This window comes from Nocardiopsis coralli, assembly GCF_014892575.1.
Classification (GTDB): Bacteria; Actinomycetota; Actinomycetes; order Streptosporangiales; family Streptosporangiaceae; genus Nocardiopsis; species Nocardiopsis coralli.
Map to the genome: position 1 here is coordinate 1 of NZ_JADBGI010000034.1, position 57671 is coordinate 57671.

Here is a 57671-nt window from a genome sequence, read left to right on the forward strand (position 1 = left end):
CGCCTCAAGTACCGCCACTCCCGCACCGAAAACACCCCCGCCAGCGGTGTCGGCAGCACCGCTGGCGCCGAGGGTGCCTGAACCTCCGGCGGGGCCCGTGGTGTGAGCGCCTTCGGCCTCAGAGGTGCTCCAGGTCCGCGCCCAGTGGTGGCCGCCCGCCCCGCCGGCGGCCACCGGCACCGAGTGCAACCCCTGGAGAATCTCCACGGAAGACGGTCGCCGCTCGCACACCTGTGGCGGCCGGTCTTGACCCCACCGGGGTGTGATTGGGCTTGGACGTTCGCGCGGCCTGGCCTGTACGGGGTCCAGAACGGTGCCCGAGCCGCCGTTGTCGGTCGTTGGTAGTGCTGTTATGAGCACCTGACAACGTTCTCAGTGCTGTTGTGAGCACTAACAACGACACGGAACAGGGCATCCGTACCACTCGGCCCACCAGCAATCGGGGCTGGCCGATCCCGCGCATGTGTTGCCCCCGGCCTCAACGCCGTACTCGGAGTGGCCGGGGCCCGGAGGCCATCCGCACGCGTGTCACCCCTGAGACGCAATGCTCTACCGGGAGTGCGCGGGGCGTGCCTGTGCGGTTGCCGTTGCTTGTGCTGTTGGTCTTCGCAGGAGCGAGCCACCACGCACACGCCTCGACCGTTGGTCGCAATGAAGCACCCCAGGGGGTGAGGTAGTTGCCGTCACCTCTGCTCACCGTTCTTTTGGCTGCGGGCGGGGGCCTCGGGGGAGCGGGGGGTTCGTCGATGCGGGTCGGGTCAGCCCGGCGAACAGGCCCGGAGCGCACACCCCGAGGCGCCCCGGCCAACCACGCACAACGCCGACACATCCACTCCGACCCGGAGATCAGGGGGTGGCGCCGACGCGGGTTGCGCGCAGGGCCGGCCGGGCTATCGTTCCCGACCCCGACGAACCACCACCCCCGAGGCAACACCAACGAACACCCACACCCCCGCAACTCGACAACCCGGTGCCGTAGTCACCTGTCTCTCGATCCGTCGATCCTCCATCCCCCCTACAAATCGTTACTGCGGCCGGCCGATTCCCACAGGCGGCGGACGCTGGGAAGCGTTTCTCCACAATGGCCCGTGCTTGCATTTGCGACCGCTTCGGCCGTTCCGGTTTCGGCGTTGATGTCTGGCCGTTCGTGCGGATGTGCGCTCGACTTGCTGTATGGGGAGTATCCGGTCTCGGTACGATCGCTGTGCCCCGGCCTTCCCGACCCGGCTGGGGCCACCCCCGATCCCCCGTCATGCTGGAGGCACCGCAAGTGGTCGATGTCGGTTCCGAACTGGGTGGCTACACCCTGGTGCGCGCGCTCGGGGAAGGCGGCTTCGGCACGGTCTTCCTCGGCGAGGACGGCCGGGGCAGACAGGGCGCCGTCAAGGTCATGCACCCCAGGCACGCCACGGACGCGGACTTCCGTGAGCGGTTCGCGCGTGAGGTGGAGCTGGCGCGGCAGGTGTCGTCGTTCTGTACGGCGCGTGTGCTGGGGGCGGCCCCGCATGGGTCGCCGCCGTGGGTGGTGACCGAGTATGTGGCGGGGCAGACCTTGGCGCGGGCGATCGCTGAGGAAGGTCCGTACGAGGAGAGCGCGCTGTACCGGATCGCGGTCTCCACGGCCACCGCGCTCGCAGCGATCCACGCGGCGGGCGTGGTGCACCGTGATTTCAAGCCGGAGAACATCATGGTCGCGCCCGATGGTGCGCGAGTGATCGACTTCGGGATCGCCCGGGCGTTGGAGGGCACACGTGCGTCGGCGAGCGCGCTGATCGGCACGCCTCGGTACATGGCTCCGGAGCAGTTCGAGGGCAAGGACGTCACCACCGCGATCGACCTGTTCGCGTGGGGTGCGGTGATCGCCTACGCCGCCACCGGGGCGGATGCTTTCGCCGGGTCTTCGCAGGCCTCGGTGATGCATCGGGTGCTCATGGACGAGCCGGATCTGGACGGGGTTCCGGCGAGCCTGCGCCCGGTTCTGGAACGGTGCCTGGCCAAGGATCCCGCTGAGCGGCCGAGTTCACGGGTGTTGCTGGGATGGCTGCTGGGCTACGAGGACCTTGGCGGGGGTTCTTCGCGCCTGAAAGGCGTCGGCGAAGGAGCCGGGACCACCGAAGTGGTCGATCACGGGGTCGTGCTGAGCCATGGAGAAGGCGTGGGGACCGGGCGGATCTCCCTGCCGCCGCGGGCCTCCGCGGCCCGTCCAGAGGGGGACGCGGGTGGCCGAGGAACCGGTGTGCCCGACGGGGCCGGCGCCGGGGTGGGGTCCACGCCGGATCCGGACCGCAACTCGGGTGCGCGCCCCTTCCTCTTCCAGGGGCGTGAGTACGTTGAACCGTTCGCTCTGGCCGAGGCGATGCAGGTGGACTGGGGCGGAGCGTGTGCGGCTGTGGAGTCGGCGCCTCAGCGGCAGGCGTTGCGCCGGTGGTTGCCCGCGGACTCGCCGGTGCGGGCTCTGCTGGCCCGGCGGCCCATCTCGCCGGAGGAGACCGACCGGATGGTGGCGCACGTGATCGCGCACATGGGTCCGGAGCTGTCGCCGGTCTACCGTGACCTGGACATGGGCATCGACACCCTGTTCGACGAGAATGGCGCGCTCGCCGACTGGACGCGGCAGGTGGAACGGCTGTGGTCCAAGATCACCGCGGGGCTGTTGGAACCCCTGAGCCTGCACCACTGCACCGACCCGGACGGGCACGGGTGCGTTCCGGGGCGCCCGTGCGAGCGGTACATCGACGCGGCCACGAGCGTGCGCGAGGCGCACGAAGTCGTCGAGGCGTACCGTGCCTGGTCCCGGGAAGCCTCGGCGCCCTTCACCGACGACCGGCTGGTCTTCGAGGTCGATGTGCTGGACGTGCTGAACGAGGTCAACGTCGAGGGCCAGGGCGGAACCGTCGAGGAGCTGGTGGAGCTGGCGACCCTGTTCTTGCCGCGAGGCCGCACTGCTGCGGCGGTGTCCGAGGCTGTGCGGCGCGTCCCGGATGAGCGGCGCCGACTCGTTGCGGCCGTGCTTGCCCGCGAGAACCTACCGCTGGGCCGGATGCAGGAAGCCAAGCACGATCTGCTCAGCCGCTCCAAAAATGAGATTCGGATCTGGGGGCGTTCGATCCCGGGGATCGGTGGAAAGATCATCGAGCTCGAGCAGAAATTCATCTATCGCAGGTCCAGCTTTCTCCAGATCGGCCTTGCGGCCGTGTGCTTGCTGGTCTTGGCTCCGATCGCCGCGGTTGCCAGCGAGGTTCTGACGGCGTCGTTCGTTGCCGTAGCGACGGTCCTGATCCTGACCTCGTACGTGACGAGCTTGCGGGAAAGCGACGCTCTCCCCGGCTTCGACCGCACCCGTTACAGTCCGGCGGAGGGCCTGCGACTCCTCGAACAGGCCGAGGCGCGGCTTCCGGAGGTGGCGATGCCCGGGTCGCCCTACGCCGCCTCGGCCGCCGCGGACTGAAACGGGTGCCGGCCTGGGCTTCGGAGGTCATGCGGTCCTGGGACTCGTTGACAGCGGCGTTCAGCGGACTTGTTCGGTTCGCCGTGCGTCCGTCAGAGCCCGAGCGCTCGGTAGGTACCTTGGTGGCAGGGGCACGCGATGGGCCCGCCGCCCGCGCCGAGGTTCTCGGTCCGGTGAACGCATCGCACGGTTCTTCTGTCAGAGGTTCTCGTGAGCATCACGGTGCCCCGGACGGCAATGCGGGCACCGACCACATCCTCGGATCCGGACCTTCAGGCCTGTCGGCCTCCGGGTTTCCGGATCTCCGGCACCGGGATTGCGAAGAGCCCATGAATCTCACCCCGGACGACGCCAAGGCCGCCGCGCGAGCGCTCCGACGGAGCCTGGCCGCGACCGACGTCGCCATCACCCACAGCCGTGCGCTGGAGATCGTCTCGCAGCAGCTCGGCTTCGCCGACTGGAACACCGCATCGGCCGCGCTGTCCGCCTCGCGCGCGGGATCGGGCACAGGATCGGGCGCCGCGGTTCCGGTGCTGCGTATCCTCGACGAGCCCTTGGCCAGGGGGTTCTACCTCGACCACCTTGGCTTCCACGTCGAGTGGGAGCACCGCTTCGAGCCCGGGATGCCGCTGTACCTGCGGGTTCGTCGCGACGAGACCGTGCTGGACCTGTCCGAGCACCACGGTGACGGTACGCCCGGCACGGCGGTGTGGATCCCCGTAGCCGATGTCGCCGCCTTCCACACCGACATCTCCGAACGTCCCTATCGGGGGCTTCGGCCCGGCATCGACCGCGATGCTCCTGGCGGGCCAACGGTCGAGGTCACCGATCCGTTCGGGAACGTTCTGCGTTTCTGCGAACCGGCCGGCTGACCGGAGGGCGCCCACAGTGCGCCCCCGTCCGGCCCGTCCGGCCCGCCGCGGTGAGGCGGGCCGTTCCGGTGGTCCCGGTGGTCCTCGTGCCCGGTGGCGCTTCGGAGACTTCGTGCCCGCTCAGCGGCTGATCCCGCCGCGTGGTGGCCGCCGTGCGGTGAGGTCACGAGGGGCCTGCGGGTGTGTCAGGGCTTGCGTCCGACCCCGCAGAAGTCGTCGACCTCGACGGTCTCGCCCACCTCGACCTCGTCAGGGCGCCAGCGGCTCACGGACACCACCCCCGGATCCAGGAGTTCGAGCCCTTCGAAGAACCCGGCGATCTTCTCCGGTGTCCTGTTCACCCGAGGGTTCTGGCCGGTTTCGTTCCAGCTCCGCGTCATCTCGTTCATCGTCTCGGGGTGAATGACATTGGTGTCGTCGTACAGCACGAGATGGCTGCCCGAGGGAAGAGCCGCTACGAGCCGTCGGACGAGGGAATACGCTTCCTCGTCATCAGTGATGTGGCCGACGACCCCCATGAGCATCAGGGCGATGGGCTGATCGAAGTCCAGGGTCCGTGCTGCCCGGGAGAGGATGACGTCCGGCTCGCGCAGGTCCGCGTCGATGTAATCGGTGGCGCCTTCGTCGGTGCCGACGAGCAGGGCCCTGGCGTGGGCCAGAACGAGGGGATCGTGGTCGGAGTAGACGATACGCGCATCGGGTGCGATCGCCTGTGCCACCTCGTGGGTGTTGTTCGCGGTGGGCAGTCCGGTGCCGACGTCGAGGAACTGGCGTATGCCCACGTCGCGGGTCAGATGGGTGACCGCACGTACGAGGAAGGCGCGGGCGGCCACCGCGATCTCGACGATGTGGGGGTTCGTTCGACGGATGTGGTCGCCGACGGCGCGGTCGGACGGGTAGTTGTCCTTGCCGCCCAGCCAGTAATTCCAGACGCGTGCCGATTGGGGGACCGACGTGTCCAGCTGGGGCTGAGGGACGTGGCCGTGCGCTCTGTCGTCTGTCATGAGGGCCTAACAGTCAATGATGAGGGGCCTGCAGACTAGTCGACCCACCCCGCGATACGGCAGCTCCCGATGGTCTTCGCGCGGGCGGGCTGTGTCAGGGATCCAAGCGACACGGTTCCGACCCACGGCCCGGGGGATGGGCCGTCCGGACGAGCTCCTCAGACCGCGTCGAAGCCCAAGAGCCCGGGGACCACCACCGCCGACCAGCTGACGAGCACGATCACGAGCGTCGAGACCGCGGACAGCGCGACGGGGCGCACCCCCACCTCGAGCAGAGCCTTCACGTGAACGTTCAGCCCCAGGGCGAACATCGCGGTGGAGAGCGCGAGCGCCTGCAGGAACCCGGCGGCCTCCAACACCGGATCCGGCACGACCCCCGTGCTCCTCAACGCCACACAGGCGAGGAACCCCAGCACGAACAGCGGGACGACGGGCGGGCGTTTCTTCCGGTCCGCGCCGCCGGCAGTACCCGGAGCGCTCTCACGCCCGCGCCGGCTCCAGGCGATCCCGGCCAGGACCGGAACCAACAGGAGCACACGGGCCAGCTTCACCGTGACCGCCACGGCCAGGGCCCCGCCCCCCGCCATGCCACCGGCGGCAACGACCTGCGCGACCTCGTGGGTGCTCAGCCCGATCAGGAGCCCGGTCTGCTCCGGTGTGAAGCCCGAGAGCGCCCCCAGCGCCGGCATCAGCGGGATCATCGCCGTGCCGAAGACCACGACCATGGCGACGGCGGTCGCCACCTCCCGCTCGTCGGAATCGGTGACCGAGTCCGTGCCCGCGACCGCCGCCGCACCGCAGATCGAGAAGCCCGAGGCCACCAGGAGACGCTGGTTCAGGCCCAGCCCGAGCAGGCGCCCCACCACCATCGTGGCCCAGAAGGTGAGGCCGACCGCTGCGATGACGGCGGCGATCACCCAGATCCCCAACCCGAGAACGTCCCCGATCAACAGCTGCAGGCCCAACAGCACGATCCCCACGCGCAGCACCGGTTTTGCCGCCACGGCCGCGCCCGGCACCAGAACACGGGGGTAGGGCGCGCAGTTGCGCCACACGATCCCGACGACGATCGCGACGACCAGCCCGCTCACACCGTCGAACGGGGCGGCGGCCGCCGTGCTGAGTGCCCCGACGGCGAAACAGACGAGCAGACCGGGCGACAGCCGCCCGAAGGCCTGACCTGGAGAAAGAGGGGGGTTCGACATGGGTCCCATGCTGTGACCGCTGCCGGACGTCCGGTAGAGAGAGATCGACCATGAGGTCATATGGTGGCGATATGGATGAGGCCGGGATGATGGCGGACTGGGTGCAGATCCCCTCCCTACGACTGCTCGCCGCCCTCGCCGACTCCGGGTCCGTGGGGGCCGCGGCCCGCCGCGTCGGCATCGCCCAGCCCAACGCCTCGCGCAGCATCGCCATGTTGGAGCGGCGGACGGGCCTCAGGATGCTCGACCGTTCCCCGCGCGGCTCCACACTCACGCGGGAAGGGCAGCTGGCCGCGGCGTGGGCACAGGAGGTCCTGGACTCCCTCGAGCGGTTCGCCGCAGGGACCCGGGCCCTGGCCCACGACGGGACCGGAAAGCTCGCCGTCGGGGCCTCGCAGACCGTCGCCGAGCACCTCGCGCCCCTGTGGATCAGCCGGCTCAACCGGTCCCACCCGAGCATCAGCGTCGTGCTCGACATGCAGAACTCCGAGCGTGTGATCGCCGGTGTGGTGTCCGGTGAGTACGGGATCGGGTTCGTCGAATCGCCGACCGTCCCCGAGCACCTGCACCAGGCCGTCATCTGCGAGGACCCGCTGGAGCTGGTCGTGGCACCGGACCACCCCTGGGCTGCGCACGCGGCCCGGGGCGGGGCCGTCCACCTGCCGGAGTTGGCACGGACACCCCTGGTCATCAGGGAGGCCGGGTCGGGAACACGGGCCCTGGTGGACGAGGTGCTCGAACCGTTCGGCCCGGCGCGCCCGGTCAGCGAGCTCAACAGCACGGCGGCGATCATCCGGGCGGTCCGAGCCGGGGCAGGACCGGCGATCCTGAGCCGGCTGGCGTCCGCCGACGAACTCGCCGGCGGACGCCTGGTCCCGGTCCCGGTCGCGGACGGCACACCGCGGCGCAAGCTGCGCGCTGTCTGGACCGGCCCCGCCACCCCGGTCGGTTCCGCCGCCCGCATGGTGGAGACCGCACTGGGGACCGGCCCCCTCTGACCGCCGCACAGGGCTCGGGCCGCCGGGCGGATTCCCGGGCCGCGTCGTCGCGAGCCTCACCCCCGCCCGACCCCACCCCCGGAGCGACGGCGCGTAGGCTCTGGGGAGCAGGGGCCCGGCCCCTGCCCGCCGCCCCGGACCGGCACCGACACCGGCCGGGGCAGAGCGAAGCGACACACGTCCCGGTGCCTGTGGCCCGGGAACCTTCTGGAGGAGCACGGTGAACGACGGCTGGTTCGAGCGGCACACCCGGCATTGCACGGAGTGGACGCCGCGACACCTGGTGGAGCTCAAGAGGGACACCGGAACCACCGTCAGCCTGGTCGTCCCCGCCCGTGACGAGGAGGCCACCGTCGGCAGCATCGTCTCCCGCGTGCGCGAGGAACTGGTCGAGCGCTTCCCCCTCCTCGACGAGATCGTGGTCATGGACTCCGACTCCACCGACGCCACCGCACGCGAGGCGGCCGGCGCCGGCGCGCGCGTGCACCGCACCGTCGACGTGCGCCCCGACCTGGGCCACCACCGCGGCAAGGGCGAGGCGCTGTGGAAGGCGCAGTTCGTCACCCACGGCGACATCCTGGTCTTCCTCGACGCCGACCTCGTCGAGTGGGACACCCACTTCGTGTCCGGGCTCCTGGGGCCGCTGCTGGAGGAGCCCCGCGTGGAGCTGGTCAAGGCCTTCTACGACCGGGTCCTGGACCGCGAGGACGCCCGCCCCACCCACGAGGGCGGCCGCGTCACCGAGCTCGTCGCCCGCCCCACGATCGCGCTGCGCTGGCCGGAGCTGTCCGGCATCATCCAGCCGCTGTCGGGGGAGTGGGCGATCCGCCGTTCCCTGCTCCGTGAACTACCCGTCCCGGTGGGCTACGGGGTCGAGCTGGCCACCCTCGTGGACACCCACCTGAGCCGGGGTGTGGACGCGATCGCCCAGGTCGGCATGGGGCGCCGGGGGCACCACCACCAGAGCCTGCACGGGCTCGGCGCCATGGCCACCGAGCTCCTCGCGGTCGCCGACCGCCGGGCGGGTGCGGGGCCGGGCGCCGACACCGTGGAACTGCACCAGTACGGGACCGGGGGGAAGACGATGACCACCGAGGTCGGGGTCGTGGAACGAGGGCCGGCGAGCCGGGTGGGTCCGCCCCCGGCCGGGCACGGAACCGGGGCGCAGCTCGCCGGGGAGGTGGCCGGCCGGTGCTGAGACTGCGCGGGCGCGACTACGGCGCCGACACCTCCCTGGTCATGGCGATCGTCAACCGCACCACCGACTCCTTCTACGACAAGGGCGCCACCTGGGCCGAGGGGCCCGCCCTCGAACGGGTGCGCAAGGTCGTGGACGAGGGCGCCGACATCGTCGACATCGGCGGCATCAAGGCCGCACCGGGCGAGGAGATCGACGCCGACGAGGAGAAGCGCCGCGTCGTGGACTTCGTCGCCGCGGTGCGCGCCGAGTTCCCCGACCTGATCATCAGCGTCGACACCTGGCGCGCCACCGTCGGGGAGGCGGTGTGCGAGGCCGGCGCCGACCTGCTCAACGACGCCTGGGGCGGGCACGACCCCGGACTGGCGGAGGTCGCCGCGGAGCAGGGAGCAGCGTTGGTGTGCACCCACACCGGCGGGGTCACCCCGCGCACCCGTCCGCACCGGGTGGCCTACGACGACGTGGTGCGCGACGCGATCGACTCCACGGTCGCCCAGGCCGAACGCGCGGTGGCCCTGGGCGTGGACCCGGCCTCGGCGATCATCGACCCGGCGCACGACTTCGGCAAGAACACCTGGCACTCCCTGGAACTGACCCGCCGCCTGGACGAGATGGTCGCCACCGGGTGGCCGGTCCTGGTGTCGCTGTCCAACAAGGACTTCGTGGGGGAGAGCCTCGACCTGCCCGTGGGCGAACGGCTGACCGGGACCCTGGCGGCCACCGCGGTCTCGGCCTGGCACGGGGCGCAGGTCTACCGTGTCCACGAGGTCGCCGAGACCCGGCAGGTCCTGGACATGGTCGCGAGCATCCGCGGGGTGCGTCCTCCGGCCCGCACCGTCCGGGGCCTGGCCTGAGCCCGGTCCCCGGAACCCGACCGCGTCCACGGACGGCACCGCCTGGAAGGAAGCACCGATGATCGTCGGCACCGCAGTGTGCCCGCACCCGCCGCTGCTGCTGCGGGAACTGACCGGGGGCGAGGACGTGGCCGCCCCCTTGCGCGAGGCCTGCCACGGGGCGCTGGCCGAGCTCGCCGCGACCGCGCCCGACCGCCTGATCGTGGTCGGGGGCGGGACCTCCACCGGTGAGCACAACGACGCGCCTGTGCCCGCGCGCGCCTACGGGGGAGACGGGCCACGGGTGGCGCAGGCCGAAGCGCTCCCGCTGAGCCTGGCGGTGGCACGGCGGCTCCTGGACGAGACCGGGAACGAGCTGCCCGTGGAGCTGCACACCGTCGCCCGCGACGCGGACGCCGGGGAGGTCGCCGCCCTGGCCGCGCGCCTGGCCGGACGCGGTGAACGTGTCGGGCTGATGGTCATGGGCGATGGCAGCGCGCGCCGCGGCGTGAAGGCGCCCGGTCACCTGGACGAGCGTTCCTTCGCCTTCGACGACACCGTGCACCGGGCGGTCTCGGAGGGCGACACCGCCGCGCTGGCCGGGCTGGACGCCGGCCTGGCCGAGGAACTCATGGCCGCGGGGCGGGCCGCGTGGCAGGTCATGGCCGCCGCGGTCGAGCTCGACGGCGTTCCGGTACGGGCCGGGGTGCGGTACGCCGACGACCCGTTCGGGGTGCAGTACCTGGTGGGGGTGTGGACGTGCGAGTCCTCCTGAACGACGCGGTGCCCGACGGCCCGTTCCCCGGTGACCCGGTCGACGGCGCCGGCCTGGAGCGCCTGTACGCCTACCCCGACACCTCCGCGCGCGCGTGGGTGCGCGCGAACATGGTCGCGACGGTGGACGGCGGCGCGGCCGGCAACGACGGGCGCACGGCCTCCATCAACACCGACGCCGACAACAGGGTCTTCACGCTGTTGCGCGACCTGGCCGACGTGATCCTCGTGGGCGCGGGGACCGCCCGGGTCGAGGGGTACCGGCGTGCGGCGCGGCGCAGCGGGGCGCTGGCCGAGCGGGCCCATGCCGAGGGGCGCGGCGCGCACCCGGCGCTGGCGGTGGTCAGCGCGAGCGGGAGCGTCCCGCCGATCCTTGCCGAGGAGGTGCCCGACCGGGGCGCCGTGTACCTGGTGACCTGCCAGGCCGCGGGGCAGGAGGCGCTGCAGCGCGCCCGCGACGTGCTGGGCGCCGAGCGGGTGCTGATCGCCGGGCACGACGAGGTCGACCTGCATCGGGCCGTACGTGTGCTGCACGAGCGGGGGCTGCGCCGGGTGCTGTGCGAGGGCGGGCCGCGCCTGTTGGCGGACGTGGCGGCCGCGGGGGTGCTCGACGAGCTCTGCCACACCGTGGTTCCGCTGATGGCCGGCGGGCAGGCCCAGCGCATCACCGCGGGAACCCCCGCCGATCTGCACCTGTTCCCGCGGCTGGTGTTGGAGGCCGACGGCACGCTCCTGCACCGGTGGATCCGCGACCCGGCCTGACGCTGCGCACAGGAGACGGCCGCCGCCCACGGGGAGGCGACGGCCGTCGGTGATGGCGGAGGTCAGTTCACGGCGTACCGTGCGGCCCGGTCCTCGGCCTCCTCCACCATCCGTTCCTGGCGCCTGCGCACCTCGGGCCGCTCGGGCCGGGCCACGCTTGCCAGGGCCTTGTGCCGGCCGCGCCGGGAGGCCAGGGCCTTGGCGTCCGAACGCCGCATCCCCAGGTCCTTGCCCTGCTCGGACAGCGACCTCTTGACCCGGCTCCGGAAGGTGTGGCGGATCGTGAAGTAGACCGCCATCGCGCTCAGGAAGACGAACGCCACCTTCGCGGCGACGCCGAACAGGCCCTCGCCCAGCAGGGGTGAGTCGAAGAAGAAGTGGCCCAGCATCGCCAGCAGCACCAGACCCACGGCGGCCAGTGCCCGCCGTGCGCCGGGCCGCCAGGCCACCGCGGCCAGCAGACCCACGGCCGTACCGGCGATCGCACTCATGGCCCAGTGGCTGCCGAGCCCGGTCAGGACCACGCGGATCACCGTCGTCTCGGTCACCGAGGTGGCCGGGGCCAGGGCGCCGCTCTGGCTGATCGAGTGGAGCGCGTACAGGAAGTTCTCCGTCACCTCGAAACCGACACCCACGAGCGCCCCGAAGATGAACCCGTCGATGGGCCCGCGCAGGGCGTGCGGGAAGGCGACCGCGATCACGACCACGCCGGCGAGCTTGAGGAACTCCTCGTTGATGGGCGCGGTCAGGGCCGCGCCCCAGGCCCCGGCGGCCTCGTAGCCCAGGATCTGTCCCCACAGGCCACCCATCCCGGTGTTGGCGTAGGCGGCCACGCCGGTCGCTGCCAGGAGGCCCCAGACGGTGGCCAGGACCGCCACCGGCAGCCTGGGTGCCCGCACGGGCCGGATGCGCCGGAAGATCCAGAACCCGACCGCGTAGGTGAGCGCGCACAGCAGGAACGCCAGCACGGCCGGCGCGGCGTAGACGCGCAGGGCCCCGAACATGTTCGTCGACAGCAGCACCAGACCGACCGCGCAGGCCGCGGCCAGGACCACCAGCGCTGCCAGGGCGGGCAGCCGTTGGCCGGGTTCGTGGTCACCGCGCCCGATGTGGACGGGACCGGGGGACTCCCCACCGACCGGTCCGTGGTCGGCCGGTTCGCGGTCGTCCTGCCCGCGGTCGGCCGGCTCGGTCTCGCGGGTGCGGTCCTCGGGGACCACGCCCTCGTGGTCGGGCCCGCGCTGGGAAGGCACCTGCCCTTCCTCGGTTCCGGGTTCCCCGGGTGTGTGCTTGCGGGGTTCGTGCGGTGCGTGGCTCATCAGGACCCCTCCTGGTGCTCGAAGGAGACCGCTTCGACGACGTCCTCCACGGAGGCCAGATCGGCCCCTGTGGCGTTCTCACCGCCGAGGGTCATCTTCACGGCGAAGTTGCCGTCGGGGGAGGGGAAGACGGCGGCGCGTTCGGTGCGGTCCTGGGTGCGCAGGTCCCCGACCAGGCCCCGGGTCCCGTCCTGTGTCGTGGCGGCCTCCGGCTCACCCAGCTGCGCGGACGCGTCGTCGACCCGGCTGGTGGTCTCCATGCCCGACCACAGGTCCTCGGGTGTGGCCTCCATCCCGCCCGGGGGCTGGATCGAGACCAGGTCGAGCTCGACCGGGCCGCGTGTGAACACGTACTGCTGGCCGGCCATGGTCTTGGTGGTGTCCACGTTCCAGCCGTCCTGGGGAAGGTCCAGGGAGGCCGCGTAGTCGCCGCCCGAGCCCAGGTCCACGGTGTCGTCGGACGCCAGCGCCTGGGAGCTCGGGGTGACCGCGTTCAGCAGCGGCCATCCCGCGCCCAGGAGGACGACGGCCCCGGCGGCCACCCCCAACGGGACCCAGTTGCTGCGGGGACGGCGCACCCCCGTCTCCCGCTCCGTCGCCTCTGCCATGCGTGCCCCCTTCGTCGTTCACGGACATGGCGTGTGACGACCACAAGAACAGTCCCTTTTGCGGACCTCGGGAGCATTCGGGAGACTTGTCGCATATTGGCAGGGATTTCACCGGTGCAAGAGCCGGAACCCCGTCAGGGGCGGGCCGGGGCCGTACGTCGGCGTGGCCCCGGCCCCGCGCCCATCAGGCGGAGGACACCGCCGGCACGAACACCCGCAGCGCCGCCGGGCGCTTGGTGAAGTGCACCTTGGACGAGCCCTCGACCACCTCGCCGTCCACCGCGAGCAGCCGCGGCCGCGCCGCGATCGTCAACGACAGGTGCGGCGTGAGGCGCTCGGTGTACCCGCCTCCGCGCGCACGGTGGCCCAGCAGCACGTCGGCCACCGCACGCAGCCGGGGGAAGGGCGAGCGCGCCTCCAGCACCCGCACGTCCAGGCGACCGTCGGCCAGGTTCTCGCGCAGTGCGGGTACCCGCGCGTGCGTGCGGTAGCGGCAGTTACCCACGAACGCCCACCACACACGCGTGGGACGCCCGTCCACCACGGCCGGGGTCGGCTCCACCGACACCAGGTCCGCCAGCAGCGCGGACGCGAACGCCGGCCACTTGCCGATCCGCTCCGCCCACCGGTCCCGGCGCTCCACCATGCGCGGATACGAACCGAACGAGGAGGTGTTGAGGAAGATCCGCCCGTCCACCTCACCGACGTCCACACGTGCCGTGCGCCCGTCCCGGTAGGCCTCCAGCGCCGTGTCCACCGTGTCCAGGCCCAGGGTGCGCGCGAAGTTGTTGAGCGTGCCGTCGGGCAGCACCAGCAGCGGGCGCCCGTGCTCCAGGGCGGCCCGGGCCCCCGTGTTGACCGTGCCGTCGCCGCCGGCCACCGCCAACACCTCCGCGCCGCGGGCGGCCTCGTCCATCACCTCGGCCATGTCGTCGTCGGCCGTGGTCGTCACGATCCGCGCCCGGGGCATGGCACGCGCGATCCGGGTCGTCGTGTCGGCCACGTGCGGGGTGGGAACGCCGCCGTCGGCCGCCCGCGGGTTCAGCACCACCGTCACGTCCGCGCCCTCGGGGTCGGTGCCGCGGTCCGGGGCCGCCACCGCCCGCGCCCCGAACAACAGCTCCGGACGGGGCGGGAGCATCATGCGCGCCGCAAGCCCCGCGCCCACACCGATGGCCGCGCCGCCCAGCACGTCGCCGGGGTAGTGCACCCCGCTGTGCACACGCGAGACCGCCACCGCCGTGGCCAACAACCCCACCAGAGCGGTCAGCGGACGAGGGGCGTCCGAGCCGATGCCGGTGGCGAAGCCCACAGCCGCCGCGGTGTGGCCGGAGGGGAAGGAACTGCTCAGGTAGTCGCGGTAGGGGAAACGGGTCGCGGGCACCAGCGAAGGGTCCGGGCGCGGACGCCGCACGACCTGCTTGAGGGTCGAGGAGGCCGCGTTGGCCAGCCCCGCCGCCGCGATCGCCCGCACCGCGGTACGCCGCAGGCGCGGGCTGCCGGTCACCGCGAGGGTGCCGGCCACGAGGAACCATGGCGCCATGTTGTCCGTGGCCTGCACGAACGTGGGGGTGTAGGGGTCCAGGGACGGGAGTCCCACGGAGGTGGCGCGCCGGTGGGCACGCTCGTCGATCCGCCTCAGACGGCGCAGGATTCGCATGGACCCCAGGGTGGGGGTCCATCGCTCTGCTGTCCAGGCGAGTCCGCGAACCGGGTTCCCCGAAGCCCTCCGGGGAAGAATCTCGAATCCGGAGCAATCCGTCCTCTTCCCGGCTCCGAATCACGGGCATCACCGTGTACACGTGAGCGAAGGGAACCCATGGCAACGGGGCACCACACCGCAGGGCGGCGCCGGGTCGCCGTCATCGGCTCGGGAGTGGCCGGACTGACGGCCGCACACGTCCTGCACCGCCGCGACGACGTCACCCTCTTCGAGGCCCAGGACCGGCTCGGCGGGCACGCCCACACCCACCGCATCGAGGAGGACGGCCGCGACCTGCACGTCGACAGCGGATTCATCGTGCACAACCGCTCCACCTACCCGCACCTGCTGCGGCTCTTCGGCGAGCTCGGCGTGGACACCACCCCCACCGAGATGAGCATGTCGGTGAGCTGCCGGGGCTGCGGGCTGGAGTACGCGGGCGCACGCGGACTGCGCGCCCTGCTGCCCGGGCGCACCCGCCGCTCCGTCTCCTACCTGCGCATGCTGACCGAGATCCCGCGGTTCCACCGGGCCGCTCGCCGCCTGCTCGCACAGGGGGAGACCGACAGCGGCGCCGGCCCCACCCTCGGGGACTTTGTCGACCGGCACGGGTTCAGCCGCTACTTCACCGCGCACTTCCTGCTGCCGCTGGTCTCGGCGGTGTGGTCCTGCCCGGCCGGGACCGCCCTGGACTACCCGGCCCGCTACCTGTTCGTGTTCCTGAACCACCACGGCATGCTCACCGTGTGGGGCTCGCCCCGCTGGTGGACGGTCAGCGGGGGCTCGCACACCTACGTCGAACGTGTGGCCAAGAACCTGCACAGCGTGCGCACCTCGACCCCCGTGCTCGGCCTGACCCGGACCCGCGGGGGCGTCCGGGTCAGGACCGGGCACGGCGAGCACGAGGACTTCGACGCCGCCGTGGTCGCCACCCACGCCGACCAGGCCCTGGCGATGCTCGACGACCCGACGGAGGAACAGCGCCGCACCCTGGGTGCCTTCGAGTACTCCCACAACCGGGTCCTGCTGCACACCGACCCCGGCGTCCTGCCCGGCGACACCACGTCCTGGGCCAGCTGGAACCACCGCCTGCCCTCGTGCGAACCCGACGGCGATCCGGTGCGCGTCAGTTACCACATGAACCGGCTGCAGCGGCTGCCCGCGCGGCGGGACTACGTCGTCACCCTCAACGACGACGGCACCGTCGACCCCGACCGGGTGGTGGCCGCCATGGACTACAGCCACCCCGTCTTCACCCCCGCCTCGGTGTCCGCGCAGAGCCGGCTGCCCGACCTCGACGACGGGGTGCTGGCCTTCGCCGGCGCCCACCACGGCTGGGGGTTCCACGAGGACGGCTGCCGCTCCGGGGCCGCGGCCGCCCGCTCCCTGGGAAGAGAATGGGAGCCACGGTGAGCAGCTCGACCTCCCCGAACCACGCGGGCCCGACCACGCCGGCTCTGTACGAGTCGGTGGTGGGGCACGTCCGCACCGCACCGGTGCACAACGCCTTCACCCACCGCACCTACTACTGGCTGGTCGACCTGGACCACCTGCCGCGGCTGCCCCTCCTGCTGCGTCCCCTGGCCGGGTTCCGCACCGCCGACCACGGCGACGGCGACGCATCCACCCTGCGCGCCGGGGTCGACACCTTCCTCGCCGAGCACGGCATCACGCTCGGCGAGGAACCGCGTGTGCTCATGCTGTGCCAGGCGCGTGTTCTCGGGTACGTCTTCAACCCCCTGACCGTGTACTGGTGCCGCGACCGGACCGGGCTGCGCGCCGTGGTCGCCGAGGTCCACAACACCTACGGCGACCGCCACCGCTACCTGGTCCACACCGACGACCGGGGCCGCGCCACCGTCGACAAGGCCCTCTACGTCTCACCCTTCAACCGGGTGGAGGGCCATTACCGGCTCACCCTGCCCGAACCCGGACCCCGCCTGTCCCTGACCGTGGCCCTGCACCGCCACGGCCATCCTCCGTTCACCGCCACGGTGCGCGGCACCCGTAGGAAGGCCACGCCCGGTGCCCTCCTCCGTGCGGCCCTGCGCCACCCGCTCGCCCCCCTCGTGGCAGCGGCGCGCATCCGACTGCAGGGCATCGGCCTCTACCTGCGCGGACTGCCCGTGCAACCCGACCGGAACAAGGCCCCGACACCGACAGGAACACCACGATGACCACCACCAGCCCGCACACACCCGCCGTCGACGCCGCACGCTGGCCCGACGTCGCCCGTGTGCCCGACGCGCACCTGCGCGCCCGCGCCGCCCGGGTCCTGGGCCGCCACGCCGCGGACCGAGCCGGGGTCCACCTGCGCACCGGCGCCGACCGTGAACCGACCGACGGCAGGCCGGTCCTGGAGCTGTACGACGAACGGTCCTTCTACCGGCGCCTGGCCGCGGGCGGGCTCATCGGTTTCGGCGAGTCCTACATGGCGGGGGAGTGGGACTCCCCGGACCTGGTCACGCTGCTGACCCGCCTGGCCGAGGCCTACGAGGACCTCATCCCGCGCCCGCTGCAACCGCTGCGCCACATCACCCTGCCGCGGCGCCCTTCTTCGGACCGCAACACCCGTAGCGGTGCTCGCCGGCACATCAGCCACCACTACGACCTGTCCAACGACCTCTTCGCGCTCTTCCTCGACCGCACGATGACCTACTCGAGCGCGCTGTTCGGCGACGACGATCCCCGCGACCCCGAGGGCCTGGCACACGCCCAGGAACGCAAGATCGACCGGCTGCTGGACGGCGCCGCCGTCGGTGAGGGCACCCACCTGCTCGAGATCGGCACCGGCTGGGGCGAGCTGGCCGTGCGCGCCGCCCGCCGCGGGGCCCGCGTCACCTCCGTCACCCTGTCGGCCGAACAGCGCGACCTGGCCCGCGAGCGTGTGGCCGAGGCCGGGCTGAGCGAGGCGGTCGACGTGCAGCTGTGCGACTACCGCGACGTCGAGGGCACCTACGACGCCGTGGTCAGCGTCGAGATGATCGAGGCCGTCGGGGAACGCTACTGGCCCGCCTACGTCGAGACGCTCGACCGGCTGGTGGCCCCGGGCGGGCGCGTGGGGCTGCAGAGCATCACCATGGAGCACGGGCTCATGCGCGCCTCGCGGGGCTCCTACACGTGGATGCACAAGTACGTCTTCCCCGGCGGGCTCATCCCGTCGGTCACCGCGATCGAGGAACAGCTGGCCGAGCGTTCCTCCCTGGCGATCACCGACCGCCACGCCTTCGGCACCGACTACGCCGACACCCTGCGCGTGTGGCGCGAGTCCTTCACCGGGGCCGCCGAGCAGGTCCGCGACCTGGGCTTCGACGAGACCTTCGCGCGCATGTGGTTCTTCTACCTGGCCTACTGCGAGGCCGGATTCCGTTCCCGCATCATCGACGTCGAGCAGATCATCCTGGAGCGCAACTGATGGCGACCACGACCGCCGCCCCGCACACCCCCGCCGACGCCACGGGGGCACCCGCAGTCCGGCACCCGCGCGGGGCGGCCCACTTCCTGCTGCCGGCCGCGGCCTCCTTCGTCGACGGCCCGCCGCCCTTCCGCATCCGCGCCTGGGACGGCAGCGAGGCCGGGCCGGACGACGCACCCCTGGTGATCGTGCACGACCGCGACGCCCTGCGGCACGTGCTGGCCCGTCCCGGTGAACTCGGCCTGGCCCGCGCCTACGTGGCCGGACACCTGGACGTCGAGGGCGACCTCACCGACGCGCTGCGCCGAGTTTGGGCGCACGTGCGCACCCACGGCACCCGCGTTCCCCGGCCCGGTGAGTGGGCCCGCACCGCGCGTACGCTCCTGGCGCTGGGCGCGGTCGGAACGCCCCCGCCGGTGCCCGAGTGCGAGGCCCGCATGAGCGGACGCCTGCACACCCGCGAGCGCGACGCCGACGCCGTCTCCCACCACTACGACTCCGGCAACGACCTCTACGCGTTCCTGCTCGACGCGTCGATGGCCTACTCGTGTGCGTACTGGACCAGCGACGCCGACGACTATACGCTCGCCGACGCCCAGCACGACAAGCTCGACCTCATCTGCCGCAAGCTCGAACTCTCCGAGGGCGACCACCTGCTCGACCTCGGCTGCGGATGGGGCTCGCTGGCCCTGCACGCCGCACGCCACCACGGGGCACGGGTCACCGCCGTCACCCTGTCGAAGGAACAGCGCGACCACGTCCTGGAACGCGCCGCGCAGGCCGGGCTCGGCGACCGGGTGCAGGTGCTCCTGAGCCACTTCCGCGAGGTCGCCGGCGGGCCCTACGACGCCGTCGCCACCGTCGAGATGGGCGAGCACGTCGGCGAGGCGGAGTACAAGATCCTGGCCCGCCAGCTGCACACGCTCGTGCGCCCCGGCGGCCCGGTCCTCGTGCAGCAGATGTCGCGCGGCGCCGATCAGCCCGGCGGCGGCCCCTTCATCGAACGCTACGTCGCACCCGACATGCACATGCGTCCCCTCGGCCGCACCATCGACCTGCTCGAGGGCGGCGGGCTCGAGACCCGCGGCGTGCAGGCCCTGCGCGAGCACTACGTGCGCACCGCCCGCGCCTGGCTGCACACCCTGGAGACCCGCTTCGACGAGTTCACCGCCCTGGCCGGCGACGAACGCGCCCGCATGTGGCGCCTGTACCTGGCCGGGGGAGCCCTGGCCTTCGAGGAGGGGCGCATGGGCGTGGACCAGATCCTGCTGCGCCGCCCCGAGCACCCGGGGGTGCAGGCATGATCGACACCGCCGGTCTCCTGCTCAACCTGGCCGTGACCGCGGCCGTCCTGGCAGCCCTGATGCTGGCCGTCTTCGCCGTGGGTGTGCGCCTGGGCCGGCACAGCGTCGTCGACGCCGGATGGGGACTGGGCTTCGTCGCAGTGGCCCTGACCGGGGCGCTGCTGTCCACCGGCGATCCGGCCCGCACCTGGCTCCTGACCGCCCTGGTCGCGGCGTGGGGGCTGCGCCTGGCCGTGCACATCGGGCTGCGCAGCCGCGGCAAGGGCGAGGACCCCCGCTACGAGCGCATGCTCTCGAACGCGCCCGGCAACCGGAACCTGTACGCCCTGCGGTGGGTGTACCTGCTCCAGGGCGCGCTGGTCTGGCTCATCTCCATGCCGCTCCAGCTGGCCGTGCACACCGAGCAACCCCTCGGGTGGGTCGCCTTCGCGGGCGCGGCGCTGTGGGTCTTCGGGTTCGCCTTCGAGAGCGTCGGCGACGCCCAACTGTCCCGGTTCAAGGCCGACCCCGCCAATCGGGGCCGCATCATGGACCGCGGACTGTGGGCCTGGACCCGCCACCCCAACTACTTCGGCGACGCGTGTGTGTGGTGGGGGCTGTTCCTGGTCGCGGCCGGGTCGTGGTGGGCGCTGCTGACCCTGCCCGCGCCCATCGTCATGACCTACCTGCTCACCCGCGGTTCCGGGCAGCGGCTGCTGGACGAGCACATGTCCGGGCGGCCCGGGTGGGAGGAGTACGCGCGCCGTACCAGCGCGTTCCTCCCCTGGCCCCCGGGGCGTTGGCCGACCACCGGGTCGGGCGGGACACCCGCCTCCGAGCGGTGAGGACGTGAGCGGCGGGCGCGTGGACCGCCCCACGCCGGTATGAACGCGGCGGGCGCCGGGGTGGACGGCGCCCGCCGCACTGCTGCTAGGACTCCACCGACGGGATCTGGCCGCCGTCCACGCGCATGACCGACCCGGTCACGTAGCCGGACTGCTGCCCGGCCAGGAACGCGGCGACCGCGCCGAACTCGGCCGGGTCGCCGTACCGGCCGGCGGGGATCGCCGCGCGGTTCTTCTCGGCGGCCTCCTCCACCGCCACACCTTGGCGCTCGGCCTGCGCCCGGTCCAGCGACTCCACACGCGGCGTGGCGATGCGGCCCGGAACGATCACGTTCACGGTGAGCCCGTCCGCGGCGACCTCGTTCGACAGCGTCTTGGACCACGCGTGCAGCGAGGCCCTCAGCGTGTTCGACAGGCCCAGGTTCGGGATCGGCGTGATCGGGCCGGAGGAGGTGCTGGTGATGACCCGGCCCCAACCCCGCTCGCGCATCCCGCCGATGACGGCGTCTGTCAGGCGCACCACCGGCAGGATCATCGAACCGTACTGGTCCTGCCACAGCTGCGGGTCCTGGCCCTGCACCGGGGTGGGCGGCGGCCCGCCGGTGTTGTTGACCAGGATGTCGATCGGGCCGAGCTCGCCGGCCACACGCGCGGCCACCTCCTCGGCGCGGTCGTGCTCGGCGAGGTCCCAGGCCAGGCTCATGGTGCGCACCCCGTGCTCGGCGCAGGCCTGCACGGTCGCCTTCAGACGCTCCTCGTTCCTGCCGGTCACGGCCACGTGCACACCCTCGGCGGCCAGCGCCACGGCCATCGCCCGGCCCAGCCCGGAGCTGGCGGCGGTGACGAGGGCGACCTTCCCTGCGATCCCCAGATCCATCGTTCTCCTCACGTCGTGTCAGTGCACTCGGCATCCTGGCAGGCGACGGGCGGGGCGGGGAAGACCGGGGGTGGTCGGGGACACACGGGGGCGGAGGACGGCGGAACCCGCGCACACCCGCGCACACCCGCGCACACGAGGGCCCGCCCGTCGCGCGGCGGGACGCGGCGGGCGGGCCGTCCGGCGGATCAGCTCTGGTTGGGCACCACCACGGCGCGGCCGGTCACCTCACCGGCCTCCAGACGGCGGTAGGCCTCCAGAGCCTCGTCCATGCTGTAGCGCTCCACCTCCGGGCGGATCTGCCCGGCCCGGTACAGGTCGACGACCTCCCACAGGTCCGAGACGCTGCCCCAGTAGGTGTTGGTCACGTACGACTCGTACGGGTTGGTGAAGAAGGAGAACTCGTGGGTGCCCGTCCCGATGCCCACGACGGACAGACGGCCGCCCTGCGCCATCGACGCGGCCGCCGTGGCGATGGTCGGGGACGCACCCACGAAGTCGAAGGCCGCGTCGACGCCGCGGCCGCGGGTCAGTTCCCGGATCCGCTCGGCCTGGCCCTCGCCGCCGGCCACCGTGACGGCCCCGTTGGCCTCGGCACGGTCGCGGGCGTCGTCCTTGAGGTCGGTGGCGATGACCGTGGCCCCGGTCAGGGCCTTCAGGATCTGCACACCGATCTGTCCCAGGCCGCCCAGCCCGATGACCAACGCGTACTTGCCGCCGCCCTCCAAGTGGGGCAGCGCCTTCTTGATCGCGTGGTACGGGGTCAGCCCGGCGTCGGACAGCGGAGCCGCGGCCACCGGGTCGGCGTCGCCCAAGGGGATGAGGTGGTGGCCCGGAACGGTCACGTACTCGGCCATCCCGCCGTCCCGGCCCAGCCCCACCGCGAGGTAGGGGAGCGTGGCGGCGTTCTCGCAGTAGGTCTCCAGGCCGCTCGCGCACTTGCGGCAGTGCTGGCAGCCGATCGGGCCGTAGACGAGGTAGGGCGCTCCGACCTTGATGCGTTCGCTGACGCCGGTTCCCACACGCTCGACCCAGCCGGAGTTCTCGTGCCCCAGCGTGAACGGCGGGTTCTGGGCACCCGGGCCGCCCTTCTCGAACACGCGGTAGACACTCACGTCGGAGTGGCACGCGCCCGCGCCGGCCACCCTCAGCAGGACCTCCCCCGGGCCGGGTTCGGGTGTCTCCACCTCGGTCAGGGACGGGAACGTCTGGAACTCCTCGAACACCACGGCTCGCATACGGGCTCCCCACTGTCGTGGACCAGGGCCCCGGGGACCACGCACGGTCCACCGGGCGGCCACTCGACGTTACCAACGGCTTTCGTGGCGGTTCGGTCAAGTCCGTGTACGGATCGGGTGCTTTGTTCTTGGTCCGGTGCGTCGCTGACGTGGGGCGCGGATGCCGGGGCGGCGGGATGGCCGGAACCGGACCGGACGGATGTGCCCCGGACGGCCCGGGCACGGCGCGGGGGCGGTTGGATGGGTGCTTCGGCCCCCTCGCTGCATCGAAAGGTCGCAGATGTACCTGACCCGTTTCCGCATCAACACCCACCGGTCCTCCGCGCGGAAACTCCTGTCGTCCCCCCAGGTCGTACACGCCGCCGTCATGGGATCGTTCCCCCGCGCCCTGCCGGACGCCGCCGACGGGCCGCGCGTGCTGTGGCGCCTGGACCGCGCCGACCGCGCGCAGGTCCACCTCTACGTCGTCTCACCCGACCGGCCCGACCTGACCCACCTGGTGGAACAGGCCGGGTGGCCGCACGCCGACGGGCCCGGGTGGGACACCCACGAGTACGGCGGGTTCCTGGACCGCCTGGCGCCCGGGCAACGGTGGGCCTTCCGGCTGACCGCCAACCCCACGCACAGCATCCGGCGCAAGGACGGCGAACCCACCAAGGTCACCGCGCACGTCACGGCGCACCACCAGGCCCGGTGGCTGCTGCAGCGCCAGGAACGGCTCGGGTTCGAGGTCGAGCGTTCCGGGGACGTGCCGGAAGAGGGCTCGCAGGGGCCGCCCGAGGGGTACGAGCTCCTGGTGCACGGAAGCGGCGCGGCGGGCTTCGACAAACCCGACCGGCGGCGCGGCGGACGGACCCGGGTCTCGCTCGTGCGGGCGACCTTCGACGGGCAGCTGACCGTCACCGACCCCGACGCGCTCCGGGCGGCACTGCGCGGCGGTATCGGACGCGCCAAGGCCTACGGGTGCGGGCTGATGACCCTGGCGCCGGTACGCTGAGCCGCACTTGACGCCCGACCGGGGGGAGCCCGCCGCATGAGCCCGTCCATCGCCACCAACACGCGCGTCGACCGCGAGGGACTGCTGGAGTTCCTGCGGGCCAGGAACAAGGCGCTGCTCATCACCCGGCGCCGCGACGGGGAACCCCAGGCCTCGCCCGTGACCTGCGGCGTCGACCCCGAGGGGCGGATCGTCGTGTCCACCTACCCCGAGCGCGCCAAGGCCCGCAACGCCGGGCGCGACGAGCGGGCGAGCGTCGTGGTGATGTCGGAGGACTTCGACGGCCCCTGGGTGCAGGTCGACGGTGTCGCCGAGGTCGTCGACGGTGAGGACGCCGTCGAGCCGCTGGTGGAGTACTTCCGCGCCGTCGCCGGCGAGCACCCCGACTGGGACGAGTACCGCGAGGCGATGCGCCGCCAGGGCAAGGCCCTCGTCCGTGTCACCCCGCAGCGGTGGGGACCCGTCGCCACGGGCGGGTTCCCCGCCGACCGCGCCCCGCAGTAGTCCGGGGCGTGCTCAGCCGGCCCGGGCGGCGTCACCGAAGGCGGTCGCCGCCCGGACCGAGTCCGAGGTGAAGACCATGTGCCCCACGGCCGCCTCGGCGGGAACCGCGGCGCGCACCGACGCCGCCGCCTCCAGCGAGAAGCCTCCGCACAGCTCCACGAGGGTCGCCCCCTCGCGTACCAGATCGGCGGCGATCCCAGGTGCGAGGGCAGGGTCGGCCACGGGGACGAGCATCGTGCGCTGCCCCTCCCGGTCGATCACGGTACGGTCGGCCACCGAGTCGGTTCCGCCGTGCAGGAACAGGTAGGCCCAGGTCACGCTCATGGCATGCTCCCCATGTCGAGTAGGTGCCCCGACGCCAGGAGCTCGACCTCGGTCGAGGTCAAGCCTCACCCTGGCCGGCAGCGGGGCGGCCTGTTGCAGTGCAGCGCAGCCCAGCGGCGGTCCGGGGGGTGCCCGACGGAGCGAGCCCGGGCGGGCAACAGCCCCTGGCCGCGGTCGAGGGCGTAACGCTCCCGTCGGGGCCGGTGCCCCTCCGGCGCGACGCGCGACCCCGTGGTGGTGCGGGAGGGCCTGACCCCTCGAACCTCGACCCCGGCCGGGGCCGGGACCCTGCGCGTGCCGTCCCCGGTAGGGCCCGTCGCTCAGACGGGGACGGGGTGATCGAGGGCGTGGCGGGCGTGCGCGCGCACGTCGGCGTCAGGGTCGTCGACCACCGTGCGCAGCACCGCGGCGGCCTCGGGACGGCCCGACCACGGGGCCAGCGACAGCACCGCCGCCTTGCGCACGTCCTGGTGCACGTCGCCCGCGGCGCGTTCCAGCAGGGGCACCGCCTCCTCCGGGGAAGCGCCGACCAACCCTCGCGCCGCGCCCTTGCGCACCTGCCAGGCCGAGTCCGACAGCGCCTCCCCCGCCGCGCGCACGTCCTCGGGACCCTGGTCGTAGGAGGCGAACGCGGCCAGCGCCGCCGCCCGCACCAGGGGATCGGGGTCGACGCGCAGTGCACGGAGTGCTCGCAGCGCCTGAGGTGCCTGTGACACGTGCGTCGCTCGGGACGAGCGTGGCGCTGCGTGGCCAGTCGCACCTGGGTCTGCAGGTGTCGTACTCGCTGAGGCCGCGCCTGATGCGGCCGTGCCTGCCGGGTCGAAGCCCGTGGTGTCCGTGCCGGGAGCGCCCCGGTCTGCCGAGGCCTTCGGGGCGGTCCCCGCCGTGGCCGGCCCGGCAGAGCCCCCGTCCGCCGTGGTCAGGCCTACTGGGCCGGCGCCCACTCGAGGCGTGCCCGTCGTGGCCGTTCCCGCGGCGATGGTGCCCAGCCCTTCGGCCACCGCCACGCGCACCTCGCGCGAGCGGTCCCCGGCGGCCGGGGCCAGGTGGTCCGTGCGGTCCAGCGAGACCAGACCGCGCACCGCCTCGATCCGCACCCGCGGGTCCGCATCGTGCAACGCCTCGGTGAAGACCTCCGCCGGGCCCGCGCGCAGCGCCCGCAGCAGATCCAGGGTTCCGGCACGCACCACCGCGTCGGGTGATTCCACGTGCGCGCGCAACCCCCGCCCCAGCTCCGGATCCAGGACCTCCACGAGCTCGCGCAACGCCGCAACCGCGGCACGGCGCGGGCGCGGGTCGGCGTCGGTCAGCACCTCTGCCAGCGCCTCGCCCGTGCCCGGCGGAACCGACTCGGTCAGCACCGACACCGCCGTCGTGCGCACCGTCGGGTCCGGATCGTGCAGGTAGGGCCCCAGCTCGGCGACGGACGGCAGGTCCTCCGCCTGTGCCAACAGCTCCACCACCCGGGGCGGGGCCTCGCGCTCGGGCCGCTCGTCCGGTGCGGCCGGTGGGGGCGCGGGTTCTCGCGGGACGGGTGCCCTGGCCTCGTCCGGCTCCACCGGCACCGGACCGCCCGCGGGCAGCCGGGCCTCGAACTCGGGCACCGGAACCAGGTACGGCGCCACCGGCCGCTTGACGAAGGCCATCTCCCCGTCGCCGTCCCGGTACAGGTTCAGGTGGTACAGCCACTGTTCGTCGTCGCGTTCGGGCAGGTCGGTGCGTTCGTGGTACAGCCCCCACCGGCTCTCGGTCCGGGTGAGCGAGGCCCGCGCGGCCATCTCGGCGCAGTCCCGGATGAAGGAGACCTCCGCCGCCCGCATCAACTCGTGCGGGGTACCCGCGCCCATCGCGGCGAGGTCGTCCCGCATCCGTTCGAAGTGCTCCAACGCGATCCGCAACCGGGACCCGGTCTTGGGCGGGGCCACGTAGTCGTTGACGAACCGCCGCAGCTTGTACTCCACCTGCGGCTGCGGCGGGCCGTCCGGGTTGCGCAGCGGTCGGTAGATGAGCTCGTGCGCCGCCCGCACCTGTTCCTCCGGCAGTGCCTCCGGGGCCGGGACGTGCGGTGCCGACCCCGCCGCGTGCGCCCCCGCCAGGTCACCGAAGACGAACGCGCCGAGCATGTAGTTGTGCGGCACACACGCCAGGTCCCCGGCCGCGTACAGGCCCGGAACGCTCGTGGCGCCGTTGTCGTCCACCCACACCCCCGACGCCGAGTGCCCACCGCACAGCCCGATCTCCGACACGTGCATCTCGACGTCGTGCGTGCGGTAGTCGTGCCCGCGCCCGGCGTGGAAGGTCCCGCGCGTGGGCCGTTCCGTGGTGTGCAGGATCCCCTCCAGCGCACCGATGGTCTCCTCCGGCAGGTGGCTCACCTTGAGGTAGACCGGTCCGCGCTCCGAGGCGGTCTCGCGCGCCACCTCCGCGATCATCTGGCCCGACCAGTAGTCGGAGTCCACGAACCGCTCGCCCCGGCCGTTGACCTGGTACCCGCCGAAGGGGTTGGCGACGTAGGCGCAGGCCGGGCCGTTGTAGTCCTTGATGAGCGGGTTGATCTGGAAACATTCGATCCCGCTGAGCTCGGCCCCGGCGTGGTAGGCCATCGCGTACCCGTCGCCGGCGTTGGTGGGGTTCTCGTAGGTCCCGTACAGGTACCCGCTGGCCGGCAGCCCCAGACGCCCGCACGCGCCGGTGGCCAGCACGACCGCCTTGGCGCCCACGGTCACGAAGTCCCCGGAACGGGTGTCGAACGCGGCCGCACCCACGGCCCGGCCGCCCTCGGTCAGCACCCGCACCGGCATGAAACGGTTCTCGATGCGCACACGCTCGCGCACCTCACGTCGGCGCAGCTGCCGGTACAGGACCTTCTTGACGTCCTTGCCCTCGGGCATCGGGAGCACGTAACTCCCGGAACGGTGCACACGCCGCACGTCGTACTCGCCGTACTCGTCCTTCTCGAACTTGACGCCGTACCGTTCGAGCCGCTGCACCATCGCGAACCCGCGGGTGGCGGTCTGGTGCACGGTGCGCTGGTCGACCACCCCGTCGTTGGCGCGGGTGATCTCGGCGACGTAGTCCTCCGGGTCGGCCTTGCCGGGGACGACGGCGTTGTTGACCCCGTCCATGCCCATGGCCAGGGCCCCGGAGTGGCGGACGTGCGCTTTCTCCAGCAGCAGCACGGAGGCGCCCTTCTCCGCCGCGGTCAGGGCGGCCATGGTTCCGGCGGTCCCGCCGCCGACGACGAGGACGTCGCAGTCCAGGCGGTGGGCGTCGGACGGGTCGGGGGCGATCATGGACCCTCCTTCGGTCGTGGGGCTGCCCGGTCAGCGCAGCAGGTACGGCATGTTCACGGTCACGGCGCCGGTGGGGCAGCGGGCCGCGCACGGGCCGCAGTACCAGCACTCGTCGACGTGCATGTAGGCCTTGTTGGTCTCGGGGTGGATCGACAGGGAGTCCAGGGGGCACATCTCGACGCACAGGGTGCAGCCGTCGATGCACAGGGACTCGTCGATGGTCACGGGGACGTCGGCGCGCTGGTGGACCGAGGCCATGGGGGTTCACCTCCGGGTGTCGGTGGGGTGGTGGATCGGGGGGACGGGGCCGTCGAGGCGGCCGCTCATGGTGATGCGGTCGCCGCGCAACCGGATGTACTCCAGGTCCACGGGGCGGCCGCCGTCGAGCCGGGTGAGGCGTTCCATCAGCAGGAGCGCCGCACCGGGCGGGGTGTGCAGGACCGACGCCGAGTGCGGGTCGGCGTTGACCGCTTCCAGGGACACCTCGGCCGGACCGAGGCGGTGCCCGCAGACCCCGGCGATGAGGGCGAAGACGTCGTTGTGCTCCAGGTCCTGTTCGAGCAGGGGCAGGCCGACGTCGGGCGCCAGGTAGGTGAGGTCGAGGGAGACCGGACGGCCGCCGAGGAGGCGCAGGCGTTCGATGTGGACCACGGGCGCGCCCTCGGTGAGCCCCAGGCGCCGGGCCACACCCGGGGGAGCGGCGGTCTCCTGGGCCAGGCGGACCGCGTTGTGCACCGGGCCGTGCGTGTGGAGGGTCTCGTTCAGGCCGCTCAGGCGGTCGAGGCCGTGATCGTACTTGCGGCCGCTGACCAGGGTTCCCAGGCGCGGGACACGTTCGACCAGCCCCTCGTCGCGAAGGAGCGCCAGCGCCTCCCGCACGGTGTTGCGGGAGGCGGCGAACTCCGACCCCAGGGCAGGCTCCCCAGGTAGCGCGCCGGTGGTGAAGCGCCCGTCGTGGATCTGTCGGCGCAGCACGTCGGCGACGGCGCGTGCCCGGTCGGCGCGGCGCCGACCGGGCACGCGGTGGTGTTGCCCGGGGGCCTCGGGTGTTGGGGCGCCCATCGTTTCCTTCCCACGATCTTTTCGGTCCCGTCGGCCTGTGCGGTCTCTCCGGTGACCTGCGGCGACGCTAAACCTACTTCGGAGGTGGGAATAATGGAATAACGGTGGGATCACGCCACCCGGGTCGTGCTTCGCGTCCGCGGTGAGCAGGCCCGACCCCCGTGCGCACCGGCAAAACGCCACGGGGGAGAACTTGGTCGGAACCGGAGGGTCACCGGGGGCGGTCGCGTGTTACCGATGGAGGGGACCGAGCCGCGCGGCCCGCCTGTGTCACCCCTCGGGGGCGGGAGGGCCGCGCGCCTCCTCAACCCCCGGCGCCGGTGTGCGGCGAGTTCAGGGCCGCCAGGAACCGCACGAGCAGGGCCTCACGGGTCGGCGGGTCCAGTGCGTCCAGGACCGCGTTGACCGCCGCCATGCCCGAACCGCCCGAGCCACCCTCGCCGCCCGCTCCGCCCACACCGAGCGAGGACAGCAGCCCGGCGAAGCCGGCATCGTCCAGCTCGGCCAGGTCCAGCCCCCGCACCAGCTCCACCAGCTCGGTGACGCCGTCCGGGCGCACGCCGCGCACCTCCTCCACCGACGCCGACAACGCCTCCAACAGGTCCTCGACCCCGTGCGCCGACACCCCCGTCAGGGTCAGGTGCAGGTTCGCGGGGATCCCGGCGTAGGACAACTGCGGCTGCAGGAACCACCCGCGCGCCGCCATGGCCTCCGACAGCGCGAACACGTCCACGCCCTCGCCCGCCAGCGCGACCAGCGGCGCGTCCGGGCCGCCACCCAGCACCCGCAGCTCCGGCAGGTCCGCGATCCCGGCGATCAGCCGCCGCGTCGCCGTCATCGCCTCCCGCGCCAGCTCCCGGTACCCCGACGCACCCAGCGCCTGGAGTGTGGCCCACGCCCCCGCCAACGGTCCCGCGCCCTTGCTGCTCTGCACCGTGGAGTTGACGACCGTGTACCCGGGCCAGTCGGCGCTCGCGAAGTAGGCGGCCCGGCGCAGTTCCTGGCGCGCGAAGAGCACCACCGAGGCCCCCTTCGGCGCGTACCCGTACTTGTGCAGGTCACAGGAGAGCGAGGTGACCCCGGGCACCGACAGGTCGAAGGGCGCAACGCGCCCCGGTTCCAGCCACGGCAGCACCCATCCACCCACACAAGCGTCCACGTGGCACGCGACCCCGTGCTCGGCGGCCAGCGCGGCGATCCCGGCGACCGGGTCGAGCACCCCGTGCGGGTAGGAGGGCGCCGAGGCCACCACCAGCAGGGTGCGCGGCCCCAGCGCCGCCGCCACCGCCTCCGTGCGCGCCCGCAAGGTGTTCGGGTCCACGGGCACACCCACCGTGCGCAGGCCCAGGTAGTGGGCGGCCTTGTGGAACGCCGGGTGTGCGGTGACCGGCACCACGACCTCGTCCTGTGCGGCCGAGTCCCGGGTGTCGCGGGCGGCCTTGAGCGCGAGCACGATCGACTCCGTGCCGCCGCTGGTGAAGATGCCCGGGGTCGCCGCGTCCCCGCCGAGCACCTCGGCGACGGCGGACACCACCTGCCGCTCCAGCTCGACCGTGCTCGGGAAGACCGTCGGGTCCAGCCCGTTGACCTCCAGCATCTCCAGGTACGCGCGGTGGGCGACCTCGCGCACGTGCGGGCGGCCCGGGTCGTAGACGTAGGCGGCGACGCGGCCACCGCGCACCGGCAGGTCGCCCTCGCGCAGCCGGCCGAGTTCGCCGAGCAGGTCCTCACCGGACCGTCCGTGTTCAGGCAGCATGGGTCTCCTCCTCGGGGGCGGCGGGCCGGGACTCGCGGAACCGGCGCCGGAAGGCCAACAGGGGCGGCAGGCTCACCAGGAACAGCACCGCGGGAAGCACCGTGAAACCCGCGGTCAGCCCGGTGATCGCGGTGTCGGGCTGGACGACCTCCTGCGTCACGTCCGAGGCGCGGAAGGCCGTCACCGTCAGGGCCACGGAGTACAGCCCGGGACCGAGCGCCATCGCCCCGGTCTCCACGGCCGTCCACACCCCGGTGAAGGTTCCGGCCTGCGCCTGGCCGCTGCGGGCGGCGTCCTCGCGCACGGTCTCGGGCAGCAACGTCAGCGGCAACAGCTGCAGAGCGGTGTAGAAGACGCCGACCAGTCCGGCCACGGCCAGCACCGGACCGACCGCCTCGGTGGCGATCGCCGGGTACAGCAGCACCGCGGTCACGATCATCGATGCCAGCGCCACGAGGTAACAGCGCACGGTGCCGAACCGCCGCGCCAGGGCGGCCCACACGGGTACCGCCACCAGGCTCGGCCCGACCAGGCACACGAACATCACCGAGGTCAGCGAGTAGTCGCCGAGACGGTAGGTGGCCACGTACGGGGCCCCGGCCAGCATCACCGCGACGGCCAGGGACTGCAGCGAGAAGGTCGCGCACAGGGCGAAGAAGGCCCGGTTCCCGCGGGCGGCCCGGAAGGCGGCGACCGGGCCGAGCGGGCGCGGGCCGGGACGGCTGGGGATCCACCGCGATGTGACCGTGGCCGTGGTCATGGCCAGCAACAGCACCAGCCCCATCGCCAGCCCCATCGCCAGGTGGCCGGGACGGCCGCCGCCGGCCGCCTCCACCACCGCCGGGGCCAGGCCGCCGGCGGCGAGGATGCCCAGGGTCAGGCACACGACCCGCCACGACATGGCCCGGGCCCGCTGGTCGCGCCGCGGCGAGATCTCCGCGGGCAGGGCCACGTAGGGGACCTGGAACAGGGAGAACGCGGTGGTGGCCAGCACGAACGCCGCGGCCACCCAGAGCGCGGAGCCGGTCGCGTCCATCGGCGGTGCGGAGAAGACCGCGGCGAACAGGAGGGGCAGGGTGAGCGCACCGGTGATCATGAGCCGGAACCGGCGCCCGGTGCGCACCGCCTCGCGGTCGCTGACCGCCCCGATGAGCGGGCTGGCGAGCATGTCCCACAGTTTCGGCAGGACGATGACGAACCCGGCCAGGCCCGCGGCCACGCCGAGCACGTCGGTGAGGTAGTAGAGGAGCAACAGGCCGGGGAGCGCGCTGAACACGCCGGTCCCGACCGAACCGACGCCGTAGCCGGCCAGTCTCCGGCGGGGCAGCGGGGCGGTCACGGCCGGTTCCCGGGGACGGGGGCAGGGGGTGAGGGCGGTGCGGGCGCTGCCTTGACAGCGGTCCGCCCGTTGTACAGGGGGGTCATCGCAGGAACACTACAGCTGTCGTGCAGACCCCATCAACGGTCCGGACCGCCGGACGGGCCCGCCCCGGTGGGTGTGGGGCGGGCCCGGCTCAGGCCGCGTGCTCGGGCACCCGCGCGGGGGAGGGGCGCCGTACCGTGAGCAGGATCAGGCCGGCCAGGAGCGCGGCCGCCAGCACCGCCGACGCCGCGAAGACCATGTACACCGCGGCCACACCCAGCACGGTTCCGAGCAGGAGCCCGCCGACCTGGGGCGCCAGGACCGCGCCGAACCGGCCCACCCCCAGCGACCAGCCCAGGGCCGTGCCCCGCACGTCGCGCGGGTAGGAGTTGTTGACCGCGCCGATGACCAGGCACTGCGCCCCGTGCGTGCCCACACCGGCCAGCACCAGCAGCAGGTAGACCAGCGCGGTGGGCGCCTGGCCGCTGATCATCGCGAGCAGCCCGACCCCGGCGGCCAGGGTCGCGCCGATCCCGCTCACCAGGGGACCGAAACGTGCCCCCGCGCCCGCGGTGACGACCGAACCGGCCACGGCGCCGAGGTTGAGGGCGATGGTGAAGGTCAGGGCCGAACCCAGGTCGTGCCCCTGCAGCTCCATGAGGCGTGGGAGCCAGGTGCCCAGCCCGTACCAGGTGAACAGGATCGCCAGGGTCGCGGCGGCGAAGAGCAACGAGGTCCACTTGTACGCGGGGCCGAAGATGCCGGCGCGGGTACCGCCACCTTGCGGGGCGCCGGTCGCGTCCGGGACGGCGGCGGACGTGCCCGGGGAGCCGGCGGAGCGCGGCTCCTCGTGCTCCCGGCCCCCGGTCGGCGTGGTCTCGGGCAGGAACTGCAGCGCCAGTGGGATCACCAGCAGCGACCACAGCGTCAGGAAGAACATCCAGCGCCACCCGAACTCGGGGATGACGACCGTGCCCAGCAGGGCCGCGGCGGTCCCGCCGACCGGCACACCCGACATCATGAGCGTGGCCATGGCCGGACGCCACCTCGCCGAGACCAGGTCACCGGTGAGCGCGTTCAGGCTCGGCAGCAGTCCGCCCAACCCGAGACCGGCCAGGAACCGCAGCACCCCGAACACCACCGCGCTGTCGGCCAGGCCGCACAGGGCGTTGAGCACGGTGAAGGCGATCGTGCACGCGATGATCGTGCGTTTGCGCCCGAGCAGGTCCCCCAGGCGCCCACCGAAGAAGGCGCCGAGCATCATGCCGACGAAGGCCACCGAACCGACCGTTCCGGCGGTGGCGTCGGTCAGGCCCCAGCCGGTCTCCTCGATGAGCGAGGTCTGCACCGTGCCGTACACGATGAGGTCGTAACCGTCGGAGACGACCAGCAGCCAGCACAGGACCACGGCCGTGACCGCCGCCCCGGGGCTCATCGTTCTGCGCGGGGGCGCCGGGGGTCGAGGGATGGATGTCATGGGCTCACACGCCTTTCAGGGCGAAGAATCCGAGTCGGTGCGATCGGCACAACGTAGGCGTGTGAGTCACGGCACAGGAAGACTTTTCTGTGCCGCAGAAGGCGCTTGTGACCAGGGCATTCATCTGCGTCTAACGGAAAAGCCCCCTCCGCACGCGATTCCGTGCGGAAGGGGCCCGGGCTCCGGCGGCCGTCAGGGGGCGGTCGCGGGGAAGGCCTCCGCCGCCTGCCCGTCGGCGGACACGCGCCCGTCGGCCGGCTGCTCGCCGTACAGCCAGTCGGTGTACTCCCAGATCCCGTGCCGGTCGGCCGAGCGGAACAGCATGTTGCGCACCGTGCGCTCCACCGGCCCCGTCAGGTGCCAGGCCTCGCCCCACGTACGCGCGGTGTTCTGCACCTTCGCCGTCTTCTCCCGGCGCAGCTCGGTGAAGCGCTCGAAGACCTCCGGCCACCGCGACGGGTCGCCGCCGGCGCCCAGCACCAGCTCCCCGGCCAGGTGCTCCAGCGTTCCGGCGTCCTCCAGGGCCTGGCACGCGCCCTGCGCCAGGTACTGCAGCATCGGGTGCGCGGCGTCCCCGACCAGGCAGATGCGGCCCTCGTGCCACCGGGAGATCGGAACCCGGTCGAACATCGGCCAGCGCATCGCGTCGTCCACGTTGTCCAGCGCGTCCCGCACCTTCGGCACACACTCCGTGTAGGCGGCGCGCAGTTCGTCGTCGCCGGTGTAGGTCAACTGTCCGGCCGCGAAGCTCTCCGAACGGTAGACCGCCACGGTGTTGAACAGCTCCCCCCCGCGCAGCGGGTACTGCACCAGGTGGCACTCGGGCCCCAGCCACACCACGACGGCGTCCATGTCCTTGCTGTGCGAGGCCCGCTCGGTCGGGATCGCACCCCGGTAGGCCACGTACTCCGAGGCCACCGGCTCGTCGTCGGAGAAAAGCTGCTTGCGCACGGACGACTTGATGCCGTCCGCGGCCACGATCGCGTCGGCGGTGAACTCGCGCCCGTCGGCGGCCACCGCCCGCGCCCCGCCGGGGGTGTTGTCGACCGACTCGATGCGCACGTCGTTGAACAGGCGCACACCCTCGGCCTCGGCGGTCTTCCACAGCAGCCGGTGCAGGTCGGCGCGGTGGGCGACGATGTAGGGCGCGCCGTAGCGTTCCCTGAACTCGCCGTTCACGTCCTGGTCGAGCAGGTCCTCGCCGGTGGTCGCGTCGCGGAAGACCACACGACCGGGCGCCACACCGGAGGCGATGGCCTGGTCGAGCAGGCCCCAGCGCTCGAGCAGACGGGTCGCGTTGGGGGACATCTGCAGGCCCGCGCCCGCCTCGGCGAACTCGGGCGCCTGCTCCAGCAGCTGGACGTCGGCGCCGAGCCGTCGAAGGACGAGCGCGGAGGCGAACCCTCCGATGCCGCCGCCGATGACGATCACGGATGTGGGGGCGGATGCTGACACTCGAAACTCCTCCGTGGTCCGGGAGCCCCGCGGGCTCGATGACTCCGTCGACGTTCCTGTGCCCTGAGCCACAAGCGCCAGTCTCTTCTGTCTGTCAGAAAAACCCGGGGGTCTGGTTATGCTGCTCGGCATGAAGGCACCACCGAAGGCGAGCCGCCCGCCCTACGAGATCCGCTCGGTCGGGTCCGCGCTCAGTCTGCTGCAGATGCTGCGCGACCAGGGCGCCGTGCGCATCTCCGACGCCGCAGCCCAACTGGAGGTGGCCCCCTCCACCGCCCACCGCATCATGCAGATGCTGGTCTACCGGGGTTTCGCCGTTCAGGACGACTCCCGCATGTACCGGCCGGGCCCGGGGCTGCTCGCCCCCGTCACCGACGACGTGCCGCACCGCCGTCTGCGCAGCGTGGCCCAGCCGATCCTCGAACTCCTGGCCCAGCGGGTGGGGGAGACCGCCAACCTGCAGGTCAGGGTCGGAACCACGGTGCGGTTCCTCAGTACCGTCGAGGCCACAAACGCCGTCGTGCAGGTCGGCGACCGGCGCGGCGCCGTGCTCGAGGCCTCCGCCGCCTCCGGCGGGCTGGCGCTGCTCTCCCTCATGGACGAGGCCGACCTGGCCCGGCTCTACTGCTCCAGCACCGCCCGGTCCCTGGGCGTGCACATGGAGGAGCAGCGCTTCGCCGGGTTCGTGCGCTCCCTCAAGTGGGTCCGCGACATGGGGTTGGCCGTCAACCGCGAACGCACCGAGAACGGCGTGATCGCCCTGGGCGCGGCCGTGCGCGCCCCCTCGGGCGAGGGCGCCGCCGCCGTGACGATCTCGGTCCCGCAGATGCGTGCCCACGTGGTCGACGACGTCCAGGTGCGCCGGGCCGTGCTCCAGGCCTGCGGCGACATCGAGGCCGGGCTCGCCGAGTCGCGCTGAACCCCGCCGGGCCGGCCCGCACCGGGCGGTTCCCGTCGGGCCGGTCACCCCTCCTGCCGATTTTTCTGGAGAGCAGAATCGTTTTGGGTCCGGCCACCCTCCCCGCCCTACGCTCCGGGTGATGCAGTTCATGTTGTCCCGATGAACTCAGCCCCACAGAGGCCGAGTGCGCAGGAGGAGCGATGGCCGACCGCAGTGCCGCCCCCGGAACCGGGGGACACGACGACCACGACCTGCCGCGGGGCGCCGGCGCGGCCACCCCGCCGCCGCCCACCCCGGAGGAACAGAAGCAGCTCGACCAGCTCTACGCCGACTTCGAGGCCGGCCACATGATCCCGCTGTGGACCGAGATCGGCGACCTCATGCCGCCCGAGCCGCGCCCGGCGGCCCAACCGCACCTGTGGCGGTGGAAGGACCTGCTGCCCCTGGCCGAACGCGCCGGCGACCTCGTCCCGGTGGGCCGCGGCGGCGAGCGGCGGGCCATCTCCCTGGCCAACCCCGGCCTGGGCGGGCGTCCGTACACCACACCCACCCTGTGGTGCGCCATCCAGTACCTGGGCGGGCACGAGGTCGCCCCCGAGCACCGCCACTCCCAGAACGCCTTCCGCTTCGTCGTCGAGGGCGAGGGTGTGTGGACGGTCGTCAACGGCGACCCGGTGCGCATGTCCCGCGGCGACTTCCTACTCACCCCGGGCTGGAACTTCCACGGGCACCACAACGAGACCGACCGGCCGATGGCCTGGATCGACGGCCTCGACATCCCGTTCGTGCACTACACCGACACCTCGTTCTTCGAGTTCGGCACCGACCGGGTCACCGACGACTCCACCCCCGACCTCTCCCGCAGCGAACGCCTGTGGGCCAACCCCGGCCTGCGCCCCCTGTCGGGCCTGCGCACCACCGTCTCCTCCCCGATCGGGGCCTACCGGTGGGAGCACACCGACCGCGCCCTGGCCGAACAGCTACGGATCGAGGACGAGGGCTACCCCGCCACCGTCGAGCAGGGCCACGCGGCCGTGCGCTACGTCAACCCCACCGACGGGGGCGACGTCATGCCCACCATCCGCGCCCAGTTCCACCGCCTGCGCCCCGGGACACAGACCCGCACGGTGCGCGAGGTCGGATCCAGCGTCTACCAGGTCTTCGAGGGCCGCGGCCACGCCCACGTCGGTGACCGCAGCTACGAGGTCGAGAAGGGCGACCTCTTCGTCGTCCCCTCCTGGGCACCCTTCACCCTCCAGGCCGAATCGCAGCTCGACCTGTTCCAGTTCGGCGACCACCCCGTCATCGAGAAGCTCAACTTCCAGCGCGTCCACGTCGAAGGAGAGACCGAATGAAGCTCGCAACCCTGCGCCAGAACGGCACCACCGTCGCCGCCCGTGAGTCCGGGGACAACTGGATCCCGATCCGCGGATACGCCGACCTCGGCGCGCTCCTGAAGGAGGAGAACTGGCGCGCCCTCGCCGAAGCGGCCGACGGCGACCCGGTGCCCGCCGCCGGCGCCGAGCTGGAGACGGTCGTCCCGGCCCCCGGCAAGGTCGTGTGCGTGGGACTCAACTACGCCTCCCACATCAAGGAGATGGGCCGCGACCTGCCCGCCCACCCCACCCTCTTCGCCAAGTACGCCGAGACCCTCACCGGCCCCAACGACCCGGTCACCGCCGTGGCCGAGGACCCGGAGCTGGACTGGGAGGGCGAGCTCGTCCTCGTGGTCGGTTCCGAGGCCTACCGCGTCACCGAGGAGGAGGCCGCCGACCGCATCGCCGGATACAGCATGGCCAACGACATCTCCATGCGCGGCTGGCAGTTCCGCACCAAGGAGTGGCTGCAGGGCAAGATGTGGGCGCGCTCCACACCGGTGGGCCCGGTCATGGTCACCCCGGACGAGTTCGACCACCGCAAGTCCGAGCTGCGCACCCGCGTCAACGGCGAGGTCATGCAGAAGCACTCCACCGGCGACCTGGTCTTCCCGCCCGAGCAGCTCGTCTCCTACATCTCCACGATGATCCCGCTCAAGCCCGGCGACATCGTGCTGACCGGTACCCCCGGCGGTGTCGGACGCGCCCGCGACCCGCAGGTCTACCTCAAGGCCGGCGACGTGGTCGAGGTGGAGATCGACGGGATCGGCCGCATGTCCTCCGACATCGTGGAGCCCTGAGCATGGTCGACAAGAGCGATCGCACCCGCGACCCGGTGCTGCTCGACCAACTCCTCACGGTCCGCCGCGGCACCGCGTTCTGGCACCGCGCGGTGGAGGCGCTCGACGACGCCTCCCTGGACGGGCCGACCCTGCTGGAGGGATGGACCCGGCGGCACCTGATCGCACACGTGGGGTACAACGCCCGCGCGATCGCCCGCCTGGTCCTGTGGGCCAACACCGACGAGGAACACCCGATGTACTCCTCGCCGGAGGACCGCAACCGGGAGATCGAGGAGGGCGCGACCATGCCGGCCCGCGCCCTGCGCCACCTCACCGACCACGCGGCGGTGTCGCTGGACGTGGAGTGGCGCGACACCCCCGAGGACCTGTGGTCCTACCAGGTCAGGACGGCGCAGGGCCGGACGGTGCCGCTGAGCGAGACGGTGTGGATGCGCACCCGCGAGGTGTGGCTGCACGCGGTCGACCTGGACAACGGGGCCCTGGTCTCCGACATCCCCGAGCACGTGCTGGAACGCCTGCTCGGCGACATCGTCGGCATGTGGGCCAAGCGCGGAACCGACCCGGGCCTGGCCATCCACGTGGAGGGCCGCGAGGACCTCGGCGTGCTCGGCTCCGGGGCCGACGACCCGGAGGCGACCGTGCGCGGCGACCTGCCCGCGGTGGTCTCCTGGGTCTCCGGCCGCGGCGGCGCGCGCCTCACGGAAGGGGCGGAGCACACCCCGCCTCGCTGGATCTGACCCGACCCGCAACGGCACACGGTGGGCGCGCAGGCACGGCCTTCGCGCCCACCGTCGCCGGAAGCCGGGTCCCGGGCGGCCCGGGTCAGGCTCCGGAGGGAGCGTCTCGCCAGCGCATCAGTTCCAGAGCCGCGGCCACGTGCACCACGTTCTCGGCCAGGGGCTGGGGCAGGAGTACGTCGGCCCTGGCCAGGCGGCGGATCACCGTGTTGCGGTGCGTGTAGAGCCGTTTGGCCGTCCGCGAGGTGTTGAACCGCTCCAGCACGTGGGCCAGGACCGTCTCGCGCAGCTCCGCCGGGGCGGTGCGCAGGTCCCCGAGGGTGTCGGCCAGGAACGCGTCGGCGTCGGCGGGGTCGCTGGTCAGCAGCGAGACCAGCCGTACCTCCTCGTACCGCGCGACCCGGCGAGGGCAGGACAGGCGGCTCATCGTCCGCTGCGCCGTGGCGGCCTCCAGATGGCTGCGCCGGAACCCGCCCACGCCGGTGCCGGGCCTGCCCAGCGCCACGAGCACGTCCGGGTACGGGGCCACCGCCCGCTCCAGGGCACCGGTGTGCGGGGCCCGCTCCAGCGGCATCCACACCCACAGCGCGGACGTGCTGGCCACGACCATCAATCGGTACGGGGCGCCGCTCCGGGCCACGACCGCCTCGGCCACCGCGGTGAGGCGGGCCGTGTCCCCGCCCGTGCCGTTCCACAGCACCAGAGCCACGTGCGGGCCGGTGAGCTTGTACCCGAGCTTGCGCTCGGCCCGCGAGGGGGACAGGGGCGCTCCCTCCAGGATGAGTCCGACCGCCTCCCGCCGTTCCGCGTTGCTGCCGTGCGTCAATTCGTCGCGCTCGGCCTCCACGAGCGCGGAGACGGCCGCGACGGTGTCGTCGACGAACGCCGAGATCGACAGCGCCGAAGCCTCGAGGAGCTCGCGCAGCTCGTCCGGGTCCGAGGTCAGGGAGAAGCAGATCTCCATCCACCGCCGCCACGCCACGCTCTGCCCGATGCGGTAGGTGTCCAGTGCGTGCTCGTCCAGGCCTCGGCGCACCAGGTCACGTGCGATCTCCAGGCTCTCGGGCCCCGTGTTGGGAGCGACCCTGCGGCCCGGGCGCTGGAAGTTGGCCGACGCCCAGTGCAGCAGGACCGCCAGGTTGGAGCGCCGCAGCGCGTCGGCCAGCGCCGGGTCGTCGGCGACCTGTGACATGCGGCCCCGGCCGAGCACCGCGGTGTTGAGCTCGTCGATCCACTCCTCGTGCGGGGTGAGCGCGATCTCTGCCCCGCGCCGGAAGAGCTCCCGGCCCCGGGGCGAGAGGTCGGGCCAACGCTGTTCCATGGGGACATTGTGCACCGGAGCGAGCTGCAGACAGGTGCGGGGTGCATCTTTCCCGTGCGGGCCGGGGGCGGGACGGTGAAGGGGTACCGTCGTCACCCCCAGGGACCAGGAGCGCCCATGAACCCGACCGCCTCGCCCACCGAACACCTCGACGTGCTCGTCGTCGGGGCCGGCATCTCCGGGATCGGGGCCGCCCGATACCTGAAGACCCGCCACCCCCGGCGCAGCTTCGCGATCCTCGAGGCCCGCGCTGCCTCGGGCGGCACGTGGGACCTGTTCCGGTACCCGGGGATCCGCTCCGACTCCGACCTGTACACCTTCGGCTACGACTTCCGGCCCTGGCGCGAACGCGAGTCCATCGCCACCGCACCGCGCATCCTGAAGTACCTGCGCGAGACCGCCACCGAGAGCGGCCTGGACCCCCACATCCGTTACCGGCACCGCGTCGTGGCCGCCGACTGGTCCTCCGAGCAGGCGCGCTGGCAGGTCGAGGTCGAGCGCACCGACACCGGGGAGCGCCTGCACATGAGCGCGAACTGGATCTTCTGCGCGAGCGGTTACTACCGGTACGACCAGGGCCACACCCCCGAGTTCGAGGGGCGCGAGCGTTTCGGGGGCCGCATCGTCCACCCCCAGCACTGGCCCGAGGACCTCGACCACACGGGCAAGCGGGTGGTCGTCATCGGCAGCGGCGCCACCGCCTTCACCCTCGTGCCGGCCATGAGCGAGCAGGCCGAGCACGTGACCATGCTCCAGCGCACGCCCACCTACGTCGTCCCGGTCCCCCGCGAGGACGGCCTGGCGGCGCTCTTCACCCGGCTCCTCGGGCCGGACCGGGGCTCGGCCCTGACACGGCGCAAGAACATCCTCCAACAGCGCGCGATCTGGGAGCTGTGCCGGCGCTTCCCCCGCTGGGCGCGCAAGGCCATCCGTGCGGTCAACGCCCGGCAGCTGCCGACCGGCTACCCGGTCGACCAGCACTTCAACCCGCCCTACGACCCCTGGGACCAGCGCCTGTGCCTGGTGCCCGACGGCGACTTCTTCCGGGAGATCCGCCGGGGCCGGGCCTCGGTGGCCACCGACCGCATCGCGGCCTTCGTCGAGCACGGGGTGCGGCTGGAGTCGGGCCGTGAGCTGCCCGCCGACATCATCGTCACCGCCACCGGGCTGACCCTGCAGATCGCCGGCGGCATCGAGCTCAGCGTCGACGGAGCACCGGTCTCCTACTCGGACACCGTCGTCCACCGCGGCAAGATGCTCAGCGGCGTGCCCAACTTCTCCCTGGCCGTCGGCTACACCAACGCGTCGTGGACCCTCAAGATCGGCCTGCTGTGCGACTACTGGTGCCGGCTGTTGTCCCACATGGACGCGCGCGGCCACGACACCGTCGTCCCGGCCGCACCGGAGGGCATGGACACCCGTCCTCTGCTGGACTTCGACGCCGGGTACGTCAAACGGGCGCTCGACCGCCTGCCGCGCCAGGGGGCGCAGGACCCGTGGCTGATGTCCAGGGGTTACCACGAGGACCGCAAACTCCTGGGAGGGAAGGTCGAGGACCCGCACCTGCGCTTCTCCGGGCCGGCCGACCGTGCAGCGCCCGGGACCGGCACCGCGGAACCGGGAACCCGAAAGCTCTCCAGAGAACGGTGACAGCCCGAGCGGGGCGGGGAACGCTTGCGGTGTCGGCGGCCCCCACCGCCGACCCGGGGACGTCCCCCCACCCCCGGGCCCTCGCCGAACGCCCCCTGCTCCCGGTGTCCCCCCGTTCCGCCGACGAGAGCGCCACATGTACTGCGACCAGTGCGGATCCCGCCTGTCCCAGGCCTCCTCCCGGTGCCCGAACTGCGACAGCGCGCCCCCGCTCCCGCCGAGCGCGCACTTCCGGTCGCGGCCGGGCGGGGACGGCGCGGACGACGCTCGCGGGAAGAAGCCCGAACCCCGCTTCGACCCGGCCGCGCCGCCCACCCAGAGGTCCCGGCGGTGGGGCCCGTCCCTGCTCCTGGAGAACCCCTGGGCCAACCTCGCCGCCCTGGCCACCGCGTGGCTCAACCTGCCGCTGGTCGTGCTCTTCAGCGCCATCGGCGCCATCTTCGGGGCCGTCGCGGGCCTGTTCTCGGGTGGGCTCGCCGGACCCGGTGTCCTGAGCCGCCTCGACCTCGTGCTCGACCTGTTCGTCCCGCTGCCGGTGGACGTGGAGGAACTCCTACCGACCGCCTCGGTCCTGATCGGCGGCACGATCGGGGCGATCATCGGTGCGGTCAACGGGGCGCTGAACCTCGCATACACGGGGCTGGTCGCTCCCTGGACGCTGCTGTGGCAGCTGAACCCCGTCTGGCCGATCGCGCTCCTGGCCGGACAGGTCGTGTGCGCCCTCGCGCTCGCGATCGGATACGTGTTCTACACCCGCTACACCGAGCGCAGCGCCCTCTACCTCGCGGGTGCCCGCCGCCCCAGCCGGCGGGAGGCCGAACTCTTCCTGCCCATGGTCGCCACCATCTCCGCCCGCATGGGCCTGCGCTCCCCGCCGCCCCTGCTCATCGACGACAGCCGGGCGCCCAAGGCGTACGCGGCCATCCAGCACATCGTCATCACCCGCGGGATGCTCGAGGTCCTGGGTTACGAACGCTCCATGGTCTCGGGGGTCCTCGCCCACGAGATCGCGCACATCAAACACGGGGACGCCGTCGCGGGCACCTGGACGAAGGCGATCGCCCTGCCCGCCTTCCTCGTCTTCGAGATCGCCTACCGCCTCCGGGCGCGCAGCGGACTCTTCTTCGCCCTCTTCGCGCTCTTCGCCTGGAGCGTGCTGGTGTGCGTGCGGCTCGTGGTCATGCCGCTCAACGCCTCCCGGTCCCGCAGGGCGGAGGAACGCGCCGACCGCGAGGCCGCGCGCGCCGGGTACGGCACGGGGCTCTACAACGCCCTGGCCACCCTCGGTACCGGCTTCGACGGAGCCCGCACCGGGTGGGACCGCACGGTACTGGCCTCGCACCCGCCCTTCGAGCTGCGCCTGGAGGCCCTCGAGGAGCCCGGCGGCCTGTACCCCCTGCCCAACTCCCACGCCGCCTCGGTCCGCCGCGACCCCGACACCCGCCTGTACAAGGACTGACGCCCATGAGCCCCGCCCGCTCCATGCCCGACCGGCTCACCCCGCGCGAACGTGTGTACCTGGGTGTGGACCCCAACGACAGCCACAAACGTGTGTGGTCGGCGCACACGGACTCGGTGTGCGCGGTCGGCCCGCCCGGGTACGGCCGCACCTCGGGCGTGGTCGTGCCCACCCTGCTGCACTGGTCCGGTCCCGTGGTCTCGGTGGCCACCGGCGGCGAGGCCCTGCGGTTCTGCGGCGCGCACCGGGCCCGGATCGCCGGACCCGAGGGCGGCGTGCACGTCTACGACCCCTTCGGCGCGGAGGCCTTCGGCACCCTCCGCTGGTCACCGCTGTCGGGCTGCCAGGACCCCACCGAGTGCCACCGGCGGGTGCGCACCCTGACCACCGCCGTGCACGGGACCGCCGACGGGGGACGGCGCCGCACCGACGCGGCGCAGCTCCTGCGGCCCCTGTTCCACGCCGCCGCGCTGGCCGGGGAGGACCTGGCCCAGGTCCGGCGGTGGCTCGCCGCCCAGGACTGCGGCCTGCCCACCCGGATCCTGCGCAACAGCAGCAGCGCCCGCGAGTGGGCCGACGACCTCGCCGCCGTCGACGGTCTCGGGGAGCTGGAACGCGGCGCCTGTTACGCAGCGGCCCGCACCTGCCTCGACGGGGTCGCCGACCCCCGGGTGCTCGACGTGTGCTCGGCTACCGACCTGGACGTGGACGAGCTCCTGGCCACCCGCTCCACCCTGTTCGTGGTCTCACCCGGCGGCCATCCCGAGGAGACCGCGCTCGTGGTCGCGCTCGTCGACACCATCGTGCGCCGCGCCGAGCAGATCGCGGTGCGCCAGGGAGGGCGGTTGCGGGCCCCGCTCCTGCTCGCCCTGGACGACGTGGCCGACTCCGTCCCGCTTCCGGACCTGGGCGGGCTGCTCGGAGGGGGAGCCGAACGCGGCCTCGTCACCCTGTGGGGCGCACGGTCCCTCGCGCAGATGCGTACCCGCTACGGATCCGAGGAACAGGCCGCCCTGCTGACCGCCACCAACGCCAAACTGGTCTTCGGCGGGATGTCCAACGACTTCGACCTGCGCAACATCTCGTCCTGGAGCGGGGAGTTCCGCGAAATGCAGATCACCACCTACGGGGGTGTGACCGGCTCCTTCGCCCCTCGCAGACCGGGGTCCGCCGCGCAGGCCGGGGCCGACGACGACGGGGTCACCGCCTACGCGCTCAGCCCCGTCTACCGTCCGATGCTCCCGGTCGAGGCGATCCAGCAGCTGCCGCCCCGCAACGCCTGGCTGTGGTGGCACTCCGACCCGCCGATCCACGTCGAGACCCCGCCGGCAGAGTCGGTGGAGGACTACCGGGCTCTGAGCGGCCACCACCCGCGTACCCCGAGGGGGCGGAGCGCATGAGCCGGCTGTGCCCGGGGTGCGGAGCCCCCGCCACCCGCGACGAGTCCAAGTACTGCGCCTCCTGCGGCGACCTGCTGCCCCCGGTTCGGCAGCGCTGGTGGAAGCGGCCCCGCAACCTGGCGATCGCCGCGGGTGTGGTGGCGGTCCTGGCGGTGGCCTCGTTGCTCCGGGCGGTCATGGCCCCCTCCCCGGAGGAGCCGGTCGAGGAGCTCGTGGCCGCGATGCAGGACCGCGACCTCGAACGGGTCCTGGCGCTCATCGAGCACGACGTCCATGAGGACCGGAAGGCCTTCTGGGGCATGGACCCGCGGTCGGCCCAGGGCCTCTTCGCCGAGGGGGCGCTCGACGAGGGCTACGACCTTCCCGACCTGTCCGTGGGTGATGCGGCCGAGGCCCGTTCGGGGATCGTGCGGGCCGAGGCCGACGTGCCGCCGCCCGAGGACCGGTGGGTCCCCGTCTCCGCGGAGGGTTCCTGGAGCGGCGGTGCCTTCACCCGGCGCGAGACCGACGGCTGGGTCCGGGAGTGGGGCCTGAGACCGGGGGAGGGGGAAGCGCTCGCTCTGGGCCAGTTCCGGCTCCCGCACACACCCGAGGGCCCGATCACCATCGCCGGCATGGACTACGAGGTCTCGGACAACCCCGTGATGCGTACGTTCGCGCCCTTCAGCAGGGAGACCGCCCCGGTCGGGGTGTACACGGTGACCTACGACCACCCGCACTTCGAGACCGGGACCGAGACCCTGGAGGTGGCGCCCGGCGAGACCGTCATCCTGGGTCTGGAGGTCGGCGACGTCCGGGAGGAGATGGTCGACGAAGGACACCAGAAGGTCGAGGAGTATCTCGACGAGTGCGAGGAGGACGAGGACCTGCGCCCGATCGGCTGCCCCTTCGGCCACGACCCCGGCCACTTCTTCCCGCCCCAGGGAGGCGCGGACTGGGAGATCCTCACCCGGCCCGAGATCGGCATCACCACCGGAGACGTCGAACCCGGCAGCCACGTCCCGTCCATCGCCGTCGAGACGACCGAGCCGGGGACCGCGGAGGTCACCTTCAACCTGCGGGACCAGCCCGAGCAGACCCACAGCGTGGATTTCGAGGTGGGAGGGACGATCGGCACCAACGACGCGGGGGAGACCGTCTTCCGCTCGTGACGACCTCCCCGCCCGGTCACCGCCCGGGAGAGCCTTCGTCCCCGGGGTCGGGTTCGTCCCGGTCCTGTCCGTAGGGGTGGGAGCCGCCCTCGCCGCCGGCGTTTCCCGGGTCCCCGTGCGCGTCCCCGTCCTCCCCGGCGCCGGGTTCCTGGTCCCCGGGGTGGTCGCCCCGGGTCGCGGCGCGGCGGGCGTCGGGGTCGTACATGCGCTCGTAGCCGGTCGGGTAGCGCCGGCCGTCGGGGGTCTCGTCCCAGTACTCCTCCGAGCGCACCGCCTTCTGGGCGCTCATCCGCGACCAGCGCAGGACGCCCAGCACGATGAAGATGACCACGATCGGCACGGCGATGGTCACCAGGACCCAGATCAGCCATGCGGTACCGGGTGTGTCCACGGTCGGCCCCCTTCCGTTCGGCAGGGAGGGAGGCTGCCGGAGAGGGCAGCCTGGCCCTGGGATACCCGAGGCCGGGGCGGCTGTAACGAAAAGGCCCGTGCCCACGGGAGCCCCGTCAGCCTTGACCGGACCCCCGCGGCCGCAGCGTCAGCACCGTGATGTCGTCGTGCTCGCCGCCGTCCAGCCAGTCGCCCACACGCTGGGCCACCCACTCCGCGGTCGCGTGGGCCGAAGCGCCCCCGCACTCGCCCAACAGGCGCCGCAGCCGCTCCTCGCCGAGCATCTCCCCGCCGCGCAGCGGGTTGCGGGCCTCGGTGACACCGTCGCTGTAGACCACCAGGGTCTCGCCGGGTTCCAGCACCAGGTCCGTGCTCTTGAAGACGGCCTCCTCGATCGCGCCGACGAACAGACCGCCCACCCGTACCTCGCGCACGTCGCCGCCGCGGCCGACCACCAACGGCGCGGGGTGCCCGCCCCCGGCCAGACGCAGGGACAGCGCACCGCCGGGCGCGGGTTCGGCGCGCCCCAGCAGCACGGTGCTGAACTTCTCCGGGTCGGTGCGCAACATGAGCACGTTGAGCAGGCTCAACAGGGTGCGCGGGTCCTGCTCCACCAGGCGCAGGGCCTCCAGCGACTGGCGCAGCATCCCGCTGAGCAGGGCCGCGTCGTTGCCCTTGCCGCACACGTCACCGAAGGCCAGGTCGAAGCCGTGCTCGCGCGGGTGCACGCCGTAGAAGTCCCCGCCGATGCGCTCGGCCTCCACGGAGGAGCGGAACACCGCCCCCAGCTCGGCGTGCTCCACGTCCGGCAGCGGAGCCGGCACCAGCGCCGACATCAGCGTCGAGGCGGTGCGGGCCTGGTGCTGGTACAGGCGCGCGGTGCTCAGCGACGTGCCCAGGCCCTCGGCGTAGTCGCGCGCCGTCCCCGGGCTCACGTCGAGCGCACCGTTGCCGCGCTGCAGCAGCAGGGCACCGGCCACCTCCGTCAGCCCCGGCACCGCCACCGCCCGCAGCGCCCCCGGCCCGTCCCGCAGGGGCAGGAACGTGCGCACCAGCGCCTCCACGGGGTCGCCCGGCGCGGGCTCGCCCTCGGAGGCCGTGCCGCGCAGGATCTCGTCGAGCCACGGGGCCGAGGCCACCGCCGCGGGGCTCCACGTGCCCTGGCCCGTGCCGACCCCGCGCCGTCCCCGCTCGTCGTGGAAGGCGCACCACCAGTGCACCGACCCGTCGGGACCGGCGAGGAAGAGGGCGCACAGGTCGGCGGCCTCGGGCACAGGGTGGCGCACGGCCTGCTCCACCACACGGTCGGGGTGCAGGATGTTGCCGAGAGCGCGGGCCCCCGAACGCAGGCGTTCCTCCGGGCCGATGGGCCCGTGGGGCGCGTCGTGCAGAGCGTCGCCGATCGGGGCGGTACGGTCGCTCTCCGACGGTGACCGGGTGTTGCCGCCCTTGACCAGCACGGGGTCCCCTTCCCGAGGGTGGTGACGTTGCTAGGCGGCCTCGACGGTCCGCAGGGCAGACGATACCCGCAGTGACACAAATATTCCGAGCGGAAATGTCTCTCCGCGTGCTGTTCAGGGGCCCAAGAGCGCGGACGCGGAACCCCATCTCTTCCCACCTGCGGTTTTTGCGTCCCGACTGCCGGGTAACCGACACACCACGTCCGCCGTCCCCTGACGAAATGGAGACCACCGGTGAGCGGTTGGAAGGCACCCGTCGCGCTCCTCGGAGCCCGCTGGGCCCTGAACAGGTACCGCAACCGGAAGCGCCGTCCCACGCCGGGCGAACGCGCGCTCGACCTGGCTGCCTGGGCCGGGGCCGGCGCCGTCATCGGGGTCGGGGCCTCTGCGCTGGCCGAACGCCGCCGGGCCGGGCGGTTGCGCGGATGCGTCGCCCTCGTCACCGGCGGCACCCGCGGCCTCGGCCTCCAACTGGCACGCGAGTTCGGCGCAGGCGGGGCCTCCGTCGTCATCTGCGGGCGCGACCCCGGCAACCTCGACCGTGCCGTCACCGAGCTCATCGGCCGCGGCGTCGACGCCCATGGTGTGGTCTGCGACGTCACCGACCGCGAACAGGTCCGCGCCCTCGTCGGCGAGACCGTCGAACTCTTCGGACGCCTCGACGTCGTGGTCAACAACGCCGGCGTCATGCGGGTGGGCCCGGCCGAGGCGATGCAGGACACCGCCTTCACCGAGGCCATGGACATCATGTACTGGGGCCCCTTCAACGTCGCCCGCGAGGCCCTGCCCCACCTGCGCGGGACCGAGGGCTCCCTGGTCAACATCACCTCCATCGGCGCCTACCTGACCGTCCCCCACCTGTTGCCCTACTCCACGGCCAAGCACGCCTGGGCCGCCCTGTCCGAAGGGCTGGCCGCCGAGACCGGCCGCAGCGGGGTGCGGGTCACGACCGTGGTTCCGGGGCTGATGCGCACCGGGTCGCACCGCGGTGTGCTCTTCGTCGGCGACCCCGAACGCGAGTACGCCTGGTTCGCCCTGTTGGCCGGCCTGCCCCTGCTCAGCACCGACGCCGACCGGGCCGCCCGCCGTGTCGTCGCCGCGACCGCGCGCCGACGGGGGTTCGTCGTGCTCAACCCCACCACCCGCGTGGCCATGGCCGTGCACGGCCTGGCCCCCGGCCTGACCCAGCAGGCCATGCGCGTGGCCGGACGCATCCTGCCCACCGTGCCCGACCACGTCACCGAACGCAGCGGCCACGAGAGCGGGAACAGCAGGATGGGGCGGCTGGCCGAGAGCGCGGCCGCGCTCAACGAACGGGCCGTCGACCGACTCAATCAGGACACGCGCGACCGGCGAGACTGAGGCCGGCCGGGTGCGCGGCCGACGACGGGGGAGTGCACGTGACGCGCATCGGCTACTTTCTTTCCAGCGAGGAACACACCCCGCGGGCGCTGGTCCGCCAGGCCCAGGGCGCCGAGGCCGCCGGGTTCGACGCCCTGTGGATCAGCGACCACTTCCACCCCTGGTTGGAGAGCCAGGGACAGTCGCCGTTCGTGTGGACGGTGGCCGGGGCGGTCGGCCAGGCCACCGCACTGCCGATCACCACCGCCGTGACCTGCCCGACCACACGCATGCACCCGGCGGTGATCGCACACGCCACCGCCACCACCGCCGCCCTGGCCCGGGGCGGGTTCACGCTCGGGGTGGGCACCGGCGAGGCCCTGAACGAGCACATCCTCGGCCTGCCCTGGCCGCCGGCGGCCCAGCGCATCGCGATGCTGGAGGAGGCCATCGAGGTGATGCGCCGGCTCTGGACCGGCAAGCTCGTCACCCACCGCGGCGAGTACTACGACCTCGACACCGCCCGCATCTACACGCTTCCCGAGGAACGCCCGCGTGTGTACATGTCCGCGTTCGGGCCCAAGGCCACCACCCTGGCCGCGAGCGTGGCCGACGGCCTCATCCAGGTCGCGCCCAGCCCCGACACCATCGAGATGTTCCGCGCCCGGGGCGGCGCGGGAAAACCCGTCCAGGGAGGGCTCAAGGTCTGCTGGCACCAGGACGAGGCCGAGGCCCGGCGCATGGTCCACCACCGCTGGCCCACCGAGGCCCTGCCCGGCGAGGCGCTCCAGCTCCTGCCGCTGCCGCGCCACTTCGGGCAGCTCACCGGCGAACTGGTCAGCGAGGACATGGTCGCCGCGAAGGTGCCGTGCGGGCCCGACCCGGACGTGCACATGGCGGCGATCCGCCCCTACCTGGAAGCAGGGGTGGACGAGCTCTTCATCTCCCAGGTCGGCGACGACCAGGAGGGGTTCTTCGAGTTCTTCACCACCGAGCTCCTGCCCCGCCTGAGAGCCGAACGATGACCCGGCCCGGGACCCCCGGACCGACGGACGTCCCCCAACGAAGGAGGTAGTGCACATGCCGACCCGGACCCGAAACGGGACCGTACGGGAACCCGATCCGATGCCGCCGGACCCGTTCCCCCCGACACCCATGCCGCCGCCCGAGCCCGAACCGGAGCCGGAGCCGATGCCGCCCGAGCCGCCGGTTCCCGGACGTCCCGGCCCCGAACCCGAACCGGAACCGGCCTGACCCGGCGGCCCGCGCCGCACCGGCCCGCCGCTCGCACCCGGCACCGCGACACACACCGGCCCCGGACCGTCACGGCGACGGTCCGGGGCCGGACTCCGCCCGGGGCCCGGGTCAGAAGGTGTCGACGGTGTTGATCGTCAGCTCGTCGCCGCTTGCGTCGACGAGCACCCGGTCACCGGAGACGACCTGGCCGTCCAGCACCATCCGCGAGAGCTTGTTGCCGATGTTGCGCTGGATCGTGCGCGCCAGCGGCCGCGCCCCGTAGACGGGCTGGTACCCGCGCTGGGACAGCCAGCCGACCGCCTCGTCGGTGAAGCGCACCGAGATGCCCTGGTTCTTCAGGCGCTCCTCGGTCTTCTCCAGCATGAGCCGCGTGATCTGGCCGATCTCCTGCTCACCGAGCTGCTTGAAGACGATGACCTCGTCGATGCGGTTGATGAACTCGGGCCGGAACTCCTCCCGCAGCCGGCGCATCACCCGCTGCTCGGTGTCGGTGTCCATCTCGCCGCTGCTGGTGAACCCCATCGGGGCGCCGCCGGTGATGGCCTCCGAACCCAGGTTGCTCGTCATGATCACCACGGTGTTGCGGAAGTCGACCGTGCGCCCTTGCCCGTCGGTCAGGCGGCCGTCGTCCAACAGCTGCAGCAGCAGGTTGAACACGTCCGGGTGCGCCTTCTCGACCTCGTCCAGCAGCAGCACCGAGTACGGGTGCCGGCGCACCGACTCGGTGAGCTGGCCGGCCTCCTCGTACCCGACGAACCCGGGAGGGGCACCGGTGAGGCGGCTGGCGGTGTGCCGCTCCTGGAACTCGCTCATGTCGATGCGGATCAGCGACTCCTCGGAGCCGAACATCGCCTGGGCCAGCGCCCGCGCCAGCTCGGTCTTGCCCACACCCGTGGGGCCGAGGAACAGGAAACTGCCCACCGGCCGGTCCGGGTCGTCGAGCCCGGCCCGGTTGCGGCGGATCGCCTCCGAGACGGCCGTGACCGCCGCGTCCTGGCCGATGACCCGCTCGTGCAGGACCTCCTCCAGGTTGACCAGGCGCTCGCGTTCCTCCTGGGTCAGCTGGCTGACCGGGATGCCCGTGCTGCGCGAGACCACCTCGGCGATGTCGTTCGCGCCGACCTCGGGCACGGCCGAACCGGTACCCCGGGCCTGGTGCACCGAACTGCGGGCCTCGATGATCTCGTCGCGCAGCCGCCCGGCGCGTTCGTAGTCCTCCTCCTGGACCGCCTTCTCCTTGCTCTCCTCCAGCTCCTTGAGGTGGTTCTCGATCTCGCGCAGCGCCGAGCTGGACGACTTCAGGCGCAGGCGCACCCGCGCGCCCGCCTGGTCCACGAGGTCGATGGCCTTGTCCGGCAGGAACCGGTCGGTGACGTAGCGGTCGGAGAGTTCGGCGGCCGCAACCAGGCTCTCGTCGCTGAAGCGCACCTGGTGGTGGGCCTCGTAGCGGTCCTGCAGCCCCCGCAGGATCTCGATGGTGTCGCCCACCGACGGCTCGGGCACCTGGATGGGCTGGAAGCGGCGTTCCAGGGCCGCGTCCTTCTCGATGTTCTTGCGGTACTCGTCGACGGTGGTCGCACCGATGATGTGCAGCTCACCGCGGGCGAGCGCCGGCTTGAGCATGTTCCCGGCGCTGGTGGAGCCCTCCGCGGCGCCCGCGCCCACGATCGTGTGGATCTCGTCGATGAAGATCAGCAGCTCCTCGGAGTGGGTGCGGATCTCCTCGACGATCTGGTTGAGGCGCTCCTCGAAGTCGCCCCGGTAGCGGGTCCCCGCCACGATCCCGGACAGGTCGAGCTGGACCAGGCGCCGCCCGCGCAGGACGTCGGGGACGTCGTCGTCGAAGATGCGCTGGGCGATGCCCTCCACGATCGCGGTCTTGCCGACGCCCGGGTCGCCGGTGAGCACCGGGTTGTTCTTGCGCCGCCGGGCCAGGACCTCGATGCACTCCTCGACCTCGGCGTCGCGGCCCACGACCGGGTCCAGGCGCCCCTCCCGGGCGAGCTCGGTCATGTCGGTGCCGAACTCGTCGAGCGAGGGGGTCTTGGAGGGCTCGGACTCGCCCTGCTCGGTGGGGGCCTGCGGGCCCGACGCCTGCTGCAGGGCCTGCGGGCTCACGCCGGAGTCGCGCAGCAGCTGGCTGACCGGGTTGTCGGGGTTGACCGCCAGTGCGAACAGCATGTGCTCGGGTGTGATGCTGGAGCTGCCGGTGGCGCGCGCGATCTGCAGGGCGTCGAGCAGGGCGCGTTTGGCGGAGGGAGTGAGCCGTGCCGAACCGCGCACCGACCGGGGTGCCTGGGCGACGGCCTGGTCGATGACCTCCTCGAGCTTGGAGACCTGCGCGTCGGTGCGGTCGATCAGCTCGCGCGTGGGCGGGTAGCGCAGCAGGGACCACAGCAGGTGCACCGAGTCGACGTCGGCCCCGCCGGACTCGAGGGACCGGTGCACGGCCGCGTCGGCGACCTGCCGCGCCTCGGTGCTCATCAGCTTGGACAGGTCGACCCGCCGGACCGGTCCGCGTGCACCGAGAAAACGGGCCAGGAACTCGTCGAAGGAACCGGGGTCCTTGCCCTGGTCGTCGGGAAATTCATTCGTCATCTCGTCTCGCCCCCCGTGCGTTCTGTAGTGCGTCAATGACCTTACGTGATCGCCCCTCGTTCCTTCGCGAGGGGTCTCGGGCGATATCGAAGAACGTCGCTGAACCTCCAGGAGTTCCCGCCGTGTCGGGGCTGCCTACCCGTGCAGCCGCGGCCTGCAACAACCCGGGCGGCCCGATCCTTGTGGGATGGATCGCCCCGAAGGGCTGGCCGGGTCGGCGACGGGGTGCTACCTTCCCCGTGAAGCCTAATCCTACTTTTCCGGTTGGAAATAGAGAGAAGAGGTGTGCACGTGTCCACGGAGACCACCGCCGAAGGTTCCTGGTCCTTCGAGACCCGCCAGATCCACTCCGGCGCGAGCCCCGACCCGGCCACGAACGCACGGGCCACGCCGATCTACCAGACGACCTCGTACGTCTTCCGCGACACCCAGCACGGCGCCGACCTGTTCAGCCTGGCCGAACCCGGCAACATCTACACCCGCATCACCAACCCCACCCAGGAGGTGCTGGAGGAGCGCCTGGCCGCCCTGGAACACGGGGTCGCGGCCGTGGCCTTCGCCTCCGGATCGGCCGCGGTCACCTCCGCCCTGCTCAACCTCGTGGGCGCCGGCGACCACATCGTCTCCAGCAGCCTGCTCTACGGCGGGACCTACAACCTCTTCCACCACACGCTGCCCAAGCTGGGCATCGAGGTCAGCTTCGTCGAGGACCAGAACTCGCCCGAGGCCTGGCGCGCGGCCACCAAGCCCGGCACCAAGCTCTACTTCGCCGAGACCCTGGCCAACCCCGGCGGCAACGTCCTCGACGTGCGCGCCGTCGCCGACGCCGCCCACGACCAGGGTGTGCCCCTCGTGGTCGACAACACCGTGCCCACGCCCTACCTGCTGCGGCCCATCGACCACGGCGCCGACATCGTCGTGCACTCGGCCACCAAGTACCTCGGCGGGCACGGGACCACCATCGCCGGCGTCGTCGTCGACGGCGGCACCTTCGACTTCGGCGCGCACGGCGACCGGTTCCCCAGCTTCACCGAACCCGACCCCAGCTACCACGGGCTCAAGTACTGGGAGGCCCTGGGGCCGGGCGCCTACGCGGCCAAGCTCCGGGTCCAGCTGCTGCGCGACACCGGGGCCGCCATCGCCCCGTTCAACAGTTTCCTGATCCTGCAGGGGGTGGAGACGCTCTCCCTGCGCATCGAACGCCACGTCGCCAACGCGCAGACGCTCGCCGAGTGGTTGGAGGGCCGGGACGAGGTCGAGGCCGTGCACTACGCCGGCCTGCCCTCCAGCCCCTTCCACGACCAGGCCCGCCGGTACCTGCCCGACGGCGCCGGCGCCGTGGTCTCCTTCGACCTGCACGGCGGCGTCGACGCCGGGCGTGCGTTCGTCGACGGCACCCGGCTCTTCAGCCAACTGGTCAACATCGGGGACGTGCGCAGCCTCATCGTCCACCCGGCCAGCACCACCCACAGCCAGCTCACCGACGAGGAACGGGCAGCGGCGGGAGCCGGACCCGGGCTCGTGCGCCTGGCCGTGGGCCTGGAGAACGTCGAGGACCTCAAGGCCGACCTGGAACTGGGGTTCCGGGCGGCGAAGGCACACCAATGAGGCCAGGGCGCGCGCCCACCGTCCCCCTCGCCCCAGGGGCCGGGGTCTGGCGGGACGGCGACCCCGAGGGCGAGCGCCGGTGGGTGCACCTGGAGGAACCGCTGCGGTTGGAGAACGGGTCCGTGCTCCCGGGTGTCCGGATCGCCTACCAGACCTGGGGCCGGCCCGCCCCCGCACGGGACAACGCCGTCCTGGTCCTGCACGCCCTCACCGGCGACGCCCACATCGCCGGTGAGGCCGGGCCGGGCCACCCCTCCCCGGGGTGGTGGGACGGGTTGGTCGGTCCCGGCCGCGCCCTGGACACCGACCGCTGGTTCGTCGTGGCGCCCAACGTCCTCGGCGGCTGCCAGGGCACGACAGGGCCCGCCTCGCTCGCCCCGGACGGCCGGCCCTGGGGCGCTCGGTTCCCGCGGGCGACCCTCCGGGACTCGGTACGGGCGGAGTCGGCGCTGGCCGATGCGCTCGGCGTGCCCGCCTGGGCGGCCGTCATCGGTGGATCCATGGGCGGGATGCGTGCGCTGGAATGGGCGCTGACCTTCCCCGGCCGGGTGGAACGGGCCCTCGTCCTGGCCTGCCCCGCCGCCACCACCGGCCGGCAGATCGCCTGGGCCGCGCCCCAACTCCACGCGATCCGTTCCGACCCGAACTGGCAGGGCGGCGGGTACCACGGCAGCGGCCGTACACCCGCCGCGGGGCTCGGGATCGCCCGCCGGATCGCACACCTGACCTACCGTTCCGACGGCGAACTCGACACACGTTTCGGGAACCTGCCCCAGGACGGCGAGGACCCCGCGGACGGCGGGCGCTACGCGGTCGAGTCCTACCTGGACCACCAGGCGGACAAGCTCGTGCACCGCTTCGACCCGGCAGGCTACGTCCTGCTGACCGAGGCCATGAACGCACACGACATCGGCCGGGGGCGCGGGGGAACCGCGCGGGCCCTGCGGTCGCTGCCCCGGCGCACGCTCGTGGGCGGGGTCGACAGCGACCGCATCTACCCGCTGGGGTTCCAGGAGGAGATCGCCCGCGGACTGCCCGTCCCCGGGCCCGCGCGCGTGATCTCCTCACCCCACGGCCACGACGGGTTCCTCGTGGCCGTGGAGCAGGTCGCCGCGCTCGTGGACGAACTCCTGCACGCACCCTGACGGGGCGGCAGCCGGGGGAGGGGGGCAGTCCGAGGCCGCGGTCAGGGCCTCGGACTCCTCCGCGGTCAGCCGCAGCTCCGTCACCGGGAGCAGACCCTCGAGCTGGCCCAGGTCACGGGCGCTGGCCAGCACCGACGTCACACCGGGGCGGTCGACCAGCCACGCCAGCGCCACCGCCGCCTGCGTCGTGCCGTGCTCGGCGGAGATGCGGTCCAGTTCGGCCAGGACCCGCTCGCCGCGCGGCTCCTCCAGGTAGTCCCACGCCTTGCCCGCCCGCGGGCTGTCGACCTCCGCGCCGCCCTTGCGGTACTTGCCGGTCAGGAACCCGCGCGCCAGCCCGAAGTAGGGGAGCAGCGACAGCTCCCGCTCCTTCGCCAACGGCACCAGGTCGGACTCGATGCCCCGCTCGACCAGGTTGTACTGCGGCTGCACACAGACCGGCGCGTGCAGGCCGCGGTCCGCGCAGAGGTCCATCCACTCGGCGATGCGCTCCGGGCTGTGGTTGGACAGCCCGATGTGGCGCACCTTGCCGGCCTCGACCAGGTCGGAGAAGGCCCGCGCGCTCTCCTCCAACGGGGTCTCCGCGTCGTCGAAGTGCGCGTAGTACAGGTCGATGGTGTCCACGCCCAGGCGCCGCAGGGACGCGTCGGCCGCCGCACGGATGTTGGTGTCGCTCAGCCCCTGGAAGTCGGGGTGGCCGCCGACCTTGGTCGCCAGCACCAGACCGTCGGGGCGGCCCCGGGCCGCGAGCCACCGCCCGATCACCGACTCCGACTCGCCGCCGCTGTGCCCCTCGGCCCAGGCGCTGTAGACGTCGGCGGTGTCCACGAAGTTGCCGCCCGCGCGCACGTATTCGTCGAGCAGGGCGAAGGAGGTGGCCTCGTCGGCGGTCCACCCGAAGACGTTGCCGCCGAAACACAGGGGAGAGACGTGCAGGTCGGAGGGGCCGAGCCGGCGGAGTCCGGTCGCGCTCATGGTCACCGCGATTCATGTGGGGTGTGGAGGGCCCTGGAGGCCGTTGTCACGGGAAGGCTATGCCCGGGTCCCGGGGGAGTGACAAGGGTTTTCCCGCCGGGCCGGGCCGGGCAGGCGTTGGCCGCTTGCGGCCACACCCGGGGCCCGTGCGCCCGATCCGGCACGATTAGGGTGGCGATGCCCCTGGACCCCCGGCCGCGAGGACCCTTTCGTGCACGAGCCCGAGAACCGTGTCAGCAACAACGTCGGAACGGTCTCGGGGGACGGCACGGTCCTCCAGGCCATGCACATGAACGTCACCATGCAGGGCGGTGACGGCAAGTGCGACGGCGACGCACCGGGGTACGACCTGCCCGCACCGCCCGCGATGGTCGACCGCGAGGAGCCCCTGCGCGCCGCCCTCGAAGCCATCGACCGCGGACGCGACCACGCCACACTGCTGTACCTGATCGCCGGCCCGGGGCAGGGTTCCTCCGCCCTCGGGCTGAAGATCATGCACGAGAGCCGGGCCGCGCACGGGTCGCGCTTCTCCGGCCGGTACCACCACGCCGACCTGTCCAGGAACGACGTGCTCTTCGCGATCGCCGAGGAACTGCGCCGCAAGGGTGTACCCGAGAACCGGATCCCGGCGGTGCCCGAGGAACGGTTGCGGGCGCTGCGCGAGAGACCCCAGTGGAGCCGGCCCACCGCCGTCCTGGTCGACTCGCCGCGCACCCCCAGCGAGATCGTGCCCTTCGCCGCGACCAGCCCGGGCAGCGTCGTCGTGGTCCTGATCAAGGGCGAGTTCGACCTCGACACCCTCACGCCGGAGGAACAGAAGGTCCTCGAACACGTCGAGCAGCGCATCATCCGTCTGCGCTCCCTGCCGGAACACCACGCCAGGGACCTGTTCTGCCGCCGCGCGTCGGTGGAAACACGCACGCCGCAGGACGCGGCGATGGTGGACCGGTTCGTGCGCGAGGCCGACGGCGACACCGTGCTCCTGAACGCCTACGCGCGGCGGGTCATGGCAGCCTCGTTCCGTCACGAGGACGCGCTCGCCCGGGTACACGGCGAGGTCTTCCCGGACGCGGGGGACGGGGCGCCGGCGGCCGACGCCTGGGTGACCGAAGGGCTTCGCGACCTGGTCGGGCTGCTCGCACGACTGCCCGACGCCGACTTCGGGACCGACCTGCTGTGCCGGATGACCCGCCGCAGCGCCGACGGCCTCGTGCCCGACCTGGAGGAGCTCGTGCGCGGCGGGGTCCTGCACGTGTTGCGCTCCGGGCCGCGGACCCCGGGCGACCGGTACTTCTTCGCCTCCGGCCGTCTGCGGCGTTCCCCCTCCTTCCACATGAAGGGAAACATGGACGAGATCACCACGACCCTCACCCACTACGCCGAACTCGGGTACGCGGCCCATCATGCGATCTTCTCCGACCGCTGGCTCCAGATCGAGCTCGACGGGGACACCGCCTTCCCGGCGGGCACCGACCGCGCCCGCTCCT

The 57671-nt window shown here is 72.6% G+C and carries 47 protein-coding genes (1 of these 47 running past the window's edge); 27 read left to right on the forward strand and 20 right to left on the reverse strand.

Annotated elements, in window-relative coordinates:
- Nucleotides 1–1252: 1252 nt before the first annotated feature.
- Complete coding sequence (locus tag IDM40_RS25800) at nt 1253–3448, forward strand: serine/threonine-protein kinase (protein ID WP_193124678.1); 2196 nt, start codon at nt 1253–1255, stop codon at nt 3446–3448.
- Nucleotides 3449–3777: 329 nt separating this feature from the next.
- Nucleotides 3778–4320 (forward strand): glyoxalase superfamily protein, encoded by a 543-nt coding sequence (locus IDM40_RS25805; protein ID WP_193124679.1) that lies wholly within the window; start codon nt 3778–3780, stop codon nt 4318–4320.
- Between the two features lie 185 nt (nt 4321–4505).
- Here the strand turns inward: IDM40_RS25805 and IDM40_RS25810 are convergent, their stop codons facing one another.
- Together IDM40_RS25810 and IDM40_RS25815 are read right to left on the reverse strand one after the other, a co-directional pair.
- Nucleotides 4506–5324: an SAM-dependent methyltransferase gene (locus IDM40_RS25810; protein WP_193124680.1), complete on the reverse strand. Its 819-nt coding sequence runs from the start codon at nt 5322–5324 to the stop codon at nt 4506–4508.
- A gap of 158 nt (nt 5325–5482) precedes the next feature.
- Nucleotides 5483–6529: a YeiH family protein gene (locus tag IDM40_RS25815; protein WP_216631333.1), complete on the reverse strand. Its 1047-nt coding sequence runs from the start codon at nt 6527–6529 to the stop codon at nt 5483–5485.
- Between the two features lie 71 nt (nt 6530–6600).
- Between IDM40_RS25815 and IDM40_RS25820 the strand changes: the two genes are divergently transcribed.
- The 5 genes from IDM40_RS25820 (at nt 6601) to IDM40_RS25840 (ending at nt 11094) form a co-directional block, all read left to right on the forward strand.
- Nucleotides 6601–7527: a LysR family transcriptional regulator gene (locus IDM40_RS25820; protein ID WP_193124682.1), complete on the forward strand. Its 927-nt coding sequence runs from the start codon at nt 6601–6603 to the stop codon at nt 7525–7527.
- A 220-nt stretch (nt 7528–7747) separates the two neighbouring features.
- Nucleotides 7748–8725 carry a glucosyl-3-phosphoglycerate synthase gene (locus IDM40_RS25825; protein ID WP_193124683.1) on the forward strand — a complete coding sequence of 326 codons (978 nt, stop codon included), beginning with the start codon at nt 7748–7750 and terminating at the stop codon, nt 8723–8725.
- Nucleotides 8719–9579 (forward strand): dihydropteroate synthase, encoded by an 861-nt coding sequence (gene folP, locus IDM40_RS25830; RefSeq protein WP_193124684.1) that lies wholly within the window; start codon nt 8719–8721, stop codon nt 9577–9579. The genes IDM40_RS25825 and folP overlap by 7 nt, the downstream gene beginning before the upstream one ends.
- Nucleotides 9580–9637: 58 nt before the next feature.
- Nucleotides 9638–10333 (forward strand): class III extradiol ring-cleavage dioxygenase family protein, encoded by a 696-nt coding sequence (locus IDM40_RS25835; RefSeq protein WP_193124685.1) that lies wholly within the window; start codon nt 9638–9640, stop codon nt 10331–10333.
- On the forward strand, nt 10318–11094 hold the full coding sequence (locus IDM40_RS25840) for a pyrimidine reductase family protein (RefSeq protein WP_328807128.1): 777 nt from the start codon (nt 10318–10320) through the stop codon (nt 11092–11094). Before IDM40_RS25835 ends, IDM40_RS25840 begins: the two co-directional genes overlap by 16 nt.
- 62 nt (nt 11095–11156) lie before the next feature.
- Here IDM40_RS25840 and IDM40_RS25845 read toward each other — a convergent pair whose 3' ends face one another.
- The 3 genes from IDM40_RS25845 to IDM40_RS25855 form a co-directional block, all read right to left on the reverse strand.
- Nucleotides 11157–12413 (reverse strand): PrsW family intramembrane metalloprotease, encoded by a 1257-nt coding sequence (locus IDM40_RS25845; protein WP_193124687.1) that lies wholly within the window; start codon nt 12411–12413, stop codon nt 11157–11159.
- The gene (locus tag IDM40_RS25850) at nt 12413–13021 is read right to left on the reverse strand and encodes a hypothetical protein (protein ID WP_193124688.1); all 609 of its coding nucleotides are present in this window, start codon (nt 13019–13021) and stop codon (nt 12413–12415) included. The genes IDM40_RS25845 and IDM40_RS25850 overlap by 1 nt, the downstream gene beginning before the upstream one ends.
- A 184-nt stretch (nt 13022–13205) precedes the next feature.
- Nucleotides 13206–14681 (reverse strand): bifunctional phosphatase PAP2/diacylglycerol kinase family protein, encoded by a 1476-nt coding sequence (locus IDM40_RS25855; RefSeq protein ID WP_193124689.1) that lies wholly within the window; start codon nt 14679–14681, stop codon nt 13206–13208.
- A 159-nt stretch (nt 14682–14840) separates the two neighbouring features.
- Between IDM40_RS25855 and IDM40_RS25860 the strand changes: the two genes are divergently transcribed.
- The 5 genes from IDM40_RS25860 to IDM40_RS25880 are packed head-to-tail and all read left to right on the forward strand — an operon-like array spanning nt 14841 to nt 20266.
- The gene (locus IDM40_RS25860; protein ID WP_193124690.1) at nt 14841–16136 is read left to right on the forward strand and encodes an NAD(P)/FAD-dependent oxidoreductase; all 1296 of its coding nucleotides are present in this window, start codon (nt 14841–14843) and stop codon (nt 16134–16136) included.
- Nucleotides 16133–16900, forward strand: coding sequence for a DUF1365 domain-containing protein (locus tag IDM40_RS25865; protein ID WP_328807129.1), 768 nt, complete (start codon nt 16133–16135; stop codon nt 16898–16900). Before IDM40_RS25860 ends, IDM40_RS25865 begins: the two co-directional genes overlap by 4 nt.
- The gene (locus tag IDM40_RS25870) at nt 16897–18138 is read left to right on the forward strand and encodes an SAM-dependent methyltransferase (protein WP_193124692.1); all 1242 of its coding nucleotides are present in this window, start codon (nt 16897–16899) and stop codon (nt 18136–18138) included. Before IDM40_RS25865 ends, IDM40_RS25870 begins: the two co-directional genes overlap by 4 nt.
- The gene (locus IDM40_RS25875) at nt 18138–19442 is read left to right on the forward strand and encodes an SAM-dependent methyltransferase (RefSeq protein ID WP_235997952.1); all 1305 of its coding nucleotides are present in this window, start codon (nt 18138–18140) and stop codon (nt 19440–19442) included. The genes IDM40_RS25870 and IDM40_RS25875 overlap by 1 nt, the downstream gene beginning before the upstream one ends.
- Nucleotides 19439–20266 (forward strand): DUF1295 domain-containing protein, encoded by an 828-nt coding sequence (locus IDM40_RS25880; protein WP_193124693.1) that lies wholly within the window; start codon nt 19439–19441, stop codon nt 20264–20266. Before IDM40_RS25875 ends, IDM40_RS25880 begins: the two co-directional genes overlap by 4 nt.
- Nucleotides 20267–20351: 85 nt before the next feature.
- Here the strand turns inward: IDM40_RS25880 and IDM40_RS25885 are convergent, their stop codons facing one another.
- Both IDM40_RS25885 and IDM40_RS25890 read right to left on the reverse strand, forming a co-directional pair.
- Entirely contained in the window at nt 20352–21143 is a 792-nt protein-coding gene (locus tag IDM40_RS25885; RefSeq protein ID WP_193124694.1) for an SDR family oxidoreductase, read from the reverse strand.
- A gap of 188 nt (nt 21144–21331) precedes the next feature.
- Nucleotides 21332–22381 carry an NAD(P)-dependent alcohol dehydrogenase gene (locus IDM40_RS25890; RefSeq protein ID WP_193124695.1) on the reverse strand — a complete coding sequence of 350 codons (1050 nt, stop codon included), beginning with the start codon at nt 22379–22381 and terminating at the stop codon, nt 21332–21334.
- 280 nt (nt 22382–22661) lie between these two features.
- Between IDM40_RS25890 and cas6e the strand changes: the two genes are divergently transcribed.
- On the forward strand, nt 22662–23378 hold the full coding sequence (gene cas6e, locus IDM40_RS25895; RefSeq protein WP_193124696.1) for a type I-E CRISPR-associated protein Cas6/Cse3/CasE: 717 nt from the start codon (nt 22662–22664) through the stop codon (nt 23376–23378).
- 36 nt (nt 23379–23414) lie between these two features.
- Nucleotides 23415–23882, forward strand: coding sequence for a PPOX class F420-dependent oxidoreductase (locus IDM40_RS25900; RefSeq protein ID WP_193124697.1), 468 nt, complete (start codon nt 23415–23417; stop codon nt 23880–23882).
- Between the two features lie 12 nt (nt 23883–23894).
- Here IDM40_RS25900 and IDM40_RS25905 read toward each other — a convergent pair whose 3' ends face one another.
- The 8 genes from IDM40_RS25905 to IDM40_RS25940 form a co-directional block, all read right to left on the reverse strand.
- Nucleotides 23895–24206, reverse strand: a complete 312-nt coding sequence (locus IDM40_RS25905; protein ID WP_193124698.1) for a DUF6506 family protein — start codon at nt 24204–24206, stop codon at nt 23895–23897.
- 320 nt (nt 24207–24526) lie between these two features.
- Nucleotides 24527–27499 (reverse strand): fumarate reductase/succinate dehydrogenase flavoprotein subunit, encoded by a 2973-nt coding sequence (locus IDM40_RS25910; RefSeq protein WP_193124699.1) that lies wholly within the window; start codon nt 27497–27499, stop codon nt 24527–24529.
- A 30-nt stretch (nt 27500–27529) separates the two neighbouring features.
- Nucleotides 27530–27757 carry a 4Fe-4S dicluster domain-containing protein gene (locus IDM40_RS25915; protein WP_193124700.1) on the reverse strand — a complete coding sequence of 76 codons (228 nt, stop codon included), beginning with the start codon at nt 27755–27757 and terminating at the stop codon, nt 27530–27532.
- Nucleotides 27758–27763: 6 nt separating this feature from the next.
- Nucleotides 27764–28561, reverse strand: coding sequence for a GntR family transcriptional regulator (locus IDM40_RS25920; RefSeq protein ID WP_193124701.1), 798 nt, complete (start codon nt 28559–28561; stop codon nt 27764–27766).
- 304 nt (nt 28562–28865) lie between these two features.
- Nucleotides 28866–30317 (reverse strand): pyridoxal phosphate-dependent decarboxylase family protein, encoded by a 1452-nt coding sequence (locus tag IDM40_RS25925; protein WP_193124702.1) that lies wholly within the window; start codon nt 30315–30317, stop codon nt 28866–28868.
- Nucleotides 30307–31656 (reverse strand): MFS transporter, encoded by a 1350-nt coding sequence (locus IDM40_RS25930; protein ID WP_193124703.1) that lies wholly within the window; start codon nt 31654–31656, stop codon nt 30307–30309. Before IDM40_RS25930 ends, IDM40_RS25925 begins: the two co-directional genes overlap by 11 nt.
- Before the next feature lie 175 nt (nt 31657–31831).
- Nucleotides 31832–33157, reverse strand: a complete 1326-nt coding sequence (locus IDM40_RS25935) for an MFS transporter (RefSeq protein WP_193124704.1) — start codon at nt 33155–33157, stop codon at nt 31832–31834.
- A 192-nt stretch (nt 33158–33349) separates the two neighbouring features.
- The gene (locus tag IDM40_RS25940; protein ID WP_216631334.1) at nt 33350–34612 is read right to left on the reverse strand and encodes an FAD-dependent oxidoreductase; all 1263 of its coding nucleotides are present in this window, start codon (nt 34610–34612) and stop codon (nt 33350–33352) included.
- 130 nt (nt 34613–34742) lie between these two features.
- Between IDM40_RS25940 and IDM40_RS25945 the strand changes: the two genes are divergently transcribed.
- The 4 genes from IDM40_RS25945 (at nt 34743) to IDM40_RS25960 (ending at nt 38429) form a co-directional block, all read left to right on the forward strand.
- Nucleotides 34743–35531: an IclR family transcriptional regulator gene (locus IDM40_RS25945; RefSeq protein WP_193124706.1), complete on the forward strand. Its 789-nt coding sequence runs from the start codon at nt 34743–34745 to the stop codon at nt 35529–35531.
- A gap of 182 nt (nt 35532–35713) precedes the next feature.
- Nucleotides 35714–36868 (forward strand): cupin domain-containing protein, encoded by a 1155-nt coding sequence (locus IDM40_RS25950; RefSeq protein WP_193124707.1) that lies wholly within the window; start codon nt 35714–35716, stop codon nt 36866–36868.
- A complete protein-coding gene (locus IDM40_RS25955; protein ID WP_193124708.1) occupies nt 36865–37689 on the forward strand; it encodes a fumarylacetoacetate hydrolase family protein in 825 nt (274 codons plus the stop codon). Before IDM40_RS25950 ends, IDM40_RS25955 begins: the two co-directional genes overlap by 4 nt.
- 2 nt (nt 37690–37691) lie before the next feature.
- Nucleotides 37692–38429: a maleylpyruvate isomerase family mycothiol-dependent enzyme gene (locus tag IDM40_RS25960; RefSeq protein WP_193124709.1), complete on the forward strand. Its 738-nt coding sequence runs from the start codon at nt 37692–37694 to the stop codon at nt 38427–38429.
- 85 nt (nt 38430–38514) lie between these two features.
- On the opposite strand, the gene IDM40_RS25965 is transcribed toward IDM40_RS25960, so the two are convergent.
- Nucleotides 38515–39750 (reverse strand): PucR family transcriptional regulator, encoded by a 1236-nt coding sequence (locus IDM40_RS25965; RefSeq protein ID WP_193124710.1) that lies wholly within the window; start codon nt 39748–39750, stop codon nt 38515–38517.
- Between the two features lie 117 nt (nt 39751–39867).
- Between IDM40_RS25965 and IDM40_RS25970 the strand changes: the two genes are divergently transcribed.
- From IDM40_RS25970 to IDM40_RS25985, 4 genes are all read left to right on the forward strand, one after another.
- Complete coding sequence (locus tag IDM40_RS25970; RefSeq protein WP_193124711.1) at nt 39868–41400, forward strand: flavin-containing monooxygenase; 1533 nt, start codon at nt 39868–39870, stop codon at nt 41398–41400.
- Nucleotides 41401–41536: 136 nt separating this feature from the next.
- Nucleotides 41537–42859 carry a M48 family metalloprotease gene (locus IDM40_RS25975; protein ID WP_193124712.1) on the forward strand — a complete coding sequence of 441 codons (1323 nt, stop codon included), beginning with the start codon at nt 41537–41539 and terminating at the stop codon, nt 42857–42859.
- A 5-nt stretch (nt 42860–42864) separates the two neighbouring features.
- A complete protein-coding gene (locus IDM40_RS25980) occupies nt 42865–44259 on the forward strand; it encodes a type IV secretory system conjugative DNA transfer family protein (RefSeq protein ID WP_193124713.1) in 1395 nt (464 codons plus the stop codon).
- Complete coding sequence (locus IDM40_RS25985; RefSeq protein WP_193124714.1) at nt 44256–45410, forward strand: hypothetical protein; 1155 nt, start codon at nt 44256–44258, stop codon at nt 45408–45410. Before IDM40_RS25980 ends, IDM40_RS25985 begins: the two co-directional genes overlap by 4 nt.
- A 16-nt stretch (nt 45411–45426) precedes the next feature.
- Here the strand turns inward: IDM40_RS25985 and IDM40_RS25990 are convergent, their stop codons facing one another.
- On the reverse strand, nt 45427–45801 hold the full coding sequence (locus tag IDM40_RS25990) for a hypothetical protein (protein WP_193124715.1): 375 nt from the start codon (nt 45799–45801) through the stop codon (nt 45427–45429).
- Between the two features lie 115 nt (nt 45802–45916).
- Nucleotides 45917–47260: a PP2C family protein-serine/threonine phosphatase gene (locus tag IDM40_RS25995; RefSeq protein ID WP_193124716.1), complete on the reverse strand. Its 1344-nt coding sequence runs from the start codon at nt 47258–47260 to the stop codon at nt 45917–45919.
- 234 nt (nt 47261–47494) lie between these two features.
- Between IDM40_RS25995 and IDM40_RS26000 the strand changes: the two genes are divergently transcribed.
- Together IDM40_RS26000 and IDM40_RS26005 are read left to right on the forward strand one after the other, a co-directional pair.
- On the forward strand, nt 47495–48622 hold the full coding sequence (locus IDM40_RS26000) for an SDR family NAD(P)-dependent oxidoreductase (protein WP_193124717.1): 1128 nt from the start codon (nt 47495–47497) through the stop codon (nt 48620–48622).
- 38 nt (nt 48623–48660) lie between these two features.
- Nucleotides 48661–49626, forward strand: coding sequence for a TIGR03557 family F420-dependent LLM class oxidoreductase (locus tag IDM40_RS26005; protein ID WP_193124718.1), 966 nt, complete (start codon nt 48661–48663; stop codon nt 49624–49626).
- A gap of 340 nt (nt 49627–49966) precedes the next feature.
- Here IDM40_RS26005 and IDM40_RS26010 read toward each other — a convergent pair whose 3' ends face one another.
- Nucleotides 49967–52456 carry an ATP-dependent Clp protease ATP-binding subunit gene (locus tag IDM40_RS26010; RefSeq protein WP_193124719.1) on the reverse strand — a complete coding sequence of 830 codons (2490 nt, stop codon included), beginning with the start codon at nt 52454–52456 and terminating at the stop codon, nt 49967–49969.
- A 291-nt stretch (nt 52457–52747) separates the two neighbouring features.
- On the opposite strand from IDM40_RS26010, the gene IDM40_RS26015 reads away from it, so the two are divergent.
- Nucleotides 52748–54064: a bifunctional o-acetylhomoserine/o-acetylserine sulfhydrylase gene (locus IDM40_RS26015; RefSeq protein ID WP_193124720.1), complete on the forward strand. Its 1317-nt coding sequence runs from the start codon at nt 52748–52750 to the stop codon at nt 54062–54064.
- Nucleotides 54061–55209, forward strand: a complete 1149-nt coding sequence (gene metX, locus IDM40_RS26020) for a homoserine O-acetyltransferase MetX (RefSeq protein WP_193124721.1) — start codon at nt 54061–54063, stop codon at nt 55207–55209. The genes IDM40_RS26015 and metX overlap by 4 nt, the downstream gene beginning before the upstream one ends.
- Here the strand turns inward: metX and IDM40_RS26025 are convergent.
- Complete coding sequence (locus IDM40_RS26025; protein ID WP_235997953.1) at nt 55129–56184, reverse strand: aldo/keto reductase; 1056 nt, start codon at nt 56182–56184, stop codon at nt 55129–55131. The genes metX and IDM40_RS26025 overlap by 81 nt on opposite strands.
- A gap of 211 nt (nt 56185–56395) precedes the next feature.
- On the opposite strand from IDM40_RS26025, the gene IDM40_RS26030 reads away from it, so the two are divergent.
- On the forward strand, nt 56396–57671 hold the 5' portion of the coding sequence (locus IDM40_RS26030; RefSeq protein ID WP_193124722.1) for a tetratricopeptide repeat protein. Its footprint extends 881 nt past the window's final position; only the first 1276 of its 2157 coding nucleotides appear in the window; its start codon is at nt 56396–56398; its stop codon lies off the right edge, out of view.

Bases quoted from the DNA above. Each gene is read 5' to 3' on its own strand.
- IDM40_RS25890 (WP_193124695.1), bottom strand. From the start codon at position 22,381: ATGCGAGCCGTGGTGTTCGAGGAGTTCCAGACGTTCCCGTCCCTGACC.
- IDM40_RS26010 (WP_193124719.1), bottom strand. From the start codon at position 52,456: ATGACGAATGAATTTCCCGACGACCAGGGCAAGGACCCCGGTTCCTTC.
- IDM40_RS25800 (WP_193124678.1), top strand. From the start codon at position 1,253: ATGCTGGAGGCACCGCAAGTGGTCGATGTCGGTTCCGAACTGGGTGGC.
- IDM40_RS25815 (WP_216631333.1), bottom strand. From the start codon at position 6,529: ATGTCGAACCCCCCTCTTTCTCCAGGTCAGGCCTTCGGGCGGCTGTCG.
- IDM40_RS25860 (WP_193124690.1), top strand. From the start codon at position 14,841: ATGGCAACGGGGCACCACACCGCAGGGCGGCGCCGGGTCGCCGTCATC.
- IDM40_RS25950 (WP_193124707.1), top strand. From the start codon at position 35,714: ATGGCCGACCGCAGTGCCGCCCCCGGAACCGGGGGACACGACGACCAC.
- metX (WP_193124721.1), top strand. From the start codon at position 54,061: ATGAGGCCAGGGCGCGCGCCCACCGTCCCCCTCGCCCCAGGGGCCGGG.
- IDM40_RS25900 (WP_193124697.1), top strand. From the start codon at position 23,415: ATGAGCCCGTCCATCGCCACCAACACGCGCGTCGACCGCGAGGGACTG.
- IDM40_RS25945 (WP_193124706.1), top strand. From the start codon at position 34,743: ATGAAGGCACCACCGAAGGCGAGCCGCCCGCCCTACGAGATCCGCTCG.
- IDM40_RS25820 (WP_193124682.1), top strand. From the start codon at position 6,601: ATGGATGAGGCCGGGATGATGGCGGACTGGGTGCAGATCCCCTCCCTA.
- IDM40_RS25805 (WP_193124679.1), top strand. From the start codon at position 3,778: ATGAATCTCACCCCGGACGACGCCAAGGCCGCCGCGCGAGCGCTCCGA.
- IDM40_RS25905 (WP_193124698.1), bottom strand. From the start codon at position 24,206: ATGAGCGTGACCTGGGCCTACCTGTTCCTGCACGGCGGAACCGACTCG.
- cas6e (WP_193124696.1), top strand. From the start codon at position 22,662: ATGTACCTGACCCGTTTCCGCATCAACACCCACCGGTCCTCCGCGCGG.
- IDM40_RS26025 (WP_235997953.1), bottom strand. From the start codon at position 56,184: ATGAGCGCGACCGGACTCCGCCGGCTCGGCCCCTCCGACCTGCACGTC.
- IDM40_RS25935 (WP_193124704.1), bottom strand. From the start codon at position 33,157: ATGACATCCATCCCTCGACCCCCGGCGCCCCCGCGCAGAACGATGAGC.
- IDM40_RS25925 (WP_193124702.1), bottom strand. From the start codon at position 30,317: ATGCTGCCTGAACACGGACGGTCCGGTGAGGACCTGCTCGGCGAACTC.
- IDM40_RS25885 (WP_193124694.1), bottom strand. From the start codon at position 21,143: ATGGATCTGGGGATCGCAGGGAAGGTCGCCCTCGTCACCGCCGCCAGC.
- IDM40_RS25920 (WP_193124701.1), bottom strand. From the start codon at position 28,561: ATGGGCGCCCCAACACCCGAGGCCCCCGGGCAACACCACCGCGTGCCC.
- IDM40_RS25870 (WP_193124692.1), top strand. From the start codon at position 16,897: ATGACCACCACCAGCCCGCACACACCCGCCGTCGACGCCGCACGCTGG.
- IDM40_RS25975 (WP_193124712.1), top strand. From the start codon at position 41,537: ATGTACTGCGACCAGTGCGGATCCCGCCTGTCCCAGGCCTCCTCCCGG.
- IDM40_RS25845 (WP_193124687.1), bottom strand. From the start codon at position 12,413: ATGAGCCACGCACCGCACGAACCCCGCAAGCACACACCCGGGGAACCC.
- IDM40_RS25980 (WP_193124713.1), top strand. From the start codon at position 42,865: ATGAGCCCCGCCCGCTCCATGCCCGACCGGCTCACCCCGCGCGAACGT.
- IDM40_RS25965 (WP_193124710.1), bottom strand. From the start codon at position 39,750: ATGGAACAGCGTTGGCCCGACCTCTCGCCCCGGGGCCGGGAGCTCTTC.
- IDM40_RS25880 (WP_193124693.1), top strand. From the start codon at position 19,439: ATGATCGACACCGCCGGTCTCCTGCTCAACCTGGCCGTGACCGCGGCC.
- IDM40_RS25875 (WP_235997952.1), top strand. From the start codon at position 18,138: ATGGCGACCACGACCGCCGCCCCGCACACCCCCGCCGACGCCACGGGG.
- IDM40_RS25910 (WP_193124699.1), bottom strand. From the start codon at position 27,499: ATGATCGCCCCCGACCCGTCCGACGCCCACCGCCTGGACTGCGACGTC.
- IDM40_RS25835 (WP_193124685.1), top strand. From the start codon at position 9,638: ATGATCGTCGGCACCGCAGTGTGCCCGCACCCGCCGCTGCTGCTGCGG.
- IDM40_RS25955 (WP_193124708.1), top strand. From the start codon at position 36,865: ATGAAGCTCGCAACCCTGCGCCAGAACGGCACCACCGTCGCCGCCCGT.
- IDM40_RS25960 (WP_193124709.1), top strand. From the start codon at position 37,692: ATGGTCGACAAGAGCGATCGCACCCGCGACCCGGTGCTGCTCGACCAA.
- IDM40_RS25970 (WP_193124711.1), top strand. From the start codon at position 39,868: ATGAACCCGACCGCCTCGCCCACCGAACACCTCGACGTGCTCGTCGTC.
- IDM40_RS25855 (WP_193124689.1), bottom strand. From the start codon at position 14,681: ATGCGAATCCTGCGCCGTCTGAGGCGGATCGACGAGCGTGCCCACCGG.
- IDM40_RS25850 (WP_193124688.1), bottom strand. From the start codon at position 13,021: ATGGCAGAGGCGACGGAGCGGGAGACGGGGGTGCGCCGTCCCCGCAGC.
- IDM40_RS25810 (WP_193124680.1), bottom strand. From the start codon at position 5,324: ATGACAGACGACAGAGCGCACGGCCACGTCCCTCAGCCCCAGCTGGAC.
- IDM40_RS25985 (WP_193124714.1), top strand. From the start codon at position 44,256: ATGAGCCGGCTGTGCCCGGGGTGCGGAGCCCCCGCCACCCGCGACGAG.
- IDM40_RS25915 (WP_193124700.1), bottom strand. From the start codon at position 27,757: ATGGCCTCGGTCCACCAGCGCGCCGACGTCCCCGTGACCATCGACGAG.